This is a genomic window from Nonomuraea sp. NPDC001684, assembly GCF_053596515.1.
This window is the reverse complement of sequence record NZ_JBSFGJ010000006.1, coordinates 1-56,802: the sequence shown is the minus strand read 5'-3', so window position 1 is coordinate 56,802 and position 56,802 is coordinate 1. Positions and strand designations below refer to the sequence as shown.

49 protein-coding genes and 1 pseudogene (1 of these 50 only partly in view) are annotated in these 56,802 nt (G+C 72.3%); 33 read left to right on the top strand and 17 right to left on the bottom strand.

Annotated features, from left to right (window positions below; genetic code table 11):
- The 8 genes from ACWCSD_RS02685 to ACWCSD_RS02650 all read left to right on the top strand — a co-directional run.
- Nucleotides 1–437, top strand: partial view of a Tm-1-like ATP-binding domain-containing protein gene (locus ACWCSD_RS02685; RefSeq protein ID WP_387672853.1) — the 3' end only. The gene continues 787 nt to the left of window position 1, outside the view; 437 of the gene's 1,224 nt are visible here — the last part of the coding sequence; its start codon lies beyond the left edge, outside the window; the stop codon is at nt 435–437.
- On the top strand, nt 437–1,252 hold the full coding sequence (locus ACWCSD_RS02680; protein ID WP_449912624.1) for a phosphoenolpyruvate hydrolase family protein: 816 nt from the start codon (nt 437–439) through the stop codon (nt 1,250–1,252). The genes ACWCSD_RS02685 and ACWCSD_RS02680 overlap by 1 nt, the downstream gene beginning before the upstream one ends.
- Before the next feature lie 16 nt (nt 1,253–1,268).
- The gene (locus tag ACWCSD_RS02675; RefSeq protein ID WP_397160450.1) at nt 1,269–1,682 is read left to right on the top strand and encodes a cupin domain-containing protein; all 414 of its coding nucleotides are present in this window, start codon (nt 1,269–1,271) and stop codon (nt 1,680–1,682) included.
- 181 nt (nt 1,683–1,863) lie between these two features.
- Nucleotides 1,864–2,367: a hypothetical protein gene (locus ACWCSD_RS02670; RefSeq protein WP_397160448.1), complete on the top strand. Its 504-nt coding sequence runs from the start codon at nt 1,864–1,866 to the stop codon at nt 2,365–2,367.
- Complete coding sequence (locus ACWCSD_RS02665; RefSeq protein WP_449912621.1) at nt 2,367–3,794, top strand: hypothetical protein; 1,428 nt, start codon at nt 2,367–2,369, stop codon at nt 3,792–3,794. Before ACWCSD_RS02670 ends, ACWCSD_RS02665 begins: the two co-directional genes overlap by 1 nt.
- Entirely contained in the window at nt 3,791–5,092 is a 1,302-nt protein-coding gene (locus tag ACWCSD_RS02660; protein WP_358292376.1) for a VWA domain-containing protein, read from the top strand. The genes ACWCSD_RS02665 and ACWCSD_RS02660 overlap by 4 nt, the downstream gene beginning before the upstream one ends.
- Before the next feature lie 14 nt (nt 5,093–5,106).
- Nucleotides 5,107–6,219 carry an ATP-binding protein gene (locus tag ACWCSD_RS02655; protein WP_358292378.1) on the top strand — a complete coding sequence of 371 codons (1,113 nt, stop codon included), beginning with the start codon at nt 5,107–5,109 and terminating at the stop codon, nt 6,217–6,219.
- On the top strand, nt 6,216–8,969 hold the full coding sequence (locus tag ACWCSD_RS02650) for a DUF5682 family protein (protein ID WP_449912618.1): 2,754 nt from the start codon (nt 6,216–6,218) through the stop codon (nt 8,967–8,969). Before ACWCSD_RS02655 ends, ACWCSD_RS02650 begins: the two co-directional genes overlap by 4 nt.
- A gap of 62 nt (nt 8,970–9,031) precedes the next feature.
- Here the strand turns inward: ACWCSD_RS02650 and ACWCSD_RS02645 are convergent, their stop codons facing one another.
- From ACWCSD_RS02645 to ACWCSD_RS02630, 4 genes are all read right to left on the bottom strand, one after another.
- Complete coding sequence (locus ACWCSD_RS02645) at nt 9,032–10,291, bottom strand: lamin tail domain-containing protein (RefSeq protein ID WP_397160443.1); 1,260 nt, start codon at nt 10,289–10,291, stop codon at nt 9,032–9,034.
- A 122-nt stretch (nt 10,292–10,413) separates the two neighbouring features.
- Nucleotides 10,414–11,880 (bottom strand): 5-carboxymethyl-2-hydroxymuconate semialdehyde dehydrogenase, encoded by a 1,467-nt coding sequence (gene hpaE, locus ACWCSD_RS02640; protein WP_397160441.1) that lies wholly within the window; start codon nt 11,878–11,880, stop codon nt 10,414–10,416.
- A complete protein-coding gene (gene dapA / locus ACWCSD_RS02635) occupies nt 11,880–12,791 on the bottom strand; it encodes a 4-hydroxy-tetrahydrodipicolinate synthase (RefSeq protein WP_352352622.1) in 912 nt (303 codons plus the stop codon). The genes hpaE and dapA overlap by 1 nt, the downstream gene beginning before the upstream one ends.
- 20 nt (nt 12,792–12,811) lie before the next feature.
- Nucleotides 12,812–14,224, bottom strand: coding sequence for a fumarylacetoacetate hydrolase family protein (locus ACWCSD_RS02630; RefSeq protein ID WP_397160439.1), 1,413 nt, complete (start codon nt 14,222–14,224; stop codon nt 12,812–12,814).
- Nucleotides 14,225–14,385: 161 nt separating this feature from the next.
- On the opposite strand from ACWCSD_RS02630, the gene hpaD reads away from it, so the two are divergent.
- The 4 genes from hpaD to ACWCSD_RS02610 all read left to right on the top strand — a co-directional run bounded on the left by hpaD (nt 14,386) and on the right by ACWCSD_RS02610 (nt 17,337).
- Nucleotides 14,386–15,246, top strand: a complete 861-nt coding sequence (gene hpaD / locus ACWCSD_RS02625; RefSeq protein ID WP_449912614.1) for a 3,4-dihydroxyphenylacetate 2,3-dioxygenase — start codon at nt 14,386–14,388, stop codon at nt 15,244–15,246.
- 14 nt (nt 15,247–15,260) lie between these two features.
- A complete protein-coding gene (locus ACWCSD_RS02620; RefSeq protein ID WP_449912612.1) occupies nt 15,261–16,016 on the top strand; it encodes an alpha/beta fold hydrolase in 756 nt (251 codons plus the stop codon).
- Complete coding sequence (locus tag ACWCSD_RS02615) at nt 16,013–16,678, top strand: GntR family transcriptional regulator (RefSeq protein WP_358292395.1); 666 nt, start codon at nt 16,013–16,015, stop codon at nt 16,676–16,678. Before ACWCSD_RS02620 ends, ACWCSD_RS02615 begins: the two co-directional genes overlap by 4 nt.
- Before the next feature lie 71 nt (nt 16,679–16,749).
- Nucleotides 16,750–17,337 carry a TetR/AcrR family transcriptional regulator gene (locus ACWCSD_RS02610; protein WP_352352627.1) on the top strand — a complete coding sequence of 196 codons (588 nt, stop codon included), beginning with the start codon at nt 16,750–16,752 and terminating at the stop codon, nt 17,335–17,337.
- 72 nt (nt 17,338–17,409) lie between these two features.
- Here ACWCSD_RS02610 and ACWCSD_RS02605 read toward each other — a convergent pair whose 3' ends face one another.
- Complete coding sequence (locus tag ACWCSD_RS02605) at nt 17,410–18,399, bottom strand: methyltransferase (protein WP_449912609.1); 990 nt, start codon at nt 18,397–18,399, stop codon at nt 17,410–17,412.
- Nucleotides 18,400–18,613: 214 nt separating this feature from the next.
- On the opposite strand from ACWCSD_RS02605, the gene ACWCSD_RS02600 reads away from it, so the two are divergent.
- Genes ACWCSD_RS02600 through ACWCSD_RS02585 form a run of 4 tightly spaced genes read left to right on the top strand, consistent with a single transcriptional unit; the run spans nt 18,614 to nt 23,874 of the window.
- Entirely contained in the window at nt 18,614–20,350 is a 1,737-nt protein-coding gene (locus ACWCSD_RS02600) for a dipeptide ABC transporter ATP-binding protein (RefSeq protein WP_449912607.1), read from the top strand.
- Between the two features lie 57 nt (nt 20,351–20,407).
- Nucleotides 20,408–22,012 (top strand): ABC transporter substrate-binding protein, encoded by a 1,605-nt coding sequence (locus ACWCSD_RS02595; RefSeq protein ID WP_397160426.1) that lies wholly within the window; start codon nt 20,408–20,410, stop codon nt 22,010–22,012.
- A 9-nt stretch (nt 22,013–22,021) separates the two neighbouring features.
- Nucleotides 22,022–22,966, top strand: a complete 945-nt coding sequence (locus ACWCSD_RS02590; RefSeq protein WP_449912605.1) for an ABC transporter permease — start codon at nt 22,022–22,024, stop codon at nt 22,964–22,966.
- Entirely contained in the window at nt 22,963–23,874 is a 912-nt protein-coding gene (locus ACWCSD_RS02585; protein WP_449912603.1) for an ABC transporter permease, read from the top strand. The genes ACWCSD_RS02590 and ACWCSD_RS02585 overlap by 4 nt, the downstream gene beginning before the upstream one ends.
- 85 nt (nt 23,875–23,959) lie before the next feature.
- On the opposite strand, the gene ACWCSD_RS02580 is transcribed toward ACWCSD_RS02585, so the two are convergent.
- On the bottom strand, nt 23,960–24,931 hold the full coding sequence (locus tag ACWCSD_RS02580) for an aldo/keto reductase (protein ID WP_449912601.1): 972 nt from the start codon (nt 24,929–24,931) through the stop codon (nt 23,960–23,962).
- 114 nt (nt 24,932–25,045) lie between these two features.
- Between ACWCSD_RS02580 and ACWCSD_RS02575 the strand changes: the two genes are divergently transcribed.
- Complete coding sequence (locus ACWCSD_RS02575) at nt 25,046–25,792, top strand: SDR family NAD(P)-dependent oxidoreductase (protein WP_397160420.1); 747 nt, start codon at nt 25,046–25,048, stop codon at nt 25,790–25,792.
- A gap of 43 nt (nt 25,793–25,835) precedes the next feature.
- Here the strand turns inward: ACWCSD_RS02575 and ACWCSD_RS02570 are convergent, their stop codons facing one another.
- A complete protein-coding gene (locus ACWCSD_RS02570) occupies nt 25,836–27,209 on the bottom strand; it encodes an amidohydrolase (protein ID WP_449912599.1) in 1,374 nt (457 codons plus the stop codon).
- An 83-nt stretch (nt 27,210–27,292) separates the two neighbouring features.
- Here ACWCSD_RS02570 and ACWCSD_RS02565 point away from each other — a divergent pair, with 83 nt between their 5' ends.
- From ACWCSD_RS02565 to ACWCSD_RS02555, 3 genes are read left to right on the top strand one after another with little or no spacing between them, the layout of a single operon-like run.
- Entirely contained in the window at nt 27,293–28,396 is a 1,104-nt protein-coding gene (locus ACWCSD_RS02565; RefSeq protein WP_397160416.1) for a zinc-binding dehydrogenase, read from the top strand.
- A 10-nt stretch (nt 28,397–28,406) separates the two neighbouring features.
- Nucleotides 28,407–29,360 (top strand): aldo/keto reductase, encoded by a 954-nt coding sequence (locus tag ACWCSD_RS02560; RefSeq protein ID WP_397160414.1) that lies wholly within the window; start codon nt 28,407–28,409, stop codon nt 29,358–29,360.
- Nucleotides 29,357–31,618, top strand: coding sequence for an arylsulfatase (locus ACWCSD_RS02555; RefSeq protein ID WP_449912596.1), 2,262 nt, complete (start codon nt 29,357–29,359; stop codon nt 31,616–31,618). The genes ACWCSD_RS02560 and ACWCSD_RS02555 overlap by 4 nt, the downstream gene beginning before the upstream one ends.
- Nucleotides 31,619–31,622: 4 nt before the next feature.
- On the opposite strand, the gene ACWCSD_RS02550 is transcribed toward ACWCSD_RS02555, so the two are convergent.
- Nucleotides 31,623–32,948 carry a glutamine synthetase family protein gene (locus ACWCSD_RS02550; RefSeq protein WP_397160410.1) on the bottom strand — a complete coding sequence of 442 codons (1,326 nt, stop codon included), beginning with the start codon at nt 32,946–32,948 and terminating at the stop codon, nt 31,623–31,625.
- 127 nt (nt 32,949–33,075) lie between these two features.
- Here ACWCSD_RS02550 and ACWCSD_RS02545 point away from each other — a divergent pair, with 127 nt between their 5' ends.
- From ACWCSD_RS02545 to ACWCSD_RS02530, 4 genes are read left to right on the top strand one after another with little or no spacing between them, the layout of a single operon-like run.
- Nucleotides 33,076–33,882 carry an acetoacetate decarboxylase family protein gene (locus tag ACWCSD_RS02545; RefSeq protein ID WP_397160408.1) on the top strand — a complete coding sequence of 269 codons (807 nt, stop codon included), beginning with the start codon at nt 33,076–33,078 and terminating at the stop codon, nt 33,880–33,882.
- A 25-nt stretch (nt 33,883–33,907) separates the two neighbouring features.
- Nucleotides 33,908–35,368 (top strand): aldehyde dehydrogenase, encoded by a 1,461-nt coding sequence (locus ACWCSD_RS02540; protein ID WP_449912593.1) that lies wholly within the window; start codon nt 33,908–33,910, stop codon nt 35,366–35,368.
- Nucleotides 35,361–36,269: a 3,4-dihydroxyphenylacetate 2,3-dioxygenase gene (locus ACWCSD_RS02535; protein ID WP_449912591.1), complete on the top strand. Its 909-nt coding sequence runs from the start codon at nt 35,361–35,363 to the stop codon at nt 36,267–36,269. Before ACWCSD_RS02540 ends, ACWCSD_RS02535 begins: the two co-directional genes overlap by 8 nt.
- Entirely contained in the window at nt 36,262–37,110 is an 849-nt protein-coding gene (locus ACWCSD_RS02530; protein ID WP_397160405.1) for a fumarylacetoacetate hydrolase family protein, read from the top strand. The genes ACWCSD_RS02535 and ACWCSD_RS02530 overlap by 8 nt, the downstream gene beginning before the upstream one ends.
- Before the next feature lie 82 nt (nt 37,111–37,192).
- Here ACWCSD_RS02530 and ACWCSD_RS02525 read toward each other — a convergent pair whose 3' ends face one another.
- Genes ACWCSD_RS02525 through ACWCSD_RS02515 form a run of 3 tightly spaced genes read right to left on the bottom strand, consistent with a single transcriptional unit; the run spans nt 37,193 to nt 39,832 of the window.
- Entirely contained in the window at nt 37,193–37,645 is a 453-nt protein-coding gene (locus ACWCSD_RS02525; RefSeq protein WP_449912588.1) for a GNAT family N-acetyltransferase, read from the bottom strand.
- Nucleotides 37,623–38,357 carry a gamma-glutamyl-gamma-aminobutyrate hydrolase family protein gene (locus tag ACWCSD_RS02520; RefSeq protein WP_449912586.1) on the bottom strand — a complete coding sequence of 245 codons (735 nt, stop codon included), beginning with the start codon at nt 38,355–38,357 and terminating at the stop codon, nt 37,623–37,625. The genes ACWCSD_RS02525 and ACWCSD_RS02520 overlap by 23 nt, the downstream gene beginning before the upstream one ends.
- Nucleotides 38,354–39,832 (bottom strand): aldehyde dehydrogenase, encoded by a 1,479-nt coding sequence (locus ACWCSD_RS02515; RefSeq protein ID WP_449912584.1) that lies wholly within the window; start codon nt 39,830–39,832, stop codon nt 38,354–38,356. The genes ACWCSD_RS02520 and ACWCSD_RS02515 overlap by 4 nt, the downstream gene beginning before the upstream one ends.
- Nucleotides 39,833–40,059: 227 nt before the next feature.
- Between ACWCSD_RS02515 and ACWCSD_RS02510 the strand changes: the two genes are divergently transcribed.
- The gene (locus ACWCSD_RS02510; protein WP_397214267.1) at nt 40,060–40,686 is read left to right on the top strand and encodes a hypothetical protein; all 627 of its coding nucleotides are present in this window, start codon (nt 40,060–40,062) and stop codon (nt 40,684–40,686) included.
- Nucleotides 40,687–40,738: 52 nt separating this feature from the next.
- Here the strand turns inward: ACWCSD_RS02510 and ACWCSD_RS02505 are convergent, their stop codons facing one another.
- A complete protein-coding gene (locus tag ACWCSD_RS02505; RefSeq protein WP_449912582.1) occupies nt 40,739–41,641 on the bottom strand; it encodes a polysaccharide deacetylase family protein in 903 nt (300 codons plus the stop codon).
- 224 nt (nt 41,642–41,865) lie between these two features.
- Here ACWCSD_RS02505 and ACWCSD_RS02500 point away from each other — a divergent pair, with 224 nt between their 5' ends.
- Entirely contained in the window at nt 41,866–43,044 is a 1,179-nt protein-coding gene (locus ACWCSD_RS02500; protein ID WP_449912580.1) for an Ig-like domain-containing protein, read from the top strand.
- A gap of 81 nt (nt 43,045–43,125) precedes the next feature.
- Entirely contained in the window at nt 43,126–43,815 is a 690-nt protein-coding gene (locus ACWCSD_RS02495; protein WP_358292460.1) for a hypothetical protein, read from the top strand.
- Between the two features lie 177 nt (nt 43,816–43,992).
- On the opposite strand, the gene ACWCSD_RS02490 is transcribed toward ACWCSD_RS02495, so the two are convergent.
- On the bottom strand, nt 43,993–44,187 hold the full coding sequence (locus ACWCSD_RS02490; RefSeq protein ID WP_358292463.1) for a hypothetical protein: 195 nt from the start codon (nt 44,185–44,187) through the stop codon (nt 43,993–43,995).
- A 433-nt stretch (nt 44,188–44,620) separates the two neighbouring features.
- Between ACWCSD_RS02490 and ACWCSD_RS02485 the strand changes: the two genes are divergently transcribed.
- The 5 genes from ACWCSD_RS02485 to ACWCSD_RS02465 are packed head-to-tail and all read left to right on the top strand — an operon-like array spanning nt 44,621 to nt 49,289.
- Nucleotides 44,621–45,640: an ABC transporter substrate-binding protein gene (locus tag ACWCSD_RS02485; protein ID WP_449912577.1), complete on the top strand. Its 1,020-nt coding sequence runs from the start codon at nt 44,621–44,623 to the stop codon at nt 45,638–45,640.
- On the top strand, nt 45,637–46,473 hold the full coding sequence (locus ACWCSD_RS02480; protein WP_358292467.1) for an ABC transporter ATP-binding protein: 837 nt from the start codon (nt 45,637–45,639) through the stop codon (nt 46,471–46,473). Before ACWCSD_RS02485 ends, ACWCSD_RS02480 begins: the two co-directional genes overlap by 4 nt.
- Nucleotides 46,466–47,437, top strand: a complete 972-nt coding sequence (locus tag ACWCSD_RS02475; RefSeq protein WP_449912574.1) for an ABC transporter permease — start codon at nt 46,466–46,468, stop codon at nt 47,435–47,437. Before ACWCSD_RS02480 ends, ACWCSD_RS02475 begins: the two co-directional genes overlap by 8 nt.
- Nucleotides 47,434–48,765: an LLM class flavin-dependent oxidoreductase gene (locus tag ACWCSD_RS02470; RefSeq protein WP_397160384.1), complete on the top strand. Its 1,332-nt coding sequence runs from the start codon at nt 47,434–47,436 to the stop codon at nt 48,763–48,765. The genes ACWCSD_RS02475 and ACWCSD_RS02470 overlap by 4 nt, the downstream gene beginning before the upstream one ends.
- Entirely contained in the window at nt 48,762–49,289 is a 528-nt protein-coding gene (locus ACWCSD_RS02465) for an NADPH-dependent FMN reductase (protein WP_449912572.1), read from the top strand. The genes ACWCSD_RS02470 and ACWCSD_RS02465 overlap by 4 nt, the downstream gene beginning before the upstream one ends.
- A 106-nt stretch (nt 49,290–49,395) precedes the next feature.
- On the opposite strand, the gene ACWCSD_RS02460 is transcribed toward ACWCSD_RS02465, so the two are convergent.
- The 3 genes from ACWCSD_RS02460 to ACWCSD_RS02450 form a co-directional block, all read right to left on the bottom strand.
- Nucleotides 49,396–50,190 carry an SDR family oxidoreductase gene (locus ACWCSD_RS02460; RefSeq protein WP_449912570.1) on the bottom strand — a complete coding sequence of 265 codons (795 nt, stop codon included), beginning with the start codon at nt 50,188–50,190 and terminating at the stop codon, nt 49,396–49,398.
- A gap of 41 nt (nt 50,191–50,231) precedes the next feature.
- Complete coding sequence (locus tag ACWCSD_RS02455) at nt 50,232–53,339, bottom strand: NACHT domain-containing protein (RefSeq protein ID WP_449912568.1); 3,108 nt, start codon at nt 53,337–53,339, stop codon at nt 50,232–50,234.
- Nucleotides 53,340–53,543: 204 nt separating this feature from the next.
- On the bottom strand, nt 53,544–53,723 hold the full coding sequence (locus tag ACWCSD_RS02450) for a hypothetical protein (protein WP_397160376.1): 180 nt from the start codon (nt 53,721–53,723) through the stop codon (nt 53,544–53,546).
- A 287-nt stretch (nt 53,724–54,010) separates the two neighbouring features.
- Between ACWCSD_RS02450 and fxsT the strand changes: the two genes are divergently transcribed.
- Complete coding sequence (gene fxsT / locus ACWCSD_RS02445; protein ID WP_397160374.1) at nt 54,011–56,590, top strand: FxSxx-COOH system tetratricopeptide repeat protein; 2,580 nt, start codon at nt 54,011–54,013, stop codon at nt 56,588–56,590.
- Between the two features lie 15 nt (nt 56,591–56,605).
- Here the strand turns inward: fxsT and ACWCSD_RS02440 are convergent.
- Nucleotides 56,606–56,802, bottom strand: a pseudogene (locus ACWCSD_RS02440) (hypothetical protein); the annotation flags it as partial.

Here is a 56,802-nt window from a genome sequence, read left to right as displayed (position 1 = left end):
GCCTGACCGCCGCCGGGCGGGCCGGCATCCCGCAGGTCGTCAGCCTGGGCGCCGTCGACATGGTCAACTTCGGCCCGATGGAGACCGTGCCGGAACGGTTCAGGTCACGGCAGCTCCTGGTGCACAACCCGACGGTGACGCTCATGCGCACCACTCCGGCCGAGAACGCCGAGATCGGGCGGGCGATCGGCGAGCGGCTGGCCCGCGCTTCCGGGCCGGTCACGCTGTTCGTGCCGCGCGGCGGCGTCTCGGCCGTCGACGTCGAGGGCGGCCCGTTCCACGACCCGGCGGCCGACGCGGCCTGCTTCGACGCCGTGCTCGCGGCCGTCGCGGGCACCGCCGTCGAGGTCGTGCAGAGCGACCAGGACATCAACGACGCGCAGTTCGCCGTGGCGGCCGCCGACCGGCTGCACCGGCTGATCGAGAAGGGGGCTTGATGCGACGCGACGAGGCACTACGGAGGTTGCGCGCCGAGCGGGAGGCGGGCCGGCTGATCATCGGCGGCGGCGCGGGCACCGGGCTGTCGGCCAAGTCCGCCGAGGCGGGCGGGGTCGATCTGCTCATCATCTACAACTCCGGGCGGTTCCGGATGGCCGGCCGCGGCTCGCTCGCCGGCCTGATGCCGTACGGCGACGCCAACGCGATCGTCGTGGAGATGGCGGGGGAGGTCCTGCCGGTCGTCAAGGACACGCCGGTGCTGGCCGGGGTGTGCGGGACCGACCCGTTCCGGCTGATGCCGCGCTTCCTGGACGAGCTGAAGGACATGGGCTTCACCGGCGTCCAGAACTTCCCGACGGTCGGCCTGATCGACGGTGTCTTCCGGGCGAACCTGGAGGAGACCGGCATGGGCTTCGACCTGGAGGTGGAGATGATCAGGCTGGCCGCCGAGCGCGACCTGCTCACCGCCCCCTACGTGTTCACCCCCGAGCAGGCCACGGCCATGGCGCGGGCGGGCGCCGACATCCTCGTCCCGCACATGGGCCTGACCACCAAGGGCAGCATCGGCGCCGTCACCGCGATCGGCCTCGACGAGGCGGCCGTGCGCGTCCAGGAGATGCGCGACGCCGCCGTCGCCGTCAACCCCGACGTCATCGTGCTGTGCCACGGCGGCCCCATCGCCGAGCCCGACGACGTGCGCCACATCCAGCAGCGCACGGCCGGCGTCGCCGGGTTCTTCGGCGCGTCCTCGATGGAACGCCTGCCCGCCGAGCGGGCCATCGCCGAACAGGTCCGCGCCTTCAAGCAGCTCTGACCGGGAGGAACCCGCCATGCACCGACGACCGGACGCCCTGTCCACGATGATCTTCGACTGGGGGGCCATCAAATGGCACGTGACGCCCGACGCCGTGCCGGGCGCGTCCTCCACGTTCGGCGAGGTCGTCATCAACCCGAACAAGGGCCACGAACGCCACCTGCACCCCGACTCCGACGAGGTCCTCTACGTCATCGAGGGCGAGGGGCGGCAGACCGTCGGCGACGACCCGGAGTTCCCGGTCAGGGCCGGTGAGGCGATCTACATCCCGAAGGGCACGCTGCACTCCACCTTCAACACCGGCTGGCGGCCGCTGCGGATCATCGCGACGTACACGCCGGGCGGGGCCGAGCTGGCGCTGCGCGAGCTGCCCGGCTTCGTGGAGCTCGGCCCCGGCGACCACCCCACCTGGGCGGCCGCCACCTCCTGAGCGGCGGAGGCCGTGCGCGGGGTGCGAGCCCGCGCACGGCCTCCGGCGTGCCCGACCTCCATGTGAATGATCGTTCACGTCCGGTCTGTCGGTGGCCTCCGGTAGATTTCCGGGTCTGTTGATCAAGCCCATCGGAGTTGGCTGTCGGCGCGAGCATGCCGTCAGACTGGAGGTCGAGACCTTGGACGCGGACGAAACCGCGTGGGAGCAGCGCAGCGTCGTGCGGGTGGTGCCGCCGGTCCAGCCGCGCAAGCTGGCGAAGGTGCCCTTCGTCGAGCTGGCTGACGGCAGGTTGCAGGGGGTCGTGTCGAGCGGGTCCGACATCGAGCGGGTCTACGTCTCCTCGATCGCCGCCGGCACCCACGACCTGAGCTGCAGCACCAACAACAACCGCCCGTGCGGCGCGCTGCACGGCTACGCCTGCAAGCACATCCGCATGCTGGCCGACGAGGCCGTGCTCCAGTACGGCCTCGACCGGGTGGCCCGCTACCTGCGCGTCGAGGTGCCCGAGGGCGGCCACCTGATGAGCGCGCTGAACGGCACCCCCCAGCGCACCCCGGCGGCCGTGGTGTTCAGCCGGTTCCTGCGCCACCTGGCCTACCTGGAGGTGCCCGACAGCACCGAGCCGCTGGCCGAGCTCCACTGGTTCCCGGCGACGGGGCCCGAGACGGGAAAGGTGGGCTGATGCTCGACGTACAGCTCGGGGAGCTGGCCGGCGACGGGCCGGCCGGGGTCGCGGAGGCGCTCGCGCTCGCCACGGGGTTCGACGGCGCGCTCGGGCACGGGTTCGCCAGGGTCGCCGAGGAGCCGGCCGCGGCGCTGGCCGCGCTGGCCGGCGCGCTCGCGGGCTCCCCGCTCGGCGACCGGCTGGGCGAGGCGGTGGAGAAGGTGACCGCGGGGTCGGTCGCCGACGAGCACCTCGCCGTGCTGGCCGGCGGGCGGGCCGCGCTGTTCGGCGCGGTGCACGACGCCCTGCTCGCCCGCCTCGACCAGGCTCTGGGCCGCAGCCGCGCACCCTGGCCGCCGGCCGCCGCCACGGACGCCACAACAGGGGCGGCGTCCGTGGGCGGCGGGGCGGCGGCCGGCGGCGTGCCGGAGAACCTGCTGGCCGGGTGCCGGGTCTGGTTGCGGGAGCTGGCGATCACCGGCTGGCGGGGCGTCGACGACGACCTCGTCTCCGGCGCCGACCAGGCGATCGAGGCGCTGCTCGGGGTGCCCGAGCTGCGCGGGCTCGCCGTGCTGCTCGACGGGCTGGCGACCGAGCTGCGGGCCTCGTCCCCGGTGGCGACGATGGACCGGCTGCCGCTCAGGCGGTGGGCCGACCTGTGGACGCGCGGGCTGCTGCTCGCCCAGTCCGGGCCGCGGCACGGCGTGCCCGAGCCGGTGTCGGGGCGGCTGCTCATCCTCGGCGCCGACGTGCACGAGCACGCCACGGTCGTCCGGGTGCAGGTGCACGGCGTCCTGGAGGAGGCCGGCGGCCAGACCCGGCTGGTGCGCACGAGCGTCGCGGCGGCCAAGGTCGACACCATCGTGGGCCCGTCGGTGTGGCGGCTGTTCGGCGGCCGGCCCGTGCTCATGGGCGCGCTGGCCGACCACCGGTCCGTGGAGATCGACGGCATGCCGCTGCTGCCCGGCGGCGACCTGCTGTGGCACGACGACCGCGCCCGCACCGGCGCCGAGGCCGACCCGTTCACCACCGCGCGGGTGCAGCTCGCGGGCGCGCTGGCCCCGGCCACGCCGCCGCTCGACCGCCACCCCGTGCGCATCGCCGAGCCGGTGCTGGTCGAGGGGTACACGGTCGACGGGCACACCCTCGACCTGGGCGGCAACAAGCTCGCCCTCGACCTCGACCGGCTCCCGGCGAGCTGCCCGCTCACGCCGGAGCTGGTGGCCGCGTCCTCGGCGTGCGTCGGGCTGGTGCGCCGCGACGGCGGCAGGTGGCTGCTGCAGCCGCTGGCCGTCCAGGCCACGGTCAAGAAGAAGCCGGTCACCGTGCACAACGGCGACTGGGCGAACGGCCCCACCGACCCCAAGGTCGTCAAGGCCGAGGCCAAGGCCGGCGACGTGGTCGCCGTGCTGCGCGAACGGGCAGGACGGCTGCTGCGGAAATGACCGACTCGACCACGAGCGCCGACGAGACCCGGCGCCAAGTGCTGTACTGGCGGCTCATGTCGCGGCTGTTCTCGGCCGACGAGCAGCCCGCGCTGGAGACGGCCAGCATGGGCATCGTCGGCGACCTGGAGCTGCCGCCCGCGCTGCTCGACCCCGGCGTCTCGGTGGACACGCTCGTCCAGCGCTTCCCCGAGCTGGGCGCCGAGCTCCAGGACCTGATGGCCGACAAGGAGCACGAGGAGGGCGGCGAGGTGCGCCGCGCCGCGCTGGTCTCCAAGCTGCTGCTCAACGTGTTCTCCACCGGCACGGGCGACGTCACGGCGGGCGACCTGGCCCGCTGGAAGCAGGACGCCGCCTGGTTCGAGAAGGGCATGGGCTGCGAGCCCGGCGGCCTGCGGAACGGGCCGGGCAACGACGAGCTGGCCGCCGTCCTCGCCATGATCGAGGGCGATCTGGTCAAGCGCATGCGGCTGCGCGAGGTGCTCGCCGACCCGGCTCTGGCCAGGCAGCTCACGCCCAGCATGTCGCTCATCGAGCAGCTGCTGCGCGACAAGTCCAACCTGTCCGGCGTCGCCCTCGCCAACGCCAAGGCGCTCATCCGCAGGTTCGTCGACGAGGTCGCCGAGGTGCTGCGCACGCAGGTGGAGAAGACCAGCGTGGGCGTCATCGACCGGTCGGTCCCGCCGAAGCGGGTCTTCCGCAACCTCGACATCGAGCGCACGATCTGGAAGAACCTCACCAACTGGAGCCCTGAAGACCAGCGGCTCTACGTCGACCGGCTCTACTACCGGCAGACGGCCCGCCGCACCACGCCGGCCCGGCTCATCGTGGTCGTCGACCAGTCGGGCTCGATGGTCGACGCGATGGTCAACTGCACCATCCTGGCCTCGATCTTCGCCGGCCTGCCCAAGGTCGACGTGCACCTCGTCGCGTACGACACCCGCGCGCTCGACCTGACGCCGTGGGTGCACGACCCGTTCGAGGTGCTGCTGCGCACGACGCTCGGCGGCGGCACCGACGGCACGGCCGCGATGGCCCTGGCCAGGCCGAAGATCGCCGATCCGCGCAACACCGTGATGGTGTGGATCTCCGACTTCTACGACAACCGCTCGCTGATCAACGACTTCGGGTCGATCCACCGCTCGGGGGTCAAGTTCATCCCCGTCGGCTCGGTCAACAGCTCCGGCCACCAGAGCGTCGACCCGTGGTACCGCCAGAAACTCAAGGACCTGGGCACCCCCGTGCTCTCCGGCCACGTCCGCAAGCTCGTCTTCGAGCTCAAGAACTTCCTCACCTAGGAGAACCCCCGACCATGAGTGACATGCTGCGCGCCCCCGCAGAGGTGAAGTACGCCGACGAGCTCGACTGGCTGGAGTCGGTCGACGACGGCCCCAAGCCGTTCTCGTGGCGGCTCAGCCCGCGCATGATCCGCATCTTCATCCTCGGCTCCGAGCGCTCCGACGGGCTCGACCGCGAGATCCCGCAGAAGTGGTTCGGTGACCGCAGCTTCGTCGAGCGCAGCATCGTGACGCTGGCCTCCGACCGCGGCCTGCTGCTGATCGGCGACCCCGGCACGGGCAAGAGCTGGCTGGCCGAGCTGCTGTCCGCGGCGATCAGCCGCAACTCCACGCTGGTCGTGCAGGGCACCGCGGGCACCACCGAAGACCACATCAAATACTCGTGGAACGTCTCGATGGTCATCGCCAAGGGCCAGTCGCGCGAGTCGATGATCCCCTCGCCGATCATGAACGCCATGGAGCAGGGCGTGATCGGCCGCTTCGAGGAGCTGACCCGCTCGACCAGCGACGTCCAGGACGCGCTGATCTCCATCCTGTCGGAGAAGTACGTCTCCATCCCCGAGCTCGACGACGACAACATCGTCTTCGCCCAGCCCGGCTTCTCGATCATCGCCACCGCCAACAGCCGCGACCGGGGCGTCAACGACCTGTCCTCCGCGCTCAAGCGCCGCTTCAACTTCGTCCGCATCCCGGTGGTGACGAACAAGAAGAGCGAGGCGGAGATCGTCCGGTTCCGCACCGAGGAGCTGCTGCGCCGGCACCAGATCGAGCTCGACCTGCCGCCCACGCTGCTGGACATCCTGCTGCAGAGCTTCGCCGACCTGCGGGCCGCGGCCGCCTCGGCGACCAGCGACGACGAGAAGCTGGAGTCCGCGCTGTCCACGGCCGAGCAGATCGGCGTGCTGGAGGACGCCATCCTGCACAGCCACTTCTTCGGCGACCGCACGCTGCGCCCCGAGACGCTGGCCGGTTCGCTGGTCGGCTCGCTGGCCCGGCGCAGCCCGGAAGACCTGGCCATCCTCAACAAGTACTGGCACGGTGTGGTCGAGCCGCGCAGCAAGAAGGACGGCGGCCCGTGGCAGGACTTCCTCGAGGGCGGCCGCCAGGCCATCTCCACCCTGTCATGAGCCTCTTCCAACCGCTGAAGGATCAGCTCAGCGAGGCCGCCGCGGCCTTCGCGGGCGACGGCGCGGTGTCGTCCATCCTCACCGGCATCGTCGAGGACGTCGACCGGGCGCTGCGCGAGGAGCTGGAGATCTTCCCGGTCTGCCACCACTCGCCGGCCTCGGCGCTGGCCATGGTGCGCCGCCTGCGGGAGAAGCAGCCCAAGGTCATCTACCTGGAGCTCTGCGAAGACCTGGCGCCGCTGCTGACCGAGCTGCGCAACTGCCGGCTCCCGGTGGCGCTCCAGGCGTTCGCGACCGACCTCGACGGCTTCCCCAAGGGTTCGGGGCCGCTGAGCGTGGTGGCCCCGATCACCGAGGCGTCGGCCGAGTACCAGGCCATCTCGTACGCGCTGGAGACCCCGGGCGTCGAGCTGGTGCTGGTCGACCGCTCGGCCGACCACGTCTTCCAGTGGCTGCCGCGCGAACGGGAGGAGCCGGCGAAACCGGGGGAGGAGGCCGGCCTGCACGGCGACGCCGTCGGCGTGGAGATCGGCGACCTGCGCCCCCGCTTCGCCGAGCTGGAGGAGCACCTGCTCCACCACGGCAAGGTCCGCCACTGGTCGGAGTGGTGGGACCAGTACGTCGAGCAGCCGCTCTCCGGCGCCGACTACGACACCTACCGCCAGGTCATGGTCCTCATCGGCAGCCTGTTCCGCCGGTTGCGCCCCGACGACGACCGGCTGGCCGGCGACGAGGAGCGCGAGCGCTACATGTGGACCAGGATGCGCGAGCACCTGTCCGCCTCGGGCGCCGACCCGGCCGACTGCCTCTACGTCTGCGGCGCCTTCCACGCCGCCAGCCGCGTCGAGCAGTTCGGCCTGGCCGCCGCGGCCCCGTACGAGATCGGCCCCCGCACGGCGACCCGCTGGCTGTACGGGCTGATCCCCTCCAGCCACTCGGCCATCGAGGCGCAGTTCGGGCTGGCCTCGGGGTCGGTGTCGATCGCCGCCGCCACCTGGGCCAAGGCGGTGACGCGGAGCAAGCTGACCCCGTTCCAGCTCAGCGGGCAGAAGGGGGCCAGGAAACGGCCGGTCAAGCTGCCCGCGCCCGCCGCGCCGGCGCAGGTCACCGACCGGCTGACCGGGTTCCTGTCCAGGCCGCCCACGCTCGACGCGCTCGACGAGGCCGAGCTGCTGGGCTGGAGCGTCGACATCGTCCGGCTGGCCCGGCGCAACGGCTACCTCGCCAGCACCGCCGACGCCATCGCGGTGTTCGAGACGTCGATCCTGCTGGCCGGCATGCGCAACCGGGCCAGGCCCACGCCGTACGACTTCCAGGACGCGGCGGTCACCTGCATCGAGAAGGACGTCGTGCCGGGCCGGCGCGACGTGCGGCGCCTGTGCGAGATCCTGCTCGGCGGCGACCGCATCGGCTCGGTCGGCTACGACGCGCTGCCGCCGCTGGCCCAGAACGTCTACGACCGGCTGCGGCCGCTCGGCGTCGACTTCGACAAGCGCACGATCCAGCGGGCGCTGCTCGACCTGCACTCCGACCCGGAGCTGCGGCCCTGCTCCGACCTGCTGTGGATGCTGCGCTTCGTGCTGCCCGCCGACGCGGCCCGGCCGATCATGGGCGAGCGCAAGCTCGGCGAGCGGGCCATCCAGGAGAGCTGGGACCTCGCGCTCGGCCGCAACCAGCGGGCCATCATCGAGCTCGGCTACGAGGGCGTCACCATCGAGCAGGTGGTCGAACAGCGGCTGCGGCGCGCGGTCTGGGAGCCCGACGCCACCGCCGCCGTGGCCCTGGCCGCCGTCGAGGACGCCATCCTCTACCTGGGCGGCGGGCGCGTCGCCGACGAGCTGGGCGCGCGGGCGGTGGAGCTGCTGGCCGGCGAGCGCGGCGTCGACGACGCGCCCGACGTGCTGCGCCGCATCCGCCGCCTGCTGGCCTACTACCGCACCGCCGAACCCACGCTGCCGGCGTGGTGCGAGGCGTTCGTGACCGAGGGGTACGCCCACTACTGCACCCTGCTCCCGACCGCGTTCGTCGAGGACGACACCGGGGTGCGGCAGGTGTCGGCGATGCTCGGGTTCCTGTTCACGATGGAGGGGCTGGCGCTGGCGCTCGGGTGCGACCGGGCGCAGCTGGAGATCGCGGTGCGGCAGTCGCATCCGGAGGCGCCGGCCAAGGTGGCGCTGCTGTGGGCCGCCCAGCACCTGCTGGGGCTGCTGCCGCTGGCCGAGCTGCGGTCGCGGTGCGACGAGCTGCTCGGCAACCCGCTGGTCATCCCGTCGTTCCCGCAGTACATCACCGGGTTCGTGCAGGCGATGGAGCCGGCTCCGGCGCTGTCCGGGTTCGTGGTGGAGGTGATCTCCAAGGCGTTCGGACGGCTGCCCGACCAGGTGCTGCTGCCGTGGCTGCCCAAGCTGATCACGACGCTGCGCGACCAGGCGGGCGAGCTGATGCCGGTCCTCGTCCGGGAGGCCGGGCGCACGTTCCCCGGCAGCCTGACGGCGGTCGACGCCTGGACACCGCCATGGGCCAGGACGCCGGCGGCCGCGCCGAAGGCGGCCCCCGCGGTCGCGTCCGGGCCGGTCGCCGAGCTGCTGGCGGGGCATCCGGCGGCGTGCGACGCGGTGGCGGGGCTGCTGGGCTGCGAGGGCGGCTGGCAACAGCCCGCCTCCGCCACCGGGCCCGGGAACCGCGAGGTCGAGACCCTCCTCACCGACCACCCCGCCACAGCCGCCGCGTTGGCGACCCTCCTCGCCTGACGGCCTCCGCCCCGAGCGCCGGAACGCCGGTGCTCGGGGTCGGGTTTCCCGGCGGGGGATGGTCAGCGGCCGAAGCAGATGGTGTGGCCGGGGTGGACGTGGTCGGGTTTGTAGGCGGCCTGGTCGATCGTGACGCCCTCGGGGGACACGAGCAGGATGGTCTCGCCCTGGTTGCGGAGCTGTACCCGGCCGTCGAGCACGACCTGCAGCACGCCACCGCCCGCGAGCACCCCGGTCAGCTCCATGCGCCCGCCCGCCGAGTCCGCCAGCCGCCACCCGCCGAGGTCCACGGACCGTCCGGTGACGTTGAGGAGGGTGACCGTCTCGTGCCCCCGGTCGGCCCCCACCGGGTCGGGCAGCGCGGCCACGATCAGCACGTCCCCGGTGGACGGCGGGCGCGCGACGACGGGCGCGCCGGGCGGCGCCGGGTCGGGGCTGATGACGAAGTCCTCGGGCCAGGCCGTGAGCTGGACCTGGCTGCCCGAGGCCCGGATCACGTCGTGCAGGTTGCCGTGTTCGAGCCGGTCCAGCAGGAACACCGCGTCGTCCCGGTTGACGGGGTCGGCCCGGAGCCAGGCGTCGAAGCCGTCCAGGTTCGCCGCCCCGGTCGCCAGATAGGGCACCAGCCGGCGGAACAACTTCGGCCACATGACGAGCCCGGTGAGCGCCTCCAGCGAGGCGACCTCGGCGGGCCCGTCGGGGTCGGCGGCCGAGCGTGGCCAGATGCCGGTGGGCGACGCCGCCGCCCTGGCCGTGCGCGACACGCCGGCCAGGTGCGTGCGCAGCGTCGCGGGCAGCGTGGCGTAGAAGGCCGGGTACGTCAGCCCGGCGGCCAGCAGTTTGGCGTTCGCGGACGTGTCCACCAGCGCCTCGTCGAGGAACACGGCCTGCCCGTCGGGCCCGGGGTGCTCGCCGGTGAACACGAACCCGATCAGCCGGCCGTTGGCGTCGATGCCGTTGCTGAGGACGTGCCCGCGCAGCTCGTCCTGGTCGGCCGACTGGACCTTGTTGGGCAGGTCGTCGAAGAAGCGCACGTTCGTGAAGCCGAGCAGCCGCAGCAGCTCGTCGCGGGCGGCGTTCGCGCCGGTCAGCTCCTGGTGGGTGTCCTGGAAGTGGGTCTCCAGGGCGTCGATGGCCTCCAGACGGACGGAGATGCCGCGCGCGCCGAGCTCCGGCGGCCGTCCGGACGGCCGGGCCAGCCCTTCGACCAGCGCGGGCGTGTCCGGCCTGAACTTGATCGTGTCGCCGTCGGGCTCGGGGCCCTGCCGGGGAAGGTCCGGGTAACGGATCACGAAGCTGCCGCGCAGAAGTGTGTAGCTCATTGGGTTCCCCCCAAAGACGGCCATCACCGTCCTATCGGCCATCGGGAGCGTAACTCCGCGCACTTCTCGGCGTCCACGTCCCACGCCGGACCGGGGCGCGGCCCGGCGCGGGACGTGCCGGCTCAGGCGGCGCCGAACCGGGGGATCGGCAGGTCCTCGGTGGCCAGGTGCACGATGTGCGACTCGGTGTAGACGTCGATGCTGTGCCGGCCGCCCTCCCGGCCCACGCCGCTGGCCTTCACCCCGCCGAACGGCGTGCGCAGGTCGCGCACGTTCTGGGAGTTGACCCAGACCATGCCCGCCTCGATCGACTGGGCCAGCCGGTGCGTCCGGCGCAGGTCGTTGGTCCACAGGTACGCCGCCAGGCCGTACCGGGTCGCGTTGGCCAGCTCCACCGCCTCCGTCTCGGTGGAGAAGGGCGTCACGCAGACGACCGGGCCGAAGATCTCCTCCTGGAAGATCCGCATGTGCGGGGCCACGTCGGCGAACACCGTCGCGGCCAGGAAGTTGCCCGCCGTCAGGTGCTCGGGCCGGGAACCGCCGGCGACCAGGCGGGCGCCCTCGCGCGAGCCGAGCTCGACGTACTCCATGACCCGCTCGTAGTGCTCGGGGTGGATGAGCGCGCCCAGCTCGGTGGCGGGGTCGCCGGGCGCGCCGACGCGTACCCGCGCGGCCCGCTCGGCCAGCCTGGCCACGAACTCCTCGTACACGGTGTCCTGGACGAGGATCCGCGAGCTGGCCGTGCAGCGCTCGCCGTTGAGCGAGAAGACGCCGAAGACGGCCGCGTCGAGCGCCCGCTCCAGGTCGGCGTCCGCGAAGACGAGCAGCGGCGACTTGCCGCCCAGCTCCATCGACAACGTCTTCAGCGACGACGCGGCGTTGCGCATGATGGTCTGCCCGGTGCCGCTCTCGCCGGTGAAGGAGATCACCGGCACGTCGGGGTGGGCCACCAGCGCCGCGCCCGCGTCCTCGCCGATGCCGTGGACCAGGTTGAACACGCCCTCGGGCAGCCCGGCCTCCTCCATGATCTCCGGCAGCAGGCTCGCCGACGCGGGGGACCACTCGGCCGGCTTGAGCACCACCGGGCAGCCGGCCGCCAGCGCCGGGGCCAGCTTCCAGGTCTCCAGCATGAACGGCGTGTTCCACGGCGTGATCAGCCCGGCCACGCCGACCGGCTTGCGCACGACGTAGTTGAGCTGCGCGGAGCCGACGCGGTAGACGTCCTCGCCCATGGTGGTGATCACGTCGGCGAAGAAGCGGAAGTTGTGCGCCGCCCGCCGGGCCTGGCCTCTGGCCTGGGTGATCGGCAGGCCGGTGTCCCGGCACTCCAGCGCGGCGATCTCGTCGTCCCTGGACTCGATGGCCGCCGCGACCGCGCGCAGCGTGCCGGCCCGCTGCTCGGCGGGCATCGTGCTCCACGGGCCGTCGGTGAACGCCTTCTGGGCGGCGGCGACGGCCGCGTCCACGTCGGCCGCGCCGCCCGCGGCCACCTCCAGGTACGGCTCGTTCGTGGTCGGGTCGAGCGCGGTGAAGGTCGCACCGGACTGGCTCGGGACGTGCCGGCCGCCGATGTAGTGCTCCAGTTTCATCAGGCGACTCCCTCGCTCTGTGCCAGTAGTTCGTTGATCCGGGCGATGCCGGGCTCGGTGGGGGTGATCAGGGGGGCTCGTACGTGGCCGGAGGCGATCAGGCCGCGCTGTTCCAGCACCCACTTGGCGGGAGCCGGGTTCGTCTCCACGAACAGCAGCTCGACCAGCGGGTGCAGCGAGTAGTGCAGCTCCAGCGCGGTCGCGTGGTCGCCGGCGGTGTACGCCTCGTACATGCGGGCCACGGTCTTCGGCGCGAGGTTGGCCGCCGCGCTGACGAAGCCGACGCCGCCGATGGCCAGCAGCGGCAGGCAGAGCAGCTCGATGCCGGACCACATGAGGAAGTCGCGCCCGCACAGGTTGAGCACGTGCGAGAAGTGCTCGAAGTCCTTGGTGGTCTCCTTGACGCCGACGATGTTGTCGTGGTCGCGGCGCAGCCTGGCCACGGTCGCGGGGGCGATGTCGACGGCGGTGCGCGAGGGCACGTTGTAGATGACGATCGGCAGCGCGGGGAACTCGGCGGCGACCGTGGCGTACCAGCGGTAGAGGGCTTCCTGGGTGGGACGGGCGTAGTACGGCGTGATGACCAGGGCGGCGTCGGCGCCCAGGCGCTCGGCCTCGGCGGTCAGCCGCAGCGTCTCGTCGAGCTTGGCCGAGCCGGTGCCGGGCAGGAACGGCACCCGGTCGGCGGTCTCCTCGGCCACCACGGCCATCGCCGCGACGCGCTCCTCGACGGACTGGGCGCCGGGCTCGCCGGTGGACCCGCCGGTCGAGATGCCGTGCGAGCCCTGGTCGAGCTGCCAGCGCACCAGCGAGCGCAGCGAGTCGAGGTCCAGCGACCCGTCGGCGGCGAACGGCGTCACCACGGGGGCGATGGATCCGCGGATGGTCGACGGATCCGAGCGGAACTTCATGGATTCTCCTTCTTGGGGGGTCAGCGCTGCTGCTCGTACGCCTCGCGCCAGGCGCCCTTCAGCGGATAGAGGCCGTCGATCGAGGCGCCCTCGCGGACGCGATCGAGGATGAAACGCTCCTCGTCCTCCTGCCGGGCGGCGTCCCCGGCGACCTCGGCGACCAGCGCGGGCGGGATGACGACGACCCCTTCCGCGTCGCCCACCAGCACGTCGCCTGGGCACACCAGCACGCCGCCGCAGTCCACCGGCACCTGCGAGTCCATCGGGACGTGCCGGCGGCCGAGCACGGCGGCGTGCGCGGCGCCGTAGTAGGAGGGCAGGTCGAGCGAGGCGAAGGAGGGGCTGTCGCGCAGCCCGCCGTCGGTGACGACGCCGGCCGCGCCGCGGCGCAGGGCGCGCATGGCCAGAATGTCGCCCAGCGTGCCCGCGCCGTGCTCGCCGCGGGCGGAGATGACCAGCACCTCGCCCGGCTGAAGCTCCTCGACGGTGCGCTTCTGGGCGTTCATGCCGCCGCCGCGCTCGGCGAAGACGTCCTCGCGCAGCGGCAGGTAGCGCAGGGTGCGCGCGACGCCGACCATGCGCAGGTCGGGACGGGCGGGGCGGACGCCCTCGATGAAGTGGTGGTCGATGCCGCGCGCGCGGAGCTGGGAGGAGAGCGTCGCGGTGGAGACCGAGCGCAGCGCGGCGACGACCTCCGGGGTCAGCGGGCCGGGGTCAGGGGCGGGGACGGGTTGGGCGGCGCCGTACGCGGCGGCCCTGGTCGCCTCGGTGACCTGGGGCTGGACGCCGTACGCCGCCGGGGGCTCCTGGCCGGCGACGACCTCGTTGCGCAGCCGGGCCGTGCCCGCCAGCTCGACCTCCACCACGTCGCCGGGCCGGACGACGGTCGAGCCCGCCGGGGTGCCGGCCAGGATCAGGTCGCCGGGCTCCAGCGTCATGTACCGGGACAGGTCGGCGACGAGCAGGTCGAAGCCGAACAGCAGCTCGTCGGTGCACGCCTCCTGGGCGAGCTCGCCGTTGACGTACGTGCGCAGCCACAACCGTCCGGGATCGGCGCCGGTGAGCAGCTCCGAGCCGACCGGCGTGAACCCGTCCTGGCCCTTGGCCCGCAGGTTGGAGCCGAGGTCGGCGTGCTTGAAGTCGTAGACGCCGAAGTCGTTGGCCGCCACGTACCCGGCCACGTGCTCCAGCGCGCGCCCGGGGGAGGCGCGATGGGCCCGGCTGCCGATGAGGATGCCGATCTCGCCCTCGAACGCCAGCAGCTCGCACCCCTCGGGACGCACCACGGGCCGTCCGGACCAGGACAGGGACGTCGGCGGCTTGAGGAAGTAGGAGGGGACGGCAGGGACGCGACCACGCTCGGCGGCCCGGCTGCGGTAGTTCAGATGGACCGCGACGATCTTCCCTGGTGACAGTCCGAGAGGGTGTCCCACCTCGTCTCCTTCCAAATCATATACGACATCATTTATGTTATGGCATGTGGAACAATATCGACATACCCCCTCAGATGCCTACATGATGCTCATCACGTCATCAGTGGAGAGGAGAGTGCGGATGATGGTTCAGACCGCCCAAGCAGGCCGGGAGTGGCGTGATGGGTGAGATCGTGCTGGCCGCCAAGATCACGCATGTGCCGTCGATCTGGCTGTCGATCCAGCCCGGCAAGCACTTCGGCATCCGCCGTCCCGCGGAGCTCGCCCTCACCGAGGTCGGCAGGCGGGCCCGCGAGCGCGGCGCGGACACGTTCCTGATCGCCGACACCCATTGGATGAACAGCATCGGCTTCCATCTCAACGGCAAGCCGCGCCACCAGGCCACGTACGTCAGCCATGAGTTGCCGCACTTCATCCACGACCTCGCCTACGACTACGCGGGCGATCCCGAGCTGGCCGAGCTGATCCGCGAGGAGATCGTCGCGGGCGGCCAGAAGGCCCGCGTGCACACCTACCAGGACCTGGGCCTGGAGTACGCCACACTCGTGCCGATGTACTTCATGAACCAGGACTCCGACATCCGGGTCCTGCCCATCGGCTGCAACATCTACTCGACCGTCGAGGAGAACCGGCGGATCGGCGAGGCGCTGCTGCGGGCCGTGCTTCGCAGCGACAGGAAGGTGGCCTTCCTGGCCAGCGGGTCGCTCTCGCACGCCTTCCCGCCCAACGAGATCGCCGAGTCGCTGCTCGACGACGTGAGCAGCGAGCTGAACCGCAAGGTCGACCACGCGGTGCTGGAGATGTGGGACGAAGGCCGCATCCCGGAGTTCCTCGACATGTTGCCCGACTACAACGAGCGGTGCACCGGCGAGGGGGCGATGGCCGACACCGCCATGCTGTTCGGGCTGCTGGGCTGGCGCGAGTACACCGGGCGCGGCGAGCAGCTGTGCCCGTACTTCGGCAGCAGCGGCACCGGCCAGGTGGTCGTCGACTTCCCCGTACCCGCCCACCTCACGAGATGAAGGAGCCGGCGCACATGACGGCCGTACAGACGTTCACGCCCGACCGGCCCGCCGGGGCGCCGCCCGTGCTGCTGCTGCACGGGTTCGCCTCCAGCGGGCGGCGGGACTGGGTGGAGACCGGGATCGCGGCGGAGCTGGCCGCGGCCGGGCGCGTGGTCGTCGTGCCCGACCTGCCCGGTCACGGTGAGAGCCCGGTTCCGGACGGGCCGGCGGGCGCGCCCGAGATCGCGGCCGCGCTGCTCGCCCTGGTCGGCGACGGGCCGCTCGACGTGGTGGGGTACTCGCTCGGCGCCCGGCTCGCCTGGGAACTGCCGGAGCTGGCCCCCGATCGGGTGCGCGCGGTCGTGCTGGGCGGGCTCAGCCCGTTCGAGCCGTTCGCCGCGCTGGACGTGGCGGCGCTGCGCTCGGCCGTCGCGGGCGGCGAGCCGGGCGACCCGATGACCGGCATGATCGCGGCGATGATCGCGGGCTCCTCCGGCGGCGACCCCGAACGGGCCGCCGGGCTGGTCCGGCTGGTCGAGGGCCTGCGCGGCACGCCGTTCGAGCCCAAGGGCTGGGCCGGGCGCACGCCGCCGGTGTTCGTGGCGGGCGCGCAGGACATGATGACCTCCGGCATCGAGAACGTCGTCGCGCTGGTCCCCGGCGCCCGGCTGGTCACCGTCCCCGGCGACCACCGCGGCGCGCTGGCCGGGCCGGAGTTCCGCGCCGTCCTCGGCGAGGCGCTCCGGGCAGCGTCCGGCGCCGGGCTCGACCCGGCGTCCGGCACGTGACCAGCACCGGCGGAGTCGCGTCGAAGGCGGAGCTCAGCTACGAGATCCTGCGTTCGCGCATCCTGGACGGCACCTACGGCCCCGGCTACCAGCTCGTCATGGACCGCCTCGCGCGGGAGATCGGCGTCAGCACGATCCCCCTGCGCGAGGCGCTGCGCCGCCTGCAGTCCGACGGGCTGGTGGAGGTCGTGCGCAACGTCGGCGCCCGCGTCGCGGTCTTCGACGCGGCGCAGGTGCGGCACACGCTGGAGGTGCTGGCCCGGCTGGAGGGGTACGCGACCGCGGTCGCTGCCCCGCGCATGGGCCCGGCGGACGTGGCGCGCTCCCGCGAGATCAACGCCCGGCTGTTCCAGGCGCTCGACTCCTTCGACCCCACCGCGTTCACCGCGCTCAACCGCGCCTTCCACTTCTCGGTCTACGAGCACTGCGACGACGAGCACCTGAACTTCCTGCTGGAGGCCGAATGGACCAGGCTGGACCACATGCGGCGCTCGGTGTTCGGCTACCTGCCGGGCCGCGCCCGCCGTTCGGTCGAGGAGCACGAGCACCTGCTCGACCTCATCGCCGGGGGAGCCGACCCCGCCGAGATCGAACGGCTGGCCTGCGCGCACAAGACGAACACCGCCGGCGCCCTCTATGACGTCCGGGTCACCCACGGCTAACGATCGGGTCATACCCTCCCGGCATTTTGTCCTACACTGGTAGACGAAACGCCGTACGGAGGGGTGCCCGCATGCCCAAGATCATCGACCACGACCAGCGTCGCAGCGACATCATCGACGTCACGTGGGACCTGATCACGAAGGGGGGCATCGAGGCGGCCACCATGCGCGAGATCGCGAACGCGGCGGGCTTCGCCAACGGTGCGCTCAAGCACTACTTCCCCGGCAAGGAAGACATCATCGAGGCGACGTACGAGCGCGCCCTGGCCATCGTGACCAGCTACGTCAAGCTCGACGGCCGCCGCGGGCTGGGCGCGCTGCGCGAGATGTGCGAGGCCGCGATGCCGATCGACGAGGAGCGCATCACGGCCGGCCGGGTGCTGCTGATCTTCTGGCAGACCTCGCTGACCAACCCCAAGCTGTACGACAAGTACCTGGAGCACCTGCGGGCCTGGCGCGGCATGCTGCACCGGCTGATCGAGGAGGGCCGCGCCGACGGCGACATCCACACCTCGATCCCCGACGAGCAGCTCGTGGACGAGCTCGTGCTGCTCAACGCCGGGGCCAACGTGATGAGCCTGGTCGGCCCGCAGTTCTCCACGGTCGAGCTGCAGAAGCGGCACCTGGAGTCGTTCTTCGACCGCATCTCCCGGCCCTGACCCGCGCGTTCCGGCCCTGACCCGCGCGTTCCGGCCCGCGCCGCCACCTGGGCGGCGCGGGCCGCGTCGTGCTCAGACCGCTTCGGCCACGATGACGCGCGGGCTGCCCGGCAGGGCCAGCTTGTCCACCGGCTTCCAGGCGGCCTCGTCGAGCCAGGCGCGCACCTGCGACTCCTCGTAGACGACGGTCCCGTCGATCACCAGGTACTCCCCGGCGTGCAGCGCGTCGATGGCCCGCTGATCGGCGTCGTCGTCGAGGAAGAAGTCGAGCAGCAGCAGCCGCGCCCCCGGCGCCGCCGCCGCGCGGGCGTTGCGCAGGATGGCCCGGTTCTGCTCGACGCCGAAGCGGTGGATGACGTGGTTGACCATGACCAGGTCGTACGGGCCGGCGGGCGTGGCCGTGTCGGTCGGGACGCCGGTCACCTCGGCCCGGTCGGCGAACCCGGCCTCGGCCACCTGCGCGGTGATGGAGTCGGCGAAGGTCGGGTCGTACACGAAGGAGGCCCGCAGCTCCGGGTTGGCGCGCAGGGCCTCGAAGGCGAACGCGCTGGACAGGCCGCCCAGGTCCAGCAGGCTGCGGAAGCCGGTGAAGTCGAACGCGCCGCCCAGCATCCTGGCGTGCAGGCTGTTGTACGTCATGACCCCGGCCATGAACGTGCCCCACCGGTCGCCGGAGGTGTCCAGGACGCCCGGCTCGGTGGTGTCCACGGTCGTGTCGAACTGCAGCCAGTGGCCGTAGCTGATCTGGTTGAGGAACGTGAGGAACGGCCCGAGGTCGAGCTCGGACGACTTCCGCCCGGCCAGGTAGCCGGCCGCGTCGGCGCCGAGGGCGTACCGGCCGTCGGTCCTGGTCAGCAGGCCGAGCCCGGCCATGCTGTCGGCCAGGATGCGGGCCATGCGGGGGGTGACGCCAGTGGCCGTCGCGATCTCCCCGGCGCTGCGCTCGCCGTCCGCGAGCGCCTCGAACAGCCCGATGCGGCTGGCCGCGAAGAGCTGCTTGGCGCCCATGTAACCGGTGGCGATGGCGACGATCGGATCCGGCGTGGGGGAAGGCGTGGACATGGTCAAGGCCCTGCCCTTTCTGTATTGTCTACGAATGTAGACGTTCACCATAGACCCTCTGTCTACGAACGTGGAATAACCGTTGACAGTAGGGGACCCCTCTGTCAACCTTTGTAGAACTATCTGGCTCGAACATGGCTTTTCGGCAGCTCAGTGTGGGTTTGCGTGCCCCGCTTCGAGCACGGGACCGGTGCCTGGAATGGAGCTCTCGCGCATGTCGCTGCTCAACCTGACGGATCTGACCATCGGCGTCACCCAGGAGGACGCCGAGCCCCAGGAACTCGTCCACCGGCTCACCCTCGACGTCGCCTCCGGGCAGACGCTCTGCGTGGTGGGGGAGTCGGGCAGCGGCAAGACCGTGACGGCGCTGTCGATCATCCGCCTGCTGGAGTTCGTGGCCCCGGCCTACACTGAGGGCACGATCGAGGTCGGCGGCGTGGACGTCACGCGGCTGAGCGCCGAGGGCATGCGCGCCTACCGGGGCGCCCGGATCGGCATGATCTTCCAGGAGGCCCTGGACTCGCTCAACCCCGCCCAGCGCGTCGGCGCGCAGCTCATCGAGGGCTACCGGCCCGAGGGCGCGCTGCCCCGGCAGGCGCTGCGCCGGGGGAGCCGGCTGCGCCGCGAGGCCGAGGCCAAGGCCAGGAGCCTGCTCACCGAGGTCGGGCTGGCCGACACCGACCGGATCATGGCGCTCTATCCGCACCAGATGTCCGGCGGCATGCAGCAGCGCGTGATGATCGCCATAGCGCTGATGTCCGACCCCGACGTCCTCATCGCCGACGAGCCGACCACCGCCCTCGACGTGACCACGCAGGCCGAGATCCTGGCGCTGTTCCGTCGCGTGCAGCGTGAGCATCGGACCGCCTGCGTGTTCATCACCCATGACATGGGCGTCGCCGCCGAGATCGCCGACCGGATCGCCGTCATGTACCGGGGCAGGCTGGTGGAGGTCGGCGACAAGATGGACATCCTCCGCAAGCCTACGCATCCGTACACCAAGGCGCTGCTGGAATGCGTGCCACAGCTCGGCGTCAGCCGCCGTACCGGATTCCCGACGATCTCGGAGAGCAGGCTGCGGGCCGCGACCGAAGCCGACGGCGTGCCCGCCGGCGGGAGCGTGACCGAGACGCCGGCGCTCGGCGACGAGCCGGCGCCGGCGACCGGCACCCCGCCCCTGGTCGTCGAGAACGTCACCAAGGTCTACCGGACCGGCCGCCGGGCGAGCGTGCGCGCGGTCGGCGGCGTCTCGCTGGAGATCGCGCCCGGCGAGTTCTTCGGCCTGGTCGGCGAGTCCGGCTCGGGCAAGACGACGCTCGGCCGCATGGTCAGCGCCCTGGAACGGCCGACCTCGGGCAGCATCTCCTTCGGCGAGCACCGCATCACCGAGGCGGGGCTGCGCGGCGACGAGCGCGCCTTCCGCCGCGCCACCCAGCTGATCTTCCAGGACCCGCAGAGCTCGCTCGACCCCCGGCACACCGTGGCCCGCATCATCGCCGAGCCGCTGCGCGAGCTGACCCCGCTGCGCGGCGCGGACCTCGACCGGCGGGTGGCCGAGCTGATCGACGAGGTCGGCCTGCCCGCCGACTGCGCCCGCAAGCTGCCCTCGCAACTGTCCGGCGGCATGCGCCAGCGCGTGTCCATCGCGCGCGCGGTCGCCGCCGAGCCGAAGCTCATCGTCGCCGACGAGCCCACCTCCGCCCTCGACGTCTCCGTCCAGGGCCAGGTCATGAACCTCCTCCTGCAGCTGCGCCGCTCGCACGGCATCAGCTTCCTGTTCATCACGCACAACCTCAGCCTGGTGCTGTCGGTGGCCGACCGCGTCGGCGTGATGTACAAGGGCGACCTCGTCGAGGTCGGCGCCCCGGAAACCATCGCCTCCTCCTCCACCCACGAGTACACGCGCCGGCTCCTGGCCGCGAACCCCGACTTGTCGGCATACGTGGGATAGCCCCGGGCCGACCTTCTCCTTCTGTCCCCCCTTTTAGAGCAAGAGCGAGAACCCACCATGAACGTGCTCAAGAGCCTGAGGGCCGGGCTCGTCTCCGCCGCCGCGGCGAGCGCCCTGCTGCTCTCCGGCTGCGCGGGCGGCGCGACGTCGTCCTCCTCGTCCTCCTCCGCCGACGCCGGCACCCCCGTACGCGGCGGCGACCTCGTGGTCGCGGTGCCGACCGACCCGCAGTCGCTGGACATGGTCGCCAACCCCGGCCAGGTCACCGCCCACATCGGCAACATGCTGTACGAGAAGCTCTTCGAGGTCGACAAGACCTTCGCGGCCAGGCCGATGCTGGTCGACACCTACCAGCGCAGCGACGACCGGCTCACCTACACCTTCGAGCTGCGCGCCGGTGTCACGTTCCAGGACGGCGCCCCGCTCACCGCCGCCGACGTGGTCGCCAGCCTGGAGCGCTGGCTGAAGAGCCACGTCACCGGCCAGCAGGTGGCCGCCGACGTCAAGAGCCTCAAGGCCACCGGCGACCGCACGGTCACGCTGGAGCTGAAGAAGCCGCGTTACCCGCTGATCGACGAGCTGGCCAGCCCCGGCGCGGAGATCTACGAGGCCAGGAACCTCAAGGACGTGCCGGCCACCGGCTTCGCCAAGGAGGGCGCGGTCGGCACCGGGCCGTACAAGCTGAAGAGCTGGGACATCGGGCAGCAGGTCGTGCTGGAGCGTTACGACGGCTACAAGTCGCGCGCCGAGGAGGACTGGGGCGGCCAGGCCGGCGCCAAGCACGCCTACCTCGACACGGTCACCTACAAGGTCGTCGCCGACCAGGACGCCGTGGTCAACGGCCTGCAGACCGGCCAGTGGGCGCACGCCATGCCGGGCGACGACCAGTACACCCCGCTGAAGAACAACCCCGCCGTGGTCGTGTCGAACCTGGCCGGGGCCAACCAGAACGTGCTGATCCCCAACTTCAACAAGGGCTCCAAGTTCTCCGACGTGCGCGCCCGGCAGGCGCTCAACCTGCTGATGGACAAGCCCGCGCTGAACGCCGCCACCGGCGGCGGCCCCGACCTCACCGTCGAGGTGGGCGCGCTGGTCTCGCAGGACAACAAGGGCCTGTACTCCACCGCCGGCGACGACGTCTACCGGCAGCACGACCCGAACCGGGCCAAGGAGCTGTTCGCGCAGGCCGGCGTCAACGCCGGTGACACCGTGCGGATCCTGACCTCCAGCAGCTACCCGCAGTTCAGCCAGTGGGCGGTGCTGCTGCAGGACCAGCTCTCCAAGATCGGCATCAAGACGAAGATCGACACCTACGACTTCCCGACGATGCTCGGCACGATCACCAAGGACCCCGGCGGCTGGGACGTCACCACCCTGTTCTTCAACGCCGCGCTCACCTCGCCCTCGCAGATGCCCGCGCTGACCCTCGGGGCGTTCAACGGCTCCGGCTCGCCCGAGATGGCCAAGCTGATCGAGGACTACAACGCCGCCACCTCCCCCGAGACCGCCAGGACGCTCATGGACCAGCTCCAGGCGTTCGTGTGGCAGCAGCTCCCGGTCATCACGATCAGCCAGTCGAAGCTGTACGCCGCCTACTCGCCCAAGCTCAAGGGGTACGACACGTTCTACCGCGTGTTCTGGAACTCCTGGCTGCGGAAGTGAGGGGGGAACATGGCGGGACTCCTGCTCCGGCGGCTGCGTGACCTGGTCGTCATCCTGCTGATCGTGGGCACGATGATGTTCTTCGTCATCCGCCTGATCCCGGGCGACCCGGCCATCGCCATCCTCGGCCCGACGGCCAGGCCGCAGGACGTCGAGGCGCTCCGGCAGAGCATGGGCCTGACGGGCTCGCTGTGGGAGCAGTACCTGAGCTGGCTCGGCAACGTGGCGGGCGGCGACTTCGGCTCGTCGATCACCTACCACGCCCCGGTGGTGGGGGTGGTGGCCGAGCACTTCGTCCCGACGCTGACCCTGGCGGTGCTCAGCACCGTCCTCAGCTTCGTCGTCGCGGTGCTGGTCACCTCGTGGAACGCGGTCTCGCCGCGCAACCCCGCGGCGCGCGCGCTCAACCTGCTCTCCTCGCTCGGCATGGCGATCCCCGACTTCTGGATCGCGCTGATCCTGGTGCTGGTGTTCGCCGTGTCGCTGCGCTGGTTCCCCTCCAGCGGGTACGCCGACCTCTTCGCCGATCCGGTCGCCGGGGTGCCGATGCTGGTGCTGCCGGTGGTGTGCCTGGTCATCGGGCAGTCGGCGCTGTTCACGCTGACCCTGCGGGAGAGCGTGCTCGGCGAGCTGCCGCAGACGTACCTGCGCACCGCGCGGGTCAAGGGCCTGTCGGAGCGGCAGGTCATGCTCAGGCACGTGCTGCCGAACGCGCTCATGCCGCTGATCACCCAGCTCGGCAGCAACTTCGCGATGATGGTCGGCGGCATCGTGATCATCGAGTCGATCTTCGTCATCCCCGGGCTGGGCTCGTTGCTCATGGGCGCGGTCTCGACCCGGGACTTCCCGCTCGTCCAGGGCGTGACGCTGTTCGTCGCGCTGATGTTCGTGGTCGTCAACCTGGTCGTCGACCTGTCCTACGCCCTCCTCGACCCCAAGGTGCGTGTTTCGTGACTTCCGAGGCCGTCGCCGGGCGCGTCGGGACGGCCGGGCGGCCCTCCGCGGCCTCCCGCGCCTGGCGCCGCAACCGGGTGCTGATCACCGCTGCCGCGCTGCTCGTCCTCGTCGTGCTGGCCGTCGTGCTGCTGCCGGCGTTCCTGCCGGACGCGAACGCGACCGACCCGGTGCACCGGCTGCTGCCGCCCTCGGCCGGCCACCTGCTCGGCACCGACTCCTACGGCCGGGACGTGCTGAGCCGCCTGGTCTCCGGCGGCCGGGCCTCGCTCGGCCTCTCGGCGCTCATCACGCTCTGCGCGGCGTTCACCGGCATGGTGATCGGCCTGGTCAGCGGCTTCTACCGGACCGTGGACGCGATCGTCATGCGGATCATGGACGCCTGGATGTCGTTCCCGGCGATCATCCTGGCCATGGCGCTGGCCATCGGGCTCGGCGCCAGCATCTGGACCGAGCTGATCGCGCTGACGGTCATCTTCACGCCGTTCACGGCCCGGGTGATCCGCAGCCGGGTGCTCGGCGTGGCGGCGCGGCAGTACATCGGGGCCGCGCGGGTGTCCGGCATGCGGCCGGCGAAGATCCTGTTCGTGCACGTGCTGCCCAACGTGCTGCCGCTGGCGCTGGTGCAGGTCGTGATCCTGTCGGCCTCGGCGATGCTGGTGGACGGCGCGATGAGCTTCCTCGGGCTGGGCATCGCGCCGCCCACGCCGACGTGGGGAAACATGATCGCCGAAGGCAGGTCGTACCTGACGCAGGCGCCGTGGCTGATCGTGCTGCCGGGTGCGGCGATCATGTTCTGCGTGCTGCTGCTGAACCTCATCGGGTCGAGCATGCGCAACGTGGTGGACGCCCGCGCCCGGTCGATGAGCGAGCTGCAGAAGCTGCGCACCCGCCGTCCGGCACGGTGACGGCGGGCCCGCGCGGGGACCCCGGTGATCGCCGCCGGGCGTCCCCGCGCCCGGGTCGGAAGCTCCCGGCCCGGCAAGTCGCAGGTCAGGGGGTCCAGACGCCGTCGGCGCGCACGTCGCGGTCCAGCCACAGGTCGGCCAGGGCCGCGCGCACCTGCGGGCCGTGCTCGCGCCACAGCCGCAACGCGCCCAGGTTGTCCTCCAGCTGGGCCATCCGGCTCACCCCGAACAGCACGTTGGCCACCGCCGGGTGCTCCAGGCAGAACACGATCGCGACCTGGGCGGGGGTCGCGCCGAACTCGTCCGCGACCCGGGCGACGGCGTCCGCGGCCTGCCTGACGGCCTCCCGGATGCCGCCCGGGTCCGCGCCGATCTTCCGTTCGGGGAACTTCCTGCCCACCAGGATGCCGCCCTCGAAGACGTCGCTGGCCTGCAGCGCCAGCGCCCCGGAGGCGAAGTGCCGGCCGTAGAAGCCGCCCTCGGCCATCGAACGCCGGGCGATGCTGTACTTGAGCTGGGCGAAGCTCGGCGGCGTCAGGCCCTCCTCGGCGGCGAAGCTCAGCGCGAGGTCGACGTCCTCGGCGATCCAGTTGTTGACGCCCCAGCTCGTGAAGCGGCCGGCCGCGATCTGCTCGGCGACGTCGGTCACGATCCGCCGGATGTCGGGCCGCTGCATATAGTCGCCGACCACGACGGTCTCGGCGCTCTCGACGCCGACGCGGTCGAAGCTGACGTCGAGCTGCTCGCGGAAGCCCGTGCGCGGGTACTCCCACAGCCACAGCTTGCCGCAGAGCTGCCAGTCGTCCCGGCTCGCGCCGGCCTCGCGCACCGCCCGGCCGAAGATGAGGTCCGTACGGGCCTGCTCGGCGTGCGGGCCCATGTTGTAGTGGGCGACGTCGAAGAGGGTCACCCCGGCGTCGAGTGCCGCCCTGATCAGGGCCACCGCGTCGCCGAACTCCATGCGGTCCCAGGTGTTCCAGGAGCCCAGCCCGAACAGGGACGTCGTCGTGCCGCCCGGTCCGAGGCGCCGTGCCGGAACCCGCTGTGTGTCGCTCACGTCGATCCACTCCCTGCCGGATGAAGCCTTTTTTGTCTACGCTTGTATAATAATAAACCCAGGACGCCCGCGCAGCCCCGTCTGCGAAGGCCCGCACCGAACAGGAACCCCCACATGAGCGAACCTGTCGTCCCCAGGACCGTCCTCGTCACCGGCGGCGCGAGCGGCATCGGCCGCGGCGTCGCCGAAGCCTTCGCCGCGGCGGGCGATCGGGTCGTCATCGCCGACCTCGACGAGGCGCGGGCCAGGGCGGTCGCCGCCGAGCTCGGCGCCCACCACGTCCAGGTGGACGTCGGGGACGCCGCCTCCGTCGAGTCCGCCGTCGCGGCCGTCGCCGCCGAGCACGGCGACATCGGCGTGCTGGTGAACAACGCCGGGCACACCGCGGGCGGCGGCCCGCTCATCGGGCTCGACGTGGACGTCTTCGACGCCTGCGCCCGGGTCAACTTCCGCGGCACGTTCCTGATGACCCGGGCCGTCGGGGCGCACATGGTGCAGCGGGGCGTCCGCGGCTGCATGGTCAACATCTCCTCCATCGGCGCCCGCCAGCCCACGCCCGGCCTCGGCCACTACGAGGCCACCAAGGCCGCCATCGACGCCCTGACCCGCTCGGCCGGCATCGAGCTGGCCCCCCACGGCATCCGCGTGAACGGCGTCGCCCCCGGGCCGGTGCTCACCCCGATGACGGCCATGTTCGCCACCGACGACGCGGCCAGGAAGGCGTGGGAGGCCCGGATCCCGCTGGGCTCGATCGCCCAGGTGGCCGACATCGTCCCCGCCGTGCTCTTCCTGGCCTCCGACGGCGCCCGCCACATCACCGGCGTCAGCCTCCAGGTGGACGGCGGCCAGCTGCTGGCCTGACCCCTCCACCCGCGGGGCCGGGCCGCCACCCGGCCCCGGCCGGTCAGTCCAGGGACACCCCGTCACGCAGGTGGACGATCCGGCCCGCGGTCACGGTGGCGTCGACCGCGACCTGCGGCAGGTCCGCCGGCGCGACCTCCAGGGGGTCGCGGTCCAGCACGCAGAAGTCGGCGGCCTTGCCCCACTCCAGCGACCCCTTCCACGTCTCCGCGCCGTCCTGGACGGCGGGCGCCGTGGTGTAGCAGCGCAGCAGGCGGGTCATCAGCCGGGGGCGCGGCGCCCGCTCGCCCAGCAGCCCGCACGCCGCCGCCACCTGCGCCCGCCAGTCGGGCGTGGTCACCGGCCCGTCGCTGCTCAAAGTGAACGTCACCCCGCCGGCCAGCAGCTCCTGCAGCGGCCAGGCCGTCCCGGCGACCTCCGGGCCGAGCGCGCCGGCCACCCAGTCGGCGGTGGCCGCCGCGATCACCGGCTGCGTGGTGAGGCCCATGCCGAGCCCGGCCATGCGGGCGATCTGGTCGGGGTTCACCAGGTCGCCGTGGATGACGTAATGCCGCCTCGCGGCCCCGTGCTCGCCCGCCGGTTCGGCCACCAGTTCGGCCACGGTGTCCACGAACGCGTCGATGGACCGGTCGCCGGTGGCGTGCACGCCGACCTGGAGGCCCGCGCGGTGCGCCAGCCGGATCATGGCGCGCAGGTTGTGCTCCCGCGCGGCGTCGTCCGCCCCCGACACCAGCAGCGATCCGTGGCCGCCCGAGGTGTAGCGGTGGCAGGTCCAGGCCGAGCCCATGGGCGGGATGCCGTCGGCGAAGATCTTGAGCCCGGTCACGTTGAGCCAGGCGGGGTCGGCGCGGGGGAGGGGCGCGTCCAGGCCGGCGGCGACGTCCTCCAGGGTGCTGGGGCCGTCGAGGGTGCCGAACAGCCGCAACGCGGTCACCCGTGCCCGCAGCGCGCCCTCCTTCGCCAGCGTCGCGTAGGTGTCCAGGACGGCCTGCGAGAAGCAGCCGGTCTCGCCGTCGTCCTCGCCGGGGCCGAGGCCGGGCTCGGTGTAGCTGGTGATGCCGAGCGAGGCGCAGATCCGCCCGGCGCGCAGGATGGCGGCCCGCCTGGACTCCTCGTCGGCCAGCAGCCGGCCCTGGTGGGCGGACAGGCCGTTCTCGCTGATCAGCGTGTCCGGCCAGACCGCTCCCAGCCAGGCGGCGTGCAGGTGCGAGTCGTTGATGCCGGGCAGGACCGTCCGGCCGGCCAGGGAGAGCACGCGGGTGCCGGGCCCGGCGTGCGCCAGGGCCTCCTCGTCCGTCCCGACCGCCACCAGGCGGCCGGCGCGCGCCGCCAGGCCGCTCGCCCGCCCGTCGCGGGCGTCGAAGGTGAGCACGTTGCCGCCGACCGCCACGAGGTCCGCGTACTCGTCCGCTGACACCGGGTTCCTCCTGAGGGGCTGTAATTGTTTGTCAACGAGTGTAGATTAACCACACTTAACGGTCGAAAGCCACGAAGGTGACCATGCCTACGAGAACCGCCGCCGCCGTCCTCACCGAGCACGGCAAGCCCCTCAGCCTTCAGGACGTCCCGCTGCCCGACGCCGTCGAGCCCGGCGCCGCCCTGGTGCGCATCACGTGCACCACCCTGTGCGGCACCGACGTGCACCTGTGGGCCGGCCAGATGACGTTCCCCGGGATGCTGCCGATGATCCTCGGCCACGAGATGGTCGGCGAGGTCGTCGAGGCCGGGCCGGGCACCACCGACGCCCTCGGCCGCCCGATCGCCCCGGGCGACCGCATCGGCTGGTCGGAGTCCACCTGCGGCCACTGCTACGGCTGCGCCGTGCTGCGCCAGCCGGTCGCCTGCGCCAACCGCGGCTACGGCTTCACGCAGCGCGCCGACCGCCCCCCGTACGCCACGGGCGGCCTGGTCGAGTACTGCTACGTGACCCCGGGCGCGGCCAAGCTGCTGCTGCCCGCCGACGTCAAGGACACCTGGGCCTCGATGTCGGGCTGCGCGGCCAAGACCGTGCTGCGCGCCGTGGACCGGGCCGGCGGCATCAGGACCGGCTCGACCGTGGTGGTGCAGGGCGCGGGCGCGCTCGGCATCTTCGCCACGGCCGTCGCCAGGATCGCCGGCGCGGGCACCGTCATCACCGTGGGCGGCCCGGACGACCGGCTGGCCGCCGCCCGGCGCTTCGGCGCCGACGCGACCGTCTCGACCGACCTCGGCAAGGACGAGCGCGTCGCCCGGATCAGGGAGCTGGCCGGGGAGCGCGGCGCGGACTACGTGTTCGACCTGGCCGGCGCGCCCACCGTGGCCGAGGAGGCGGTCGCGGTGGCCGCCCAGCGCGGCACCGTGGTGATCGTCGGCTCCACCGGCTTCGAACTCGCGCCCGTGCCGCTCGGCGCGGTCATGGGCAAGGAGCTGACCGTCGTCGGCTCGCTCAACGGCGACATCGCCGACTACCACCGCTCGATCGAGTTCTTCCAGACCTTCGCCGCCCGCATGCCGTGGGACGAGCTGTTCAGCGAGCCCGTCGGCCTGGCTCAGGCCACCGCCTGCGTCGAGTCGATGTCCAGGCTCGGTGAGATCAAGGCCGTCGTCGACCCCCGCCTGCCCTAGGAGACCTGCCGTGCAGACCATCCCGCGCCGCCGCATCGGCCGCACCGGACCGGAGACGGGCGTGCTCGCGCTCGGCTCCTGGCACACCTACGACCGCATGGACTTCCACGACGCGGTCGCCATGATCCGCGAGGCCGTGGACCGCGGCATCGACCTGTTCGACGTCGGCGTCTACGGCTTCCCCGGCATGCCGCCCGTGTTCACCGACGTGATCTTCTCGGCCCTGGTGCGCGCGGCCGGCCTGCGCCGCGAGGACTACCTGCTCTCCTCCAAGCTGTGGCTGGAGGGCTACCCGGAGCACAGCCTGCGCGACCAGCTGCTCAACGCCCTGTTCCGGGCCGGCGCCGACCACGCCGACCTCGTGGTGCTCGGCGACCTGCGGCACGACGGCGTGGACCTGCACCGGCTCGTCCTCGACCTGGCCGGCCTGGCGAAGGAGGGGCTGATCCGGAGCTGGGGCGTCAACAACTGGTCGGCGTCGAACGTGCAGACGCTCATCGACGCCGCCGCCGGCGAGGGCGTCGAGGGCCCGGCCATCGCGCAGCTGAAGTACAGCGTCTCGCGCCGCTCGATCCCCGACGGCGCGCCGTTCGCCCGCATCTTCGCCCAGGGCGTCACGCTGCAGTCCTCCGACGTGCTGGAGGGCGGCGTGCTGCTGGGCAAGGGCGTGGACCGGCAGGTCGGCCGCGACCCCGGCGGCATCAGGGAGCGCATCGCGGCCTCGGCGGCCGAGCTGGCCGCGATCGCCGCCGACCTGGACGCCACCCCGGCGCAGGTGTGCGTGGCCTTCACGCTCACCCACCCGGCCAACACCACCACCCTGTTCGGCGCGACCAGCCTGGACCAGCTGCGCGACAACCTGGCGGCCGTGGAGCTGGTCGAGCGGGTCGGCGCCGAGGAGCTGCGGGCGCTGGTGGCGCCGCTGTGGGCCGACCGGGACGCCGTCGATCCGGAGGGGCCGTGAGCACGCCGCCGAGCAGGGGGTACGAGGGCTTCGGCGGCACGGCCCGCGAGCTGGCCTCGCAGTCCACGCCCTGGTGGCCGCGGCCGCGGCGGGCGCGTCCCGGGGCGCCCAACGTGGTGGTCGTGCTGGTGGACGACCTGGGGTTCAGCGACCTGTCGCCGTTCGGGTCGGAGATCGACACGCCGCACGTGCAGGCGCTGGCCGAGTCGGGCTACCGGTTCAGCAACTACCACAGCACTCCGCTCTGCTCGCCCTCCAGGGCCGCCCTGATGACCGGGCTCAACCCGCACCGGGCGGGGTTCGCGATGGTGGCCCACGTGGACCCGGGCTATCCCGGCTACCGGATGGAGATCCCGCAGGAGGTGCCCACGCTGGCCGAGTCGTTCCGGGCCGGCGGGTACGCGACGTTCATGGTCGGCAAGTGGCACCTGACCATCGAGTCCAAGCTGCACGACGGCGCCGACAAGAGCTCCTGGCCGCTCCAGCGCGGCTTCGACCGCTACTACGGCTCCATGGACGGCTTCACGTCCCTGTTCCACCCGCACCGCCTGATCAGCGACAACGGCCCGATCCCCGACGAGGGCTTCCCGGACGACTTCTACCTGACCGACGCCCTCACCGACCGCGCCATCGGCATGATCAACGGCCTGCGCGCCAACGACGCCGACAAGCCGTTCTTCCTCTACTTCGCCCACCAGGCCGTGCACGGCCCGGTGCAGGCCAAGCCGGCCGACGTCGCCAAGTACCGCGGCCGCTACGACGCGGGCTGGGCCAGGATCCGCGAGGAACGCTTCGCCCGCCAGCTCCGCGACGGCCTCTTCCCCGAGGGCACCCGGCCGTCCGACCCGGACCTGGCGCCGTGGGAGGAGCGCACCGAGCTGTACGCCCGCCACATGGAGGTCTACGCCGCCGCCGTGGACGCCGTGGACCAGAGCCTCGGCCGGCTGGTCGAGCACCTCAAGCGCATCGGCGAGTACGACAACACCGTCATCGTCGTCACCAGCGACAACGGCGCGACCGCCGAGGGCGGCCCCGAGGGCACCCGCAGCTACCTCAGCCGCTTCGTGCACCTGGCCGGCCTGCCCGACGACTGGTGCCACGACGTGCCGCGCGACCTCGACCTCGTCGGCGGCCCCCAGGTCCACGGCCATTACCCGCGCGGCTGGGGGAACGTCTCCAACACCCCGTTCCGCCTTTACAAGGGCCACGCCTACGCGGGCGGCATCCACGTGCCGTTCGTGTTGTCGTGGCCGGCCGGGCTGCCCAGGCAGGCCGGCGACCCGGGCGTGCGCGACCAGTACGCCTACGTCACCGACGTCGCGCCCACCCTCCTCACGCTGGCCGGCCTGGAGCTTCCCGAGGACGTGGACGGCGTGCCGTTCGACCACTTCCTGCGCGAGCGCGACCGGCCGAGCCGGCACCGCTCGCAGTACGTCGAGAGCGGTGGGCAGCGCGGCTACTTCGAGGACCACTACAAGCTCATCGCCCCGCACCTGCCCGGCACGCCGTTCACCGACGACGGCTGGGAGCTGTACGACATCGCCCGCGACCCGGCCGAGACCACCGACCTGGCCGCCGAGCAGCCGGAACGGGTGTCCGACCTGGCCGCGAAGTGGCGGGCGGCGGCCTGGCTCAACACGGTCTTCCCGCTGGCCGACACGCCGGACATGCTCAACACCCGGCCGCCGGCCGAGCTGGCGCTGTCGGAGCCGGTCACGATCCACCCGGGCACCCCGGTGCTGGAACGGTTCCGGTCGAGCAGGCTCACCTCCATGCGGTCGTTCACGATCGAGGCGTGGCTGGAGCGGCGGCCGGGCGACGAGGGCGTGATCGTGGCCCACGGCGACCAGGGCGGCGGCTACGTCCTGTACGTCGAGGACGGCGAGCTGCGGCTGACGTACAACGCCTACGGCCTGCCGGTGCGGGCGGCCGGCCCGATCCCGGCGGCGGGGCCGGTGACCGTCACGGCCCGCTTCACGGCGCTGCCGGAGGTGCGCTGGGACGTCGAGGTGCTGGTGGACGGCAAGCCGGTGCTGGCCGTCGAGCGGGTCCCGCAGCTGGTCGGCATGGCGCCCTTCACCGGCATCAGCGTCGGCTTCGACTACGGCCCGGTGGACTGGGAGCTGCACGAGCGCCGGGGCGTGTTCCGCTACCGGCGCGGCCTGGACCGGGTGCGGTACGTCCCGGGGGAGAAGGCGCCCTACAACCCGGAGATCATCGCGCTGGCCGAGGACCTGGCGCAGCGCGCGATCGAATGACGGGTCACAGGTGGTAGGCGTACTCGCCGAACTCCCAGTCGGTGACGTGCCGCTGGAAGCGGGCGACCTCGTCGCGCTTGTAGGCCAGGAAGGCGGCGGTGAAGTCCTTGCCGAGCAGCTCGGTGAGCTCGCCGTCGGCCTCCAGGGCGTCCAGGGCGTCGGGCAGGGTCATCGGCAGCACCGGGGCCTTGGAGGCGTCGTAGCCGTACCCGACGAGCGGCGCGGGCGGCTCCTGGGCCGCCCGCACCCCCAGCAGCGCGGCGGCCGCGGTTCCGGCGACCAGCAGGTACGGGTTGGCGCTGGCGTCGCCGAGCCGCAGCTCGAAGCGGGCGCCCGCGCCGCGCTCCGGCGGGACGCGGAGCATCGCGCTGCGGTTGTCGAGCCCCCAGTCGACGAGCCAGGGGGCCAGCGTGTCGGGGCCGAACCGCTTGTAGGAGTTGACCGTCGGGTTGGCCAGCGCCGCCAGCGCGGGGGCGTGGGCCAGCACGCCCGCGATCGCGTGCCGCGCGGTCGCCGACAGCCCGTACGGCGCGGCCGGGTCGTCGAAGGCGTTGCCGCCGTCCTCGCCCAGGCACGACAGGTGCAGGTGGAACCCCGACCCGCCCTCGTCGTTGAACGGCTTGGCCATGAACGTCGCCAGCCTGCCCTCCACCCGCGCCAGCTCCTTGACCGCGGCCTTGAACCAGAAGGCCCGGTCGGCCGCGTCGAGCGCCTCGGAGTGCCGCAGGTTGATCTCGAACTGGCCGCTGCTGAACTCGTGGTTGCCCGCCGTCACGCCGAGGCCGAGGTCGCGCAGGTGCCGCAGCGTGCGGGTGAGGTGGCCGTCGGGGTCGCCGCGGCGGCCGGCGGTGTAGACGTTGCCGGTGGCCTCGGCGTAGCGCTGCCAGCCGCCCGCGGGGGCCGGGTCGCACAGGAAGTACTCCAGCTCGGGCCCGACGACCGGGCGCAGGCCCTGCTCGGCGCACCGGGCCAGCACGGCGCGCAGCAGGTCGCGGGGCGACTCGGGGGCCGCGGCGCCGGTGGCCGGGTCGACGACGTCGCCGTGGCACCAGGCCACGCCGGGCTCCCACGGCAGCGGGGCGAGCGTGGCCAGGTCGGGAACGACGGCGATGTCGGGCAGCCCCGCGTCCAGGCCGCCGCTGATGTCGGCGGTGCCGCCGCGCGGGGTGGAGTGGTAGACGGCGCGGCAGAAGGCGAGGCCGTGACCGAGGGCGTCGGGCAGCGCCTCCAGCAGGACGTCGCGGGCGCGGTCGGTCCCGGTCAGGTCGGGGTAGGTCACGCGGACCACGTCGACGCCCCGCTCGGTCAGGCGGTCGATGTGCTGCTGCACCGGTCTCTCCTAGGGTCGTTTGACGCCAAACGTAACGGGCGCGTATTGGCTGCCGCAAGAGCTGTTGACCGATCGGCCTGGATGTTCATATTTTATTTGGAACCAAACGAGTTCCAGGAGGACCATCTTGGCCGGCGTCCGCGGCTACTTCCACCCCAAGACGGCCACGGGCCGCTCGTCCCTCGTCCCGGAGCCGCCCTGGCACTACTCCGGCGACCTGCTCACGATCGAGTACCGCACCGACCCCGACCGGGTGCGTGAGCTGCTGCCCGAGCCGCTGGAACTCGCCGCCGAGGACCCGGGCGCGGTCGCGCTCATCTGGGCCGACTGGCAGTCCTGCGCCGCCTCCCGCGAGGAGCTGCTGGACCCAGTGCGCTCGCAGTACAAGGAGGCGTTCGCCGTCGTCCGGTGCTCCTACCGGGGGCGGACCTACTCCAGGTGCGTCTACATCTGGGTGGACAAGGACTTCGCCGTCGCCAGGGGGCTGCACCAGGGCTATCCGAAGAAGCTGGGGTCGATCCACCAGACCAGGCCGCACCCGTACGGCCCCGCGCCCCGCATCGAGGCGGGCGCCCGGTTCGGCGCGACGCTGGCCGCCGCCGACCGCCGCCTGGCCCAGGCCGTGGTGACCCTGCGCGAGCCGTCGCCGCACAACGGGTTCGTCAACGGCCACCCCATGGCCCACCACCGCTGGCTGCCCGCCATCGGCAAGGGCGGCGGGCTGGCGCTCGACGAGCTGGTCGAGTCCGGCGCCGCCGCCTTCGAGGCCGGACAGGCGTGGGCGGGCGACGCCGAGCTGGAGCTGTTCGACGCCCCCACTGAGGAGCTGTCCCGGCTGGCCGTCCGCGAGCCCATCGGCGCCTACTTCCGCCAGGTCGGCGTGGTGTGGGACGGCGGCACGCTGCTGGAATCCGGCACCTCCGGCGCGCACTAGCCCCTTGAGATTGGAAGCACCCGACATGTCCGAACAGATCACCGTCGCCGGGGTCACCGTCGACACCCGCCACTGGATCGGCGGCCGGCGCGTCGCCTCCGCGCGCACGTTCACCGACCTCTCGCCCATCGACGGCGCCGCGCTCGGCGAGATCGCCCGCGGCGGCCCCGACGAGGTGCACGCCGCCGTCACCGCCGCCCAGGACGCCTTCCCCGGCTGGGCCGCCACCCCGCGCGCCGACCGGGCCGCCGTGCTGCGGGCCATCGCCGACGGCGTCGAGAAGCGGCTGGAGGAGCTGGCCGCCGTCGAGACCCGCGACAACGGCGCCCTGCTGCGCTCGCACCGCCGCGGCGTCATGCCGCGCGTGGCGCACAACTTCCGCTTCTTCGCCGACTGGCTGGAGGGCCTCGGCCACGACGACTTCGACACCCGCGGCCACGCCAACCACGTCTCCTGGGACCCGGCCGGACCCTGCGCCCTGATCACGCCGTGGAACGCGCCGCTCATGCTGGCCACCTGGAAGATCGCCCCCGCGCTCGCCGCCGGGAACACGGTGGTGCTCAAGCCCGCCGAGTGGTCGCCGCTCACCGCCTCCCTGCTGGCCGACGTCGCCGCCGCGGCCGGGCTGCCGGACGGCGTCTTCAACGTCGTCCAGGGGTTCGGCGAGGAGGCCGGGCAGGCCCTGGTCGAGCACCACGGCGTGCGCCGCGTCAGCTTCACCGGCTCGGTGCCGACCGCGCGGCGCATCGCCCGCTCGGCCGCCGCCAACCTCACCCCGCTCAGCCTGGAGCTGGGCGGCAAGTCGCCGCTGCTGGTCTTCGCCGACGCCGACCTCGACCTCGCCGTTGACCTGGCCGTCGAGCAGTACGACAACGCCGGGCAGGTCTGCCTGGCCGCCACCCGGCTGCTGGTCGAGGCGCCGATCGCCGAGGAGTTCGTCCGCCGTTTCACCGAACGGGCCACGGCCCTCGTTCAGGGAGACCCGCGCGAGGAGGCCACCGACGTCGGCCCCAACATCCACCCGCGCCAGGTGGAGAAGATCGACGGGTTCGTCCGGCGGGCCCTCGCGGCCGGGGCGCGCGCCGTCATCGGCGGCGAGCGCGGCGACGGCCTGTACTACCGGCCCACCCTGCTCACCGACGTGGCCCAGGACAGCGAGATCGTCCAGGAGGAGGTCTTCGGCCCGGTGCTCACGCTGCAGACGTTCGAGACCGAGGAGGAGGCTGTCCGGCTGGCCAACGACACCCGCTTCGGCCTGGCCGCCACCGTCGCGACCGGCGACCGCGAGCGCGCCCGCCGGGTCACCGAACGGCTGGTGGCGGGCACGGTGTGGGTCAACTGCTTCTTCGTGCGCGACCTGCGCGCGCCCTTCGGCGGCTCCCGCGAGTCCGGCGTCGGCCGCGAGGGCGGCACCTGGAGCTTCGACTTCTACTGCGACCTGAAGAACACCGTCACCGCGCCGAAGGGCTGGAACGACCATGGGTGAGATCGTCGGTGCCGGCTTGCTGGCGCACGTCCCCACCATCGTGCTGCCCGAGCCCACCCGGCTGGAGCTGAACGAGGGCAAGGAGATCACCCTCGTCACCGGCCTGCGCGAGCTGCGCCGGGACGTCTTCGAGCGCGACGACTACGACACCGTCGTGGTGCTGGACTCCCACTGGGCCACCACGGTCGAGTTCGTGGTCACCGCCCAGGCGCGCCGGGCCGGGCTGTACACCTCCGAGGAGCTGCCGCGCGGCATGTGCCGGATGCCGTACGACTTCCCCGGCGACCCCGAGCTGGCCCGCAACGTGGCCTCCTTCGCGGGCCGGCACGGCACCTGGATCACTCCCATCGACGACGAGTACCTGCCGATCTACTACGCCACCACCAACCTGTGGAAGTACCTCGGCGAGGGCCTGCCCGGCAAACGCTGGGTGAGCATCGGCGTCTGCCAGACCGGCGACATGGAGGACCACCTGCGGCTCGGCCGCGCGCTGGCCGACGGCGTCGCGGCCACCGACCGCCGGGTGCTGGTGATCGCCTCCGGCGCGCTGTCGCACACGTTCTGGCCGCTGCGCGAGCTGCGCGACCACGAGTCCAGCGACCCGCGGCACGTCTTCACCCCCGAGGCCCGCGCCGCCGACCTGCGGCGCATCGAATGGTTCCGGCAGGGCCGGCACGACGAGGTCCTGCGCACGATGCCGGAGTTCCGGACGTACAAGCCCGAGGCCCGCTTCCACCACTACGTCATGCTGGCCGGCGCCCTCGGCGAGGAGCGCTGCACGGCCCCCGCCCGCCAGTACGGCCAGTACGAGAACTCCGTCGGCACCGGCCAGGCCCTGCTCTGGTTCGACCGCCCGTCCGGCGGCTGGACCGCACCCCGACAGGAGAACGCCCATGCCTGAGTACCGCCGCGTCCTGCTGGACGGCGCCGTCACCGAGACCGTCCGCGACGGGGACGAGCTCGTCGCCGCGGACGGCCGCCGGATCCGCGCCGACGAGGCCGCGCACCTGCCGCCGGTCGTCCCCACGAAGATCATCGCGGTGCACCTGAACCACCGCAGCCGGGTCGAGGAGTTCCGGACCCGGCTGCCGGACGCGCCGACCTACTTCCACAAGCCCACCTCCTCGCTCAACTCCCACCGGGGCGCGGTCGTGCGGCCCGAGGGCTGCAAGTGGCTCAACTACGAGGGCGAGATCGCCATCGTCATCGGCCGGACCTGCCGCAACATCGCCCCCTCCGAGGCCGGCGCGCACATCGCGGGCTACACCGTGGCCAACGACTTCGGGCTGCACGACTTCCGCGACACCGACGCCGGCTCGATGCTGCGCGTCAAGGGCTCCGACACGCTCTGCCCGCTCGGCCCCGGCCTGGTGACCGGCTGGGACTTCCGCGGCAAACGCCTGCGCACGTACGTCAACGGCGAGGTCGTCCAGGACGGCAACACCGACGAGATGACCTGGGACATGCACTACCTGGTCGCCGACATCGCCCGGACGATCACCCTCTTCCCCGGCGACGTGCTGCTGTCGGGCACCCCGGCGGGCTCGCGGCCCGTCCGGCCGGGGGACGTCGTCGAGGTCGAGGCCGAAGGGCTCGGCCGGCTGACCAACCACGTCGTCACCGGGCCGGTGCCGATCCGCTCCGACGTCGGCGCGCAGCCGACGGAGTCGGAGGAGGTGCGCTCGACCGCCCTCGGCGGCGACTGGGAGTTCCGCGGCATCCGCCCACCACACCGCCCGTAGCGTCGGGGGCGGCGGCCCGCCGCTGGTGAGCCGCGGGGCGCCTGTGAGCGTCCGGGGCGGCGGCCCGTCGTCCCCCGGAGGCTCACAGGGGGTGGCTGAGGATGCGGCGGCCCTCGTCGCGGAAGCCGCGCTTGCCGTAGTAGGCGAACAGGTGGCGTACGTCGGCGCCGTTCGGGGCGATCACGATCTCCAGGGTCGTGCAGCCCTGGGCGGCGGCCCACCGGCGGCTGTCCTCGATCAGCCGCTCCGCCTCGCCCCGCCGCCGCGCCTCCGGCACGACGAACAGGTCCTCCAGCTCGGCGTACAGCCCCTGCTCCAGCCCGAACGTGGTCGTGGTGATGCCGAACGCGACCAGCCGCCCCTCGCCCTCGCCTTCACCCTCGCTCACCGCGACCCGGACGCCTGGCGCGGCGATCAGCCTGGCGAGGTTGGCCTTCAGCGTCTGCGCCGGGGTGGTGAAGCCGTCCTCGGCGTAGAAGGCGACGGCGAGATCGTGGAGTGCGGGCAGGTCGTCAGGGACGGCGGCGCGGATCATGACAGCCATGATGCCGCGACTCGCGGACGAGCGCGTCGAACAGGGCCTGCTGGGCCGGATCGCGATGGGCGGTGTCCTCGGGATGCCACTGCACGGCGGCGAACCAGCCGGGCGCGCCGTCGAGCTCAAGGGCCTCCACCGTGCCGTCGGCGGCGTGCGCGGCGGGGGACAGGCCGTCGCCGAGCCGCTCGACCCGCTGGTGGTGGAAGCAGGACGCCTCCACCTTCGCCGTCCCGGCCGCGCGTTCCAGCAGGGTGCCGGGGCGCAGCGACACCGGGTGCACGAGGTGCCGGTGGCCGCCCTCGGGGCCGCCCATGTCCTGCTCCAGCGTGCCGCCGAGGGCCACGTTGACGACCTGGAGGCCGCGGCAGATCGCCAGCGTGGGCAGCCCGGCGGCCAGGGCGTGGCGGGCCAGGGCCAGGTCGAAGGCGTCCTGGTCGTCGTCCACGTCGTAGACGTCCTGGTGGGTGTCGGGGGCGCCGTAGCGGTGGGGGGCGACGTCGCCGCCGCCGGGCAGGAGCAGGCCGTCGAACCTGGCCATCCGGGCCGCCACGCCGTCCGTGCCGTCGCTGGCCGCCGGGTGGATGGTCGCCGGTTCGCCGCCCGCCCGCCACACGGACTCCACCAGGGCGCGGGCGCTCACCTCGGCGGCATAGCGCAGGGCCGAGGCGGTGGCGGAGAAGCGGGCGGGGATCGCGATCAGCGGTCTCACAGCTGGATCCAGGTGGTCTTGAGCTCGGTGTACTTCTCCAGCGCGTGCGCCGACTTGTCGCGGCCGTTGCCCGACTGCCGCATGCCGCCGAAGGGCACGGTCAGGTCGCCCTCCTCGTAGCAGTTGACCCAGACGGTGCCCGCCCTCAGAGCGCGGGCGACGCGGTGCGCGGTGCCCAGGTCGGAGGTCCACAGGCCGGCCGCGAGGCCGTACTCGGTGTCGTTGGCCAGACGGACGGCCTCCTCGACGTCGTCGAAGGCCAGCACGGACAGCACCGGGCCGAAGATCTCCTCCCTGGCCAGCCGGGAGCCGGGGTGCACCCGGTCGAAGACGGTGGGTTCGAGGTAGGCGCCGCCGGTGCCGGCCAGGATCCGGCCGCCGCCCGTACGCAGCCGCGCGCCCTCGGCGAGACCGGCCTCGACGTGGCCGCGCACCCGTTCCAGGTGGGCCTCGCCGACCAGGGCGCCCATCTCCGTGGCCGGGTCGAGCGGGTCGCCGACGCGCAGCGCGCGGGCGCGGGCGACCACGGCCTCCGTCACCCGGTCGGCCACCGACCGGTGGACCAGCAGGCGGGACGGCGCGGTGCACATCTCGCCCTGGTTGAAGAAGATGCCCCAGGCGGCGGTGGCCGCGGCGGCCTCCAGGTCGGGGGCGTCGGGAAGGATGATGTTGGGCGACTTGCCGCCCAGCTCCAGCCACACGCGCTTGAGGTTGGAGTCGGCCGAGTAACGCAGGAAGTGCCGCCCGACGGCGGTGGAGCCGGTGAAGGCCAGCACGTCCACGCCGGGGTGCAGGCCGAGCGCCCGCCCGGCGGTGGGGCCGTCGCCGGCGACCACGTTGAGCACGCCCGGCGGCAGCCCCGCCTCGGTGGCCACCCGTCCCAGCTCCAGGGCCGACAGCGGCGACAGCTCCGATGGCTTCAGCACGACCGTGCACCCCGCGGCCAGGGCGGGGGCCACCTTCCACGAGGCCAGCGTGAGCGGGAAGTTCCACGGCACGACCGCGCCGACGACCCCGGCGGGCTCGCGGGTGACCAGGGCGAGGGCGTCGGCGGGCACGTGCGGGGCCTCGTCGGCCAGCTTGCCGGCCAGCTCGCCGTACCAGCGGAAGGTGGTGATCGCGGCGCGCAGCTCGATGTCGTGCGCGTCGGTGATCGGCTTGCCCATCTCCAGGCTGACGAGCAGCGCCAGGTGCTCGCGCCGCTCCTCGATCAGGGACGCCAGCCGCACCAGCGCCCGCCCGCGCTCGGCGGGCGCCATCCGCGGCCACGGCCCGGAGTCGAACGCCAGCCGCGCCGCCGACACCGCGAGCCCGACCTCCGCCTCGCCGCCGTCGGCCACCTCGGCCAGCACCCGGCCGTCGCGCGGCGAGCGCACCGTGAAGGACGCGCCGCCGGGCTCGTCGGCGCCGTCGATGTGGTGCGCGGACGGCGGCGCGACCGCCGCGGCCCGGCTCAGCCACTCCTCGTGGGTCACGACGCGCCCCGCTCCCCGGCGGCCACCGCTTGTTCGGTGGCGAACGTCTGGTCGAGCGTCGGCATGTCGCCGTTGACCGGCATCTTCGGCCCTTCTGTCGCGGACGGGTGCTCCGAAAATGTACGGTCCCAAACGATTAGTCGTCAATGGTCTGCCGCCGCGTGCGGGGAACCGGGCCCGGTGGCCCGCTCGTTGGCCGGTCGTCACTCCGAGTCCGTGGAGGATCCTTGTTACGACTCGCCTGCCTCGCGCTCGTCGCCGTCCTGGCCGCCGGCTGCACCGTCGCCGACACCGGTCCGCCGGCCGCGCCGGAGGAGACCGAAGAGGTCATCGACGACGAGCCCGACGGCGAGTCCGACGCCGCGGCGCAGGACGAGTCCGTCCGCATCGCCGTCTGCGTGGACACCGGCACGCAGGCCAGGGCCGACTACCGCCCGTGCGAGGACGAGCGCCGGGGCTACGCCTGGTACTTCTACGCCGGTGACGCCACCGTCCCCGCGGTGGGCGAGCGGGCCGACGGCGGCACGTACGAGGACCCCGGCGACGACGAGCTCACCAAGGCGTCGCCGCAGGGCGGCCCCGGCGCGGAGACCGCCATCGAGACGCCCTCGGAGTGGGTCGAGGTGTGCGTCGCGAAGCCGTCCCGGCGGCGCGTGGTCAACAACTTCTGCGAGGACCGGCAGGGCGGCTACGGCTGGTACTACATCGCCATCGACGGCCGCGTGCCGCCCGTCGGCGAGCGGGCCGACAACGGCGCCTTCAGGTTTTACGGCGGCGACAGCTACCGGGCCCGCGAGTCGGGCGGCGACGCGGCGGACGCCGCGATCGGCTACGAGGAGACCGTCGAGGAGTAGGGCCCACCGGCCGGAAGGCCGCGGCGAGGGCCGAGGGCCGGGGCGCGCCCGGCTACCCGGGGCCGCCGGAGAGCCGGCGGGCGTTGTGGACGACCTTCGGCGGCCGTCCGCCGAACAGCTCGCTGACCGTGACGAACCGGTAGCCGCGGGCGGACAGGCCCTTCAGCACCCGCGGGAGGGCCTTGACCGTGGTCGGGTGGATGTCGTGGAACAGGATGACGCTGCCGGGGCGGACCCGCTTGAGCGAGACGCGGGCCACCCTGGCGCTGTCGCGGTAGCGCCAGTCGAGGGTGTCCACGCTCCACAGGACCAGCGGCCGGTGCGCCTGCCGCCGCACGTCGCCGTCCGTCGCGCCGTACGGGGGACGCACCAGGCCGGGCACGACGCCCGCGGCCGACTTCACGGCCTGGTCGGTCCGGGCGAGCTGGGACCTGATCGCGGCCGGCGACAGCCGGGTCAGGTCGGGGTGCGACCAGGTGTGGTTGCCCAGCTCGTGCCCCGCCTCGACCGTGCGGCGCACCACGTCGGGGTGGAGGCCGACGTTCTGCCCGACGACGAAGAACGTGGCGTGGGCCTGGTACTTCGCCAGGTGGCGCAGCAGCGTCCCGGTGTAGGGCCCCGGGCCGTCGTCGAAGGTGAGCGCCACGCACTTGACCTTGCGGCAGTCGGGCTTGCCCGCCTCGGCGGGCTCGGCGGGTTTGGCGGGCCCCGTGGGCTCGGCGGTCTCGGTGGGCTCGGCGGACGGCCCGGTCCGGTCCGGCTTGTGGCCGGGCTTGTGGTCCTGCTTGTGGTCGGGCTTGTGGTCGGGCTTCGGCTCGGGGGAGGCCGACGGCGCCGGGTGGGTGGGGGAGGGCGTGGGGTGGGCGGGGGTGGCCCCCGTGAGCGCGGTCGTGACGGCCAGTGTCGCCGCGGTCATCCCGATACCGGACAGGTACCGCTTCATGCCGCCGTTCATGACGTTCCCCCTCATGCACCGCCCCCGGTGCGTCATCCCCTGAGACCGGCCCAGAAGGACCGTTCCAGAGAGTTGGACACCAGATCCGCCCGCAAGGTTCGCAAGAGTGGTCATCGGCGGATGAAGGTTTCTCCCATGCTCATTGGGCAGAAGTGTCCGCACGTGACAGCACAGACCGTTCAATGAAGAAGTTGACGCCTTGTCAGGCACGGGAGGCATCGAGGATGCGGAACGGCCGGACCAGTACGACGCTCGCCCTCGCGGGGCTCCTGCTCGCCGGATGCGCCTCCGGCGGCGGCGGCGCCCAGCCGCCGGGCGGCCCGCGGCAGGCCGAGGAGCCGGTGGCCAAGCTCGCGATCACCCCGGCGGACGGCGCCAAGAAGGTCGCCCCCGACACCGGGATCAGCGTGCGGGTCACCGGCGGCAAGGTCACCAAGGTGACCGTCGCGGACGCCAAGGGACGCCAGGTGACCGGCTCGACGGCGGCCGACGGCACCTGGCGGCCACGGTGGCCGCTGCGCCCGGCGACGTCGTACACGGTGAGCGCGCAGGCCACCGGCACCGACGGCAAGGCCGTCACCGGCCGGTCGTCCTTCACCACGCTCAAGCCCAGGCGGGCCCTGCAGAGCGGCATGTCGCCGCTGGACGGCGAGAAGGTCGGCGTCGGGATGCCGGTCCAGCTGCTGCTGTCCCACCCGGTCACCTCCAGGCAGGCCCGCGCGGCGGTCGAGCGCTCGCTGGTGGTGGAGATGTCCGAGCCGGTCGAAGGCGCGTGGAGCTGGGTGAGCGACCGCGAGGTGCAGTTCCGGCCGCGTGAGTACTGGCCGGTGGGGGAGAAGGTCAAGGTCGTCGCCCACCTGGCCGGGCTGCGCGCGGGCGAGGACCTGTGGGGGACCAGGGACCGCAGCCTGTCCTTCACCGTCGGCCCCCGGCACGTCACCAAGGTGGACGCCGACCGCCACCGGGCCGTCGTCACCGCGGACGGCAAGGTCGTCCGCACGATCCCCGTCAGCCTGGGCAAACCCGGCGACGACAGCTACTCCGGCACCATGATCGCCCAGGAGAAGGCCGCGGAGACCGTCATGGACTCGGCCACCATCGGGGAGCCGGGCGAGTACCGGATCAAGACCAAGTGGAACGTCCGGATGACCTACAGCGGCACCTTCTTCCACGCCGCGCCCTGGTCCACCGGCGCGCAGGGCAACTCCAACGTCAGCCACGGCTGCGTCAACGCCAGCCCCGCCGACGCCCGCTGGTTCTACGACTTCACCCAGCGCGGCGACGTCATCCAGGTCACGGGCACCTCGCGCAAGCTGCGATTCGGCAACGGCCCGACCCCGTGGGCCAAGTCGTGGACGGAATGGCTCGCCGGCAGCGCCACGGGCAAACCCGTGACCGGCTAGACCGTCATCTGACGGCAGGACCTGCGCGAACATCAGAATGTCGCCTTGCCCGCGGGGGCCCGCACCACGATCATGTCGCCAATGGACGCCGACGTACCCCTGGACTACTACCTGATCTACGCCGCCGACCGTGGCCGCGGAACACTTCCCCTGGGCATCCTGGTCGAGGAGTTCGTGCTCTGCGACGACTACACCGCCGCGGGCATCGACTGCGCGGAATGGACCGCCGAGTGCGGCGAGTGGCGCGAGTCGCCCGGATCCAGCCGGGCCATCCGCGCCGACCCAGCGCTGCGCGACCGGGTGCTGCCCGTGACCCGGCGCGACGCCCGCGAGACCTACTCGATGCTCGGCGGCGGCGCGCTGCCGGAGGAGGCCGAGCTGCGGGCCTTCTTCCAGTACCGCCAGGCGCTCCCCGCCGCGGCCCCGCTCGACCTGGGCGGCTCCCCTTCGGCGCAGACCCGGCGCTACCGCATCCTGTTCGCGGGCGAGCTCGGCGAGCGCGGCCTGGCGAACGTGAGCACGGTCCTGCGCCTGGAGCCGCCGCGGGAGAACCCGCGGGCCAGGATCGCCGGCACCGCCACGGCGACCGCCGCCGGACACACCTTCACCTGGGAGCTGCGGCGCATCGGCCCCGGCATCGCCTGGTGCCTGGACGTCACCGTACGCCTGAGCGCCGGCCCGCTGGCCGCCATCGGCGCCCTGCTCCACCACCACCGGCAGGCGATCCGCGGCCAAGGCCTGATCCCGGTCACGATCGAACGCTTCGCCTGACCCCGGACAGCGGGGAAGTCGCCCGGTCCGTGGCCGGTCAGGGGAGGGGCCGGAGGGGAGCCGTTCGCGTGGCGTGCGGCCGGTCAGGGGAAGGGCCGGGGACGGCGTTCGCGTGGCGTGCGGCCGGTCAGGACGACCGGCCACCGCCGCGCCCTTACGGGCGGGCCGGTGTCGTGATCATCGGCCGCCGGCGCGGCGCGGCGCGGGCGTGCTGTCGTCGAACGCGGCGAACACCTCGTCCTCCGGCGCCGATTCGAGCAGTTCGAGCAGCTCCATGGCGATGACGGAGTTGCCGAGTTCCGCCGGCCGCGCGGGTGCGAGCACGGACAGGTCGACGAGGTCCTGGTGGTGGGTGACGATCCGCGGTGCCATGGCTGCTCCTTCATCGGCTCCGGCCTGCCCGTGGCGTTCCTGGTGCGAGGCGAAGTGCTCGACAGGCAGGTCTCACATTGACGGACTTTCGCCGGCCCGCCAATGCCCTTCCGGCCCACCGCCGCGCCGAACGGGTGATCCGGCGTGCCGTAAGGCCGGGCAGTGCCTCGCTGACCAGGCCCGTCACGCCCGTCGTGCCCTCTGTGGAAAGGCATTCCCATCCGGCATGGTCTCGGCTTTTCATGTATAGCCAGTAGGAAATGTTGACTTAGCGTCCGGGGTTCCGTAGCTTCGTACGCATGAGCCAGGGCCTCTACCTGACCCGGCGCCCGCACGTGGACCACGGCCACGTCGCCAGCGCGCAGTGTCGCTGATCACGCACCTCCGGCAGACCTCCCTACCCCCTGCGCAGTTCTCCCCAGAGGAACTCATCGTGATCAACATCAGACGTGCACTCCTCACCGTGCTGCTCGCCACCGTGACCGTCGGCTGCGGCGCGGCCGAGGGCTCGGCGAAACCCGGCGAACCGGAGGTGAAGGAGCTCCGCTACCAGGGCAGCACGGGCACCGTCACCTTCCCCGAACTGGCCGCGGAGCTCGGCTACCTCGGCGACGTCAAGCTCAAGTGGGTGGGCAACACCACCTCGGGGCCGCAGGACATCCAGTCCGCGGCCACCGGCCAGACCGACTTCGGCGGCGCCTTCGACGGCGCCGTCATCAAGCTCAAGGCGGCCAAGGCCCCGATCAAGGCGGTGATCGGCTACTACGGCTCGGACGAGAAGTCGTTCAACGGCTACTACGTCAAGGACGACAGCCCCATCAGAACCGCCCGCGACCTCATCGGCAAGAAGATCGGCGTCAACACCCTCGGCGCCCACCACGAGGCCGTCATCAAGGAGTACCTCAAGCGTCAGGGGCTGACCCCGGCCGAGATCGAGCAGGTCCAGCTCGTGGTCATCCCGCCGGTCAACACCGAGCAGGCGCTGCGGCAGGGGCAGCTCGACGTCGGCACGCTCGGCGGCGTGCTCAAGGACAAGGCGCTCGAACGCGGCGGGCTGCGTCCGCTGTTCACCGACGTCGAGCTGTTCGGGCCGTTCACGGCCGGGTCCGTCGTGCTGCGCGAGGACTTCATCGCCAGGAACCCCGGCACCGTCAGGACCTTCGTGGCCGGCTTCGCCAAGGCCATCGCCTGGGCGCAGACCCACCCGCGCGAGGAGGTCGTCGCCAAGTTCCAGCAGATCATCGCCAAGCGCGGGCGCAACGAGAGCACCGACGTCGTGAAGCTCTGGAAGAGCACCGGCATCGCGGGCAGGGGCGGCGTCATCGACAGCCGGGAGTTCCAGCGGTGGATCGACTGGCTCCAGCGCGAGGGCGAGATCCGTCCTGGCCAGGTCAAGGCCACCGACCTCTACACCAACGAGTTCAACCCCTACGCGAACGGGAGCGGCTCATGACCGCCACGATCAGCGAGACCGGCGTCCAGACCAAGATCGGCATCCGGAACGTCTCCAAGGAGTTCACGGTCAGGGACGCGGGCGAGCCGTTCACCGCCCTGTCCGGGATCGAGCTGGACGTCCGCGAAGGGGAGTTCCTCACGCTCGTCGGGCCGAGCGGCTGCGGCAAGTCCACCCTCCTCGACCTGGTCGCGGGCCTCACCGAGCCGACGTCGGGCCAGATCGTGGTCAACGGCGCGCCCGTCACCGGGCCCGGCCTCGACCGGGGGATCGTCTTCCAGCAGTACGCGCTGTTCCCCTGGCGGACCGCGCTGGCCAACGTGGCCTTCGGGCTGGAGGCCAAGGGCGTGCCCAGGGCCGAGCGTACGGAACGGGCGCGGCGGCACCTGGAACTGGTCGGACTGTCCGGCTTCGAGGACCGCTACCCGCACGAACTGTCGGGCGGCATGCGCCAGCGCGTCGCCATCGCCCGCAGCCTGGCCTTCGACCCCGACGTCCTGCTGATGGACGAGCCGTTCGCCGCGCTCGACGCGCAGACCCGCGAGTCGCTCCAGGAGGAGCTGCTGCGCATCTGGCAGCACACCCGCAAGACCGTCGTGTTCATCACGCACGGCATCGACGAGGCCGTCTACCTGGGGCAACGCGTCGCCGTGATGACCTCCAGGCCGGGCCGGATCAAGGAGATCATCGAGGTGGACTTCGACTCGCGCGAGGGCGACCTGCGGGCCGACCCGCGCTTCGGCGAGTACCGGCACCACGTGTGGGGGCTGCTGCGCGACGAGGTCGCCGCGGCGCAGGTGCAGGAGCGGAAGGCGGCGATCCGGCATGACTGACGCCCGCGCCGACGAACGGACGCGCCCCGAGGGCGACGTCCACTGGTACGACCTCCCCGACGACGACCCCGACCCCGCCACCCGGGACGAGCCCACCGCTGTCCTGCCCACCGCTGTCCTGCCCGCCGCTGTCCGGCCCACCGAGGGGGAGGACCGGAAGGCGGCGTCGGGCGGAACGAGCCGGAAGGCGGCGGCGTGGCGGCGGGCGGGCGGGCCGGCGCGGCGGGCGGTGCGGAACTCGGCCGCGATCCTGCTGCTCCTGGCCGCCTGGGAGGTGCTGCCCCGCCTCGGCGTGGTGGACCCCGTGTTCGTGCCCCCGCTGTCGGAGAGCCTGGCCGCCGGCGCGGACCTGCTGCTCACGGGCCGGCTCCCGGAGCACCTGGGGGCGTCGCTGGCGCGCTCGCTGTCCGGGTTCGGGCTGGCGATCGTGCTGGCCATCCCGCTCGGGCTGCTGATCGGCTGGTACAAGCCCGTCGCCGACTTCCTCACCCCGCTGCTGGAGGTGTTCCGCAACACCTCGGCGGTCGCGCTGCTGCCGGTCTTCACGCTCATCCTCGGCATCGGCGAGACGACGAAGGTGGCGTTCGTCCTGTACGCCTGCTCCTGGCCCATCCTGCTCAACACCGTCAGCGGCGTGAAGACCGTCGAACCTCTGCTGATCAAGTCGGCCCGGTCGATGGGCCTCGGCCCGGTTCGGCTGTTCCAGAAGGTGATCCTGCCGGCCGCCGTGCCCACCATCTTCACGGGGGTGCGCCTGGCGGGCGCGTACTCGATCCTCGTGCTGCTGTTCGCCGAGATGGTCGGCGCCAAGGCCGGGCTCGGCTACCTCATCCTCGACGCCCAGTCCAGCTTCCGCATCCCCGACATGTACGCCGGCATCATCACGATCTCCGTGGTCGGCCTGCTGTTCAACCTGCTCCTGATCGGCGTCGAGCGCCGCTTCTCCACCTGGAGGACCACGTGACGAGAAAGCTCCACCTGAACGCCTTCCTCATGGGCGTCGGCCATCACGAGGCCGCCTGGCGGCACCCCCGCACCGAGCCGAGCCGCCTGACCGACGTCCGCCACTACCAGGAGCTGGCCAGGATCGCCGAGCGCGGCAAGCTCGACTCGCTCTTCCTCGCCGACGGCGTGGCGCTGCAGGGCGACGTCCGGCACAACGCGCTCGGCGGGCTGGAGCCGCTCACGCTGCTGGCCGCGCTGGCCTCGGTGACCGACCACATCGGCCTGATCGCGACCGTCTCCACGACGTACAACGAGCCCTTCCACGTGGCGCGCAAGTTCGCCTCCCTCGACCACATCAGCGGCGGCCGGGCCGGCTGGAACATCGTCACCTCCGCCAGCGAGGCCGAGGCGCTCAACTTCGGCGTCGAACGCCCCACGCACGCCGCCCGCTACGCCAGGGCGGACGAGTTCCTGGAGGTCGTCGGCAAGCTCTGGGACAGCTGGGAGGACGACGCCATCCTGGGCGACCGCACCGGCGGCCGCTACGCCGACACCGGCAAGATCCATCCCGTCGAGCACATCGGCCGCCACTTCGCCGTCCGGGGGCCGTTGAACACCTCCCGTTCCCCGCAGGGCCGTCCGCTGCTGGTGCAGGCCGGGTCGTCGGAGGACGGCAAGGAGTTCGCCGCCCGGCACGCCGAGGCCGTCTTCACCGCCCAGCAGACCCTGGAGGAGGGCCAGGAGTTCTACAGCGACCTCAAACGACGGGTGGCCGCCCACGGCAGGCAGCCCGGCGACGTGCTCGTGCTGCCCGGCATCTCGCCGATCATCGGCTCGACCGAACGGGAGGCGCTGCACCTGGAGAAGGAGCTCGAAGACCTGATCATCCCCGCCTACGGCCTGGCCCAGCTCTCCCACCTGACCGGCATCGAGCTGACCGAGGACGACCTCGACCGGCCGCTCCCGGACGTGGCCGTCGAGACCGAGGGCGCGCAGAGCCGTCGCAAGCTCGTCATCGACCTGGCCAGGCGGGAACGCCTGACGGTCAGGCAGCTGCTCAACCGGCTGGCCGGCGGCCGCGGCCACCGCGTGGTCGCCGGGACGCCCGAGCAGATCGCCGACCAGCTCCAGGAGTGGTTCTTCACCGGGGCCGCCGACGGCTTCAACATCATGCCGCCGCTGCTCCCGTCGGGACTGTCCGACTTCGTGGACCACGTCGTGCCGGAGTTGCAGGTCAGGGGCCTGTTCCGGTACGAGTACGAGGGCCGTACCCTCCGCGACAACTACGGCCTGACCCGGCCCGTCTCCCGGTACGCCGCCGGGCTGGCGGCGGCGGTGGCCGGATGAGCGTCGTCGCGCTGATCGGCAACCCCCGCGAGGGCTCCAGGACGCGGACCGTGGCCGTGGAGGCCGCCGAGGCCGTCGCGCGGCGGCTCGGCCTCCCGGGCGCGCACGACGTGATCGACCTGTCGGCGCTCGGGCCGCACCTGCTCGCCCCCGGTCCCACGCCCGGCGTCGAGGTGGCGCTGGAGCTGGTCGCCGAGGCGCGGGTGCTGGTGGTGGCCAGCCCCACCTACAAGGGCACGTACACCGGGCTGCTGAAGGCGTTCCTCGACCGGTTGCGGCCGGAGGCGCTGGCCGGGGTGGTGGCGTTGCCGCTGCTGGTCATGGGCGATCCGAAGCACGCGCTGGCGGTCGAGGTGCACCTGCGTCCGCTGCTGGTGGAGCTCGGCGCGACCGTGCCGACACCGGGGCTCGCGGTGCTGGAGTCGCAGCTGCCCGTGCTGGAGGAGCCCCTGGGCCGCTGGGCGGAGCGGGTCGCGCCGCAGGTGGCCGCGGCCCTCGCGGTCGGCCATCCGGCCACCGCCTGAACGACGGCGGGCCGTCTGAAGCACGGCGGGCCGGCTGAAGGACCGCGGTGCCATTCGCCTGGGGGCGGGGGTGCCGCGTGGGTAGCGGGCGGGCGGGGGTGCGGGGTCAACGCCAGTCGCCGGACTGGAGCGCCCCCGCCGCCTGCGGTCCCATAGTGACCAGGCCGCCGTCCACGAACACCGACGACCCGGTCATGTACGAGGCGGCCGGCGAGGCCAGGAAGGCGATGACCGCGGCGACCTCCCGGGCGTCGCCCGGCCGCGGGATCGGGTACCCCGGACGGCTCCCGGCCCGCGGCGGCCGGTCCTCCTGCCCGGTCATCGGAGTGGCGATCTCGCCGGGCGCGACCGTGTTGACCGTGATGCCGTGCGCGGCCACCTCCAGCGCCAGCACCCGGCTGAGCAGCTTCAACCCGCCCTTGGCCGCGCAGTACGGCCCCGCCCCCACCCTCGGGTACTCCTCGTGCACGCTGGTGACGTTCACGATCCGGCCGCCGCGCCCCTCGGCGACCATCCGCCGGGCCGCCCGCTGCGCGCACAGGAACGGCCCGTCCAGGTCCACCGACAGCACCGAACGCCAGCGCTCGTAGTCCATGTCGAGCAGCGGCTCCGACGACCCGGTGCCGGCGTTGTTGACCAGCACGCCGAGCCCGCCCAGATCCCCGGCCAGCTCGTCGACGACGTGCGCGGCGCGGACCGGGTCGGTCAGGTCGTGGCGGCGCACGGCCGCCGCCTTGCCCGAGTTCCGTACCAGCGCGGCGGTCTCCCGTGCGCCGTCCTCGTCCTCGTGGTAGGTGATCCCCACGTCGAACCCGTGCTCGGCCAGCAGCACGGCGGTGGCCCTGCCGATACCGGAATCGGCGCCCGTCACAACGGCGACCCGGTCGTAGGTGTCGGTCATGCCCTCCCCCTGCCCACCTCCGGCCCCCTGACGCGCCCGCCTCACCGCGTCAGGCCGAGCTCCGTCAGCACCGAGCGGACCTTGGCCACCATCTCGGGCTTGTCCCGCCCGAGCCGCAGATCTCGCAGGGCGAGCACGCCGCGCAGCCGGGGCGCGTCCAGCTTGAGGTGCCCCAGGACGATGTCGAGGAAGGCGGTCGCGTCCTTGTCGGCATAGGGGGCGAACGCCTGGCTCAGCAGGATGCAGTCGGCGTAGGCGCCGGCCAGCTCGGCCGGGTCGCCGCCGCGGCTGGACAGCAGCCACAGGCGGAGCAGGGCATGAGCGGGCGACATCGCGCGGTCGGGCCAGTAGCCGGCGACGGTCATCAGCGAGCGGCTCAGCTCGGCCGTGAGCGGCGCCAGGGCGTGGACGAGCAGCTCTTCCTCGTAACCGCAGATGAAGTGGAAGTGGCGGGCGGCCGCCATGAACTCCTCGTGCATCCAGGAGGACTGTCCGCGGGTCTCGTGATCCGGCCCCCTCTCGAAGGTCCAGTAGAGGTCGACCAGCGGCGGGGTGGATCCCCTGCTGCCCACCCACCTGAGGAGCAGGGTGCGTTCGCCGTCCTGCCACGACCGCTGGACCTCCACGTGGCGGACCAGGTTCGTCCAGGCGTTGTAGGCGATCTGGGACCGCCACAGACGGGCGATGCTCCGCCACCTGCTCACCACCGAGACCGGGGTGCCCGCCGTGACCGGCGGCGCGGGGAACAGCTCCTCGCCGGTGACCTCGTCACAGGCAAGGGTCAGCAGGACGAGCAGATTGAGGCTGTAGGTGGCGAACTGCATGGGTGCGGTGCGCAGCTCGCGGACGCGGCCGGGCAGGTACGAGCCGAAGGTCAGGGAGCTGCGGAAGTACAGCGCGTCGTGGAACAGGGCCAGCAGGGTGCGCTTGAGCATGTCCCGCGAATCGCGGCTCAGCCCGCGGATCAGGTCCTGGAGGAACTCCAGCACCGATTCCCTGGATGACAGCGGGTTGTGGCAGAGCAGCGCGTGCAGGAAGTCGTCGTTCGGGCGGTTGCGCCGGGCGTGCCCGGTGTCCAGTTCCGCCGCGGCCACCAGGTCCTCGACCTCATGGGTGGTGAGCCGGGCGACGAGATACTCGCCGAAGGTGGAGTGCAGGAACTCGTAGGTCTTCCGCTGCTGGTCGTCCTGCGTCGCCTGCGATTCGTGCACGAAGAAGAAGCGCCCCACGACGAGCTGGGCGGGGTTCAACGGCGTCCGGAACTCGCCGGCCTGGCTGCTCTCCTCGGCCAGCAGGTGGAGCAGGTCTCCCTTGAGGTCCTCCTCGGTCGCCCACTGGCTGTTGCGGTTGAACATGGCGAACGCCACGACCGACAGCCGCAGCAGCTCCCGGTCCACGGAACGCTCCAGCGCCTGCTCCGACAGCGCGTCGCCGGACTTGCGGACCTCCCTGCGGGCGAACCTGACGAGGAGCCGTTCGTAGAGCTGTGCCCGGTCCAGCCTGCCCAGCTCGTGACGCAGGGGGTTGCCGTCCATGTCGTAGAGCGCGAGCATCAGCAGCAGGAGCGGCTGGGAGGCCAGTTCGCCGAGCCCGGCGACGGTGGACAGCTCCAGCGGCAAGAGGGAGTGGTCGCTGAAATACCGGGCGTTCAACCGGTTCCACATGTCCAGCCACCGCTTGACCTGGGTCTCGTTGAACGGTTCCAGGTGGATCACCACGGTCTCCCGCGGCAGGCGGGCCCGGTCGGCCACCACGGTGCGGCTCGTGACGATGACCGCGGTGGGCCTTCCCTGGGCAGCCTCGCGCTCCTGGAACGCGGCCACCTTCTCCAGGTAGTTCGTGTTGCTCACGCCCGTCGCCTGGAGCAGCTCGTCGAAGCCGTCCAGGATAACCACGCCGACGATGTTCGCGGCCCCGGCGTACAGTGCGGGCCATCGCACGCTCTCACCCGTGGCCTGCCGGATGGCGTGCTCGATCTGCGTCTGCAGGTCCTGCTCGGCGGGCGCCTCCCGGAGCGGGACGCGGACGACGGCGAACTGCTCCGGCGGCAGCCTGGCCGCCAGGATCTTGGTCAGGACGGACTTCCCCGCACCGGGCTGCCCCAGCACCAGCAGCGGGAGCTGGGTGGCGCTCGGATGCGTGAGATAGCCGAAGAGCAACGTGCGCAGGTCGCTCTCCAGAGGACGGTCCCGCCACCAGCTCCACTCGGCCGGCCGGGACGAGCCGGTCACGACCGCCCGGCGGAAGCACGGGCTGATGTACGCCTGGTCGAGCGTGGGCATGGTCATGTCGTCGGGCAGGTCGGCGCTGGAGATGACAGGCTGGTTCAACGCCGTCCGGTAGTGCTGCGAGAGCGCGTCGCGGATGCCGCCGGGCACGGCTCCCGACACGACCGATTCGAGCAGCCGGCGCAGATCGCGCAGACCGGTGTCGAGCGATCCGATGACGGTACGGGTGGCCTGATGGTCGACGCGGGCCGCCCAGTACGCGATCTCGGGCACCTCGGTGCACAGGCGGTGGAACAGCTCGGCGTACTGCCGGCGCGCCGCCTGCGGCACGCCGTCGGTCAGCCAGCGTTCGGCCTGCTCGCGCTGGGCCTCGGTCATGGACTCCCACATGCGCAGCCCGCGCAGGAACGTCAGCAGCCGGGCGGACAGCAGCCGGTAGTAGTCGTCCAGAGCCTTCTCGACCTGCTCGTACGGCTGCGTCGGTCCTGGGCAGGGAAGCTGGACGTGCAGGAGGTGCTCGACCAGGTCGCCCAGCCGGTTCCCGGTCACGTCCGAGGCGCCCGCTATGAGCACCTGCTCCGACCTGAGCATGCGCAGCTTCCCGGCGCCGAGGTGCTCCTCCCCCTGCCGGACGGCCTCGAAGAACGCGGTGACGACGATGACGGCGTGGGCGGCGGCGATCCGTTGGGTGCGCTGGTATCTGCCGAGGCCGGAGAAGCGGTCGTGGAGCGCCGTGCCGAGCTGTCCGCTCACGCGGGCGAGCTCTCCCTCGACGTCGAACAGGCTGACCACCAGCTCGCCCGTCGGGCCGGTCGCGCTGAGCAACAGCCCTCCGACCAGGCGGTCGAGCGCCTTGACCAGTTTCCCCTCGCCGCCCAGCACTTTCACGGCATCCGAATAGTTGAACCACCCTACGGTCACACAAGACCTACACCACAACGGAGGATGAGCCGTCTACGGTTGTGTTACTGATGTGACCATATGGTTAGACGTCGGACGAATCAATATTTGATCCGTTTATCCGGATTAAAGCGGCATGAGAATTAATGTCGATTAAGTTGTGGAATGACGTATTTGGTCCGCATCGGCGAGGTGGTGGTTCCCCGCCGATTCCGGACCCGGTCCCTAGCGGTCGCCGACCAGGGGCGGCGGCGGGGTGCTGTTGTCGAACTTCCTGCAGTCCTCCGCCTGGCGGGGCTCCTCCAGCAGCTCCCGGACGGTCAGGCCGATGGGGGAGTCGCCGAGCCTGTCAAGGTCGGACACGATGGAGAGCGCGTCGATCAGGTCGCTCCGCTGCGGTGCCATGGCCATCTCCTCTGCTGGTCGACACTCGCCGCCTCGCGAGGCGTGAGCGGCGCGGAACGCCGGCTCCGAAGTTTCGCGAGAACGTTGATCTGGAAGGTACTGTCTGCGTGCCGGCATTATCGTCGCCCTATTATAGCTGTCCGGAAAACAGCTAACAGTGCTGACCGTAATGACCGGCGTGCATGAAACCTGTACGCTAATCAGCATAATGTCGGCCATCTCCATCTTGCCCCTGCCACCAGTGCGGTAATCCCTCACTGGGACTCGCGGACGGGAGGCGATAACGCGTGACGGATTCACCGGAGTCGGTGGCGTGGGGGACCACGGGCCCGTATCCCGCGGTCTGGAAGGTCCCGCCGCGGAACCAGAACTTCACCGGGCGGGAAGAGCTGCTCGACAGGCTGCGCAGCGGGATCGTCGGCCAGGTCACCGCGGTGGTGGCACACGCCCCCAACCTGCCGCAGGGCCCGCGCGCCCTGCACGGCCTGGGCGGCGTCGGCAAGACCCAGATGGCCATCGAGTACGCCTACCGCTTCCGCGACCAGTACGACCTCGTCTGGTGGATCCCCGCGGACCAGCCGGGCCTCGTGCGATCGAACCTGGCGCAGCTCGCGCCGCGGCTGGGCGTGCCCGGATCCACCATGACCAGCACGGAGGACGCCGCCGACGCCGTGATCGAGAGATTGCGCAGCGGGGAGCCGTACGAGCGGTGGCTGCTGATCTTCGACAACGCCGACGAGCCCGAAGACCTCCAGCCGAACATTCCCCCCGGCCCCGGGCACGTGCTCATCACCTCGCGCAACCACCGGTGGGAGGGCGTGGTCGGCACGGTCGCCGTCGACGTGTTCAGCCGCGAGGAGAGCATGCAGTTCCTCGGCAGGCGCATGCGCCGCTCGATCAGCGACGCCGACGCCGGCCGGCTCGCCGAGGCTCTCGGGGACCTTCCGCTGGCGCTGGAGCAGTCGGCCGCGCTGCAGAGCGAGACCGGCATGTCGCCGGAGGAGTACCTGCGCCTGCTCAAGGAGCGCACCGCGAGCCTGCTGAGCGAGGGCAAGCCCGCCGAGTACCCGTTGTCGATGTCCGCGGCCTGGGAGCTGTCGGTCAGCACGCTCCAGGAGCACCTGCCCGAAGCCATGGAGCTGCTGCGCTGCTGCGCCTTCTTCGGGCCCGAGCCCATTCCGCGCGGGGTGTTCCGCCCGGTCAGGGGTCCGGTGCGGCCGGTCATGGCCGAGTTGCTCGCCGACCCGCTCCGGCTGAGCAAGGCGATCAAGAGACTGGGGAAGTACGCGCTGGTCCGCATCGAGGCCGAGCCCGGCCAGGGCACGGTCACCGGCGAGCGCACGATCCAGGTGCACCGGCTCATCCAGGCGCTGCTGCGGGAGGGCCTGCCGGCCGACACCCAGGACCTGATCCGGGCGGAGGTGCACTCCCTGCTCGCCGGAGCGGCGCCCGGCGACACCGGCGACCCCGCGAACTGGCCCCGGTTCGACGCCCTGCTGGCCCATGTCGCGCCGACCAGGCTGGCCGACAGCGAGCGTGAGGACGTGCGGGAGTTCGCGCTGCGGATCCTCGAATACCTGATGGCCTCCGGCAACCACAACGTCGCGCGCACGCACGTCGACAGCTTCCTGGAGCGGTGGAAGGCCGACTCCGGCCGGCAGGACATCAGCGTGTTGCGGGCACAGCGCGTCAAGGGCGACCTGCTCCGGTTCCTGGGCCGCTACGACGAAGCGTACGACCTGGACATGGCCACGCTCGCCGCCATGCGGGAGACGGTCGGCGACGAGCATCGTGACACCCTGGTGCTGCGCAACGGCATCGGCGCCGACCTGCGCGGTCGCGGCCTGTTCGTCGAGGCGCGCGAGCACGACACCGAATCGGTGAGCGTGCACCAGGCCGTCCTCGGTCCCGACCACGCCCGTACGCTCATGGCGGTCAACAACCTGGCGCTCGACCTGGGGCTCAACAGCGACTATCGCGGCGCGCGGACACTGCTCGAAGAGGCGCTGAGGGCGGCGCAACTGGCCGAGTCGGCCGTGGCCCGGGGCACGGTCCTGAACCTGTGGGCCAGCCTGAGCCGCATGACCCGGCTCTGCGGAGACTACGCGGAGGCCTGCGACATCGGCGAGGAGGCGCTGGCCTACGGTCAGGAGCAGCTCGACGCCGACCATCCGCGCATCCTGCTCACGCAGAAGGACCTCGCCATCGCCCGGCTCCGGGTGGGCGAGGCGGCCGAGGCCCTCGAACTGGCCGCCACCGTGCACGCGCGCTACGTGCGCAACTACGGCATCGACCATCCGAGCACGCTGGGCGCCGCTCTGTGCCTGGCCAACGCGTTCCGGGTCAACGACCTGATCGACAGGGCGTTCAAGCTGGCCCAGGACGCCATGGTGCGCTATCCGAGGGTGTACGGGCCCAACCATCCGTACTATTTCGGCAGCGCCAGCAACGTGGCGGTCCTGCTGCGGGTGCGCGGCGACCTGGAGGGCGCCCGCGAGCTGAACGAACGCGTCATCGCCGGGCTGAAGGCCACGGTGGGCGGTGGGCACCACTACGCGCTGACCGCGTCCGTCAACCTCGCCAGCGACCTGGCCGCCCTCGGCGAGCTGGAGGCGGCCTGCGGGCTGGGCAGGGACACGCTTCGGCAGCTCCGTCCCCTGGTGGGCGAGCAACATCCCACCACCCTGGCCTGTGCCGCCAACCTCGCCGCCGACCTGGCCAGGGCCGACTACAAGGAGGAGGCGGCCGCCCTGCGCGAGGAGACGATGCGCCACTACCGCGAGACGCGCGGCATGGAGCATCCGGACGCGCGGGCGGCGGACGAAGGCCGCCATCTCGACCTGGACTTCGACCCCCCGCCCGTGTGACGGCAGGCGCCGCGGTCACTGCCCGCCGGAGGACGGGCGCGGCGCCGCCGGGGCCGTCCCGGACAGCGCGGCCAGCTCCTCGTGGAGCGCGCCCCGGATGTGCGTGATCAGCCGGTACAGATCGCGGCTGTAGACGGACGGGTTGCGGAAGCCGCTGCCCTCGCGATAACGATGCGGGTAGAGGCCGCCGCCACAGATCCCCACGATGTCGC

Excerpts from the sequence above, each read along its gene's own strand:
- ACWCSD_RS02680 (WP_449912624.1), top strand. The coding sequence starts at position 437 with ATGCGACGCGACGAGGCACTACGGAGGTTGCGCGCCGAGCGGGAGGCG.
- ACWCSD_RS02675 (WP_397160450.1), top strand. The coding sequence starts at position 1,269 with ATGCACCGACGACCGGACGCCCTGTCCACGATGATCTTCGACTGGGGG.
- ACWCSD_RS02665 (WP_449912621.1), top strand. The coding sequence starts at position 2,367 with ATGCTCGACGTACAGCTCGGGGAGCTGGCCGGCGACGGGCCGGCCGGG.
- ACWCSD_RS02660 (WP_358292376.1), top strand. The coding sequence starts at position 3,791 with ATGACCGACTCGACCACGAGCGCCGACGAGACCCGGCGCCAAGTGCTG.
- ACWCSD_RS02655 (WP_358292378.1), top strand. The coding sequence starts at position 5,107 with ATGAGTGACATGCTGCGCGCCCCCGCAGAGGTGAAGTACGCCGACGAG.
- ACWCSD_RS02650 (WP_449912618.1), top strand. The coding sequence starts at position 6,216 with ATGAGCCTCTTCCAACCGCTGAAGGATCAGCTCAGCGAGGCCGCCGCG.
- ACWCSD_RS02645 (WP_397160443.1), bottom strand. The coding sequence starts at position 10,291 with ATGAGCTACACACTTCTGCGCGGCAGCTTCGTGATCCGTTACCCGGAC.
- hpaE (WP_397160441.1), bottom strand. The coding sequence starts at position 11,880 with ATGAAACTGGAGCACTACATCGGCGGCCGGCACGTCCCGAGCCAGTCC.
- dapA (WP_352352622.1), bottom strand. The coding sequence starts at position 12,791 with ATGAAGTTCCGCTCGGATCCGTCGACCATCCGCGGATCCATCGCCCCC.
- hpaD (WP_449912614.1), top strand. The coding sequence starts at position 14,386 with ATGGGTGAGATCGTGCTGGCCGCCAAGATCACGCATGTGCCGTCGATC.
- ACWCSD_RS02620 (WP_449912612.1), top strand. The coding sequence starts at position 15,261 with ATGACGGCCGTACAGACGTTCACGCCCGACCGGCCCGCCGGGGCGCCG.
- ACWCSD_RS02610 (WP_352352627.1), top strand. The coding sequence starts at position 16,750 with ATGCCCAAGATCATCGACCACGACCAGCGTCGCAGCGACATCATCGAC.
- ACWCSD_RS02605 (WP_449912609.1), bottom strand. The coding sequence starts at position 18,399 with ATGTCCACGCCTTCCCCCACGCCGGATCCGATCGTCGCCATCGCCACC.
- ACWCSD_RS02600 (WP_449912607.1), top strand. The coding sequence starts at position 18,614 with ATGTCGCTGCTCAACCTGACGGATCTGACCATCGGCGTCACCCAGGAG.
- ACWCSD_RS02595 (WP_397160426.1), top strand. The coding sequence starts at position 20,408 with ATGAACGTGCTCAAGAGCCTGAGGGCCGGGCTCGTCTCCGCCGCCGCG.
- ACWCSD_RS02590 (WP_449912605.1), top strand. The coding sequence starts at position 22,022 with ATGGCGGGACTCCTGCTCCGGCGGCTGCGTGACCTGGTCGTCATCCTG.
- ACWCSD_RS02575 (WP_397160420.1), top strand. The coding sequence starts at position 25,046 with ATGAGCGAACCTGTCGTCCCCAGGACCGTCCTCGTCACCGGCGGCGCG.
- ACWCSD_RS02565 (WP_397160416.1), top strand. The coding sequence starts at position 27,293 with ATGCCTACGAGAACCGCCGCCGCCGTCCTCACCGAGCACGGCAAGCCC.
- ACWCSD_RS02540 (WP_449912593.1), top strand. The coding sequence starts at position 33,908 with ATGTCCGAACAGATCACCGTCGCCGGGGTCACCGTCGACACCCGCCAC.
- ACWCSD_RS02535 (WP_449912591.1), top strand. The coding sequence starts at position 35,361 with ATGGGTGAGATCGTCGGTGCCGGCTTGCTGGCGCACGTCCCCACCATC.
- ACWCSD_RS02530 (WP_397160405.1), top strand. The coding sequence starts at position 36,262 with ATGCCTGAGTACCGCCGCGTCCTGCTGGACGGCGCCGTCACCGAGACC.
- ACWCSD_RS02525 (WP_449912588.1), bottom strand. The coding sequence starts at position 37,645 with ATGATCCGCGCCGCCGTCCCTGACGACCTGCCCGCACTCCACGATCTC.
- ACWCSD_RS02505 (WP_449912582.1), bottom strand. The coding sequence starts at position 41,641 with ATGAACGGCGGCATGAAGCGGTACCTGTCCGGTATCGGGATGACCGCG.
- ACWCSD_RS02500 (WP_449912580.1), top strand. The coding sequence starts at position 41,866 with ATGCGGAACGGCCGGACCAGTACGACGCTCGCCCTCGCGGGGCTCCTG.
- ACWCSD_RS02495 (WP_358292460.1), top strand. The coding sequence starts at position 43,126 with ATGGACGCCGACGTACCCCTGGACTACTACCTGATCTACGCCGCCGAC.
- ACWCSD_RS02490 (WP_358292463.1), bottom strand. The coding sequence starts at position 44,187 with ATGGCACCGCGGATCGTCACCCACCACCAGGACCTCGTCGACCTGTCC.
- ACWCSD_RS02480 (WP_358292467.1), top strand. The coding sequence starts at position 45,637 with ATGACCGCCACGATCAGCGAGACCGGCGTCCAGACCAAGATCGGCATC.
- ACWCSD_RS02475 (WP_449912574.1), top strand. The coding sequence starts at position 46,466 with ATGACTGACGCCCGCGCCGACGAACGGACGCGCCCCGAGGGCGACGTC.
- ACWCSD_RS02465 (WP_449912572.1), top strand. The coding sequence starts at position 48,762 with ATGAGCGTCGTCGCGCTGATCGGCAACCCCCGCGAGGGCTCCAGGACG.
- ACWCSD_RS02460 (WP_449912570.1), bottom strand. The coding sequence starts at position 50,190 with ATGACCGACACCTACGACCGGGTCGCCGTTGTGACGGGCGCCGATTCC.
- ACWCSD_RS02450 (WP_397160376.1), bottom strand. The coding sequence starts at position 53,723 with ATGGCACCGCAGCGGAGCGACCTGATCGACGCGCTCTCCATCGTGTCC.